The sequence below is a fragment of the Pseudoxanthomonas sp. PXM01 genome (genome assembly GCF_014851815.1).
Taxonomy (GTDB): Bacteria; Pseudomonadota; Gammaproteobacteria; order Xanthomonadales; family Xanthomonadaceae; genus Pseudoxanthomonas_A.
Genome location: NZ_JACVAJ010000001.1, coordinates 1,591,892 through 1,649,196 on the forward strand (window position 1 = coordinate 1,591,892; position 57,305 = coordinate 1,649,196).

Consider the following 57,305-nt stretch of genomic DNA (forward strand, 5'->3'; position numbering starts at 1 on the left):
AAGAGCCGCGAGGAGATCGATGCCATCCGCACGCTGGGCCTGGACCCGATCGACCTGCTGGTGATCCCGCGCCTGCTCGCGCTGCTGGTGATGCTGCCGCTGCTGACCTTCATTTCGATGATGGCCGGCCTGGCCGGCGGCGTCACCGTCGGCGCGTTCGACCTGGGCATTCCGCCGCAGATGTACATCGCGCGCATGCATGACACCATCGAGGTGACGCACTTCCTGGTGGGCATGTCGAAGGCGCCGATATTCGCGCTGGTGATCGGCCTGATCGGCTGCCTGGAGGGTTTGCAGGTGGAAGGCACCGCGCAATCGGTCGGCGAGCGCACGACGTCCAGCGTGGTGCAGACCATCTCGCTGGTCATCATCCTCGACGCGCTGGCCGCGTTGTGGTTCATGCACATGGATTGGTGAGCGGATGGCTGACGACACTCCCATCATCCAGGTGCGCGGACTCGTCAACCGCTTCGGCGAACAGACGGTGCACGAAGATCTCGACCTGGACGTCCGCCGTGGCGAGATCATCGGCGTGGTCGGCGGCTCGGGCACCGGCAAATCGGTGCTGATGCGTTCGATCCTCGGCCTGCGCCAGCCGAACGAAGGTCAGATCACCGTGCTCGGCGAGGACGCGCGCTCGGAAGATCCCGCCGCGCGCCAGCACATCGAGCGCAACACCGGCGTGCTGTTCCAGGACGGCGCCCTGTTCTCGTCGTTGACCGTCGGCGAGAACGTGCAGGTCCCGCTGAAGGAACACCATCCGGAACTGCCCGACAGCTGGCGCTACGAGCTTGCCCTGTTGAAGGTCAAGCTGGCGGGCCTGCCTGCCGATGCGATCAACAAGCTGCCATCGCAACTGTCCGGCGGCATGCGCAAGCGCGCGGGCCTGGCACGGGCACTGGCGCTGGATCCGCCGCTGCTGTTCCTCGATGAGCCCACGGCCGGCCTCGACCCGATCGGCGCGGCCGCGTTCGACCGGCTGATCAAGACGCTGCAGGAAGCGCTCGGACTTACCGTGTTCCTGATCACCCACGACCTGGACACGCTCTACGCGATCTGCGACCGCGTCGCCGTGCTGGCCGACCAGCGGGTGATCACGGTGGCGCCGCTGCAGGAGGTGGAGCGTTTCGACCACCCGTGGGTACAGGAGTATTTCCACGGTCCCCGCGCGCGCGCCGCGCGCAACGACCCGCAGGCCTCCGGGCCCCTCTCTTCGCAAACGGCGGTCTGATCCATGGAAACACGCGCCAACTACGTCCTCATCGGGGCCTTCACCCTCATCATCGCCGCGGCGCTGCTGCTGTTCGGCCTGTGGGCGGCGAAGTACTCCTCCGAACGCACCTGGCAGGAGTACCAGGTGGTGTTCCGCGAAGCGGTCACCGGCCTGTCGGTCGGCAGTCCGGTGCAGTACAACGGCATCGCGGTGGGCTCCATCACCAAGCTGTCGCTGGCCCCGAACGATCCGCGCCAGGTGATCGCACGCATCCGCGTGGAGTCGTACACGCCGGTGAAGACCGATACCCGTGCGAAGCTGGCGATCACCAGCCTGACCGGCCCCACCATCATCCAGCTGAGCGGCGGCACGCCCCAGGCGCCCACGCTCACCAGCGTGGACAGGCGCGACGCCCCGGTGATCCAGACCGCACCGTCGGCGCTGCAGAACATCACCGACACCGCCAACCGCATCGTCGAGCGGCTGGACCAGGTGCTCAGCGACAAGAACGTCGCCAGCATCACCACCACGCTCGAGAACCTGGAGTCGATGAGCACCTCGCTGGCCAGTCGTGAGGACGGGCTGAAATCGCTGATCACCAGTGCGCGCGATGCCGCGCAGAATCTGGACAAGACCCTCACCACCACCAACGGCACCATCGAGCGGCTCGACCAGAACCTGGTGCGCGAACTGCCGGGCATCCTCGACAAGCTGGACAAGACACTGTCGAAGCTGGATTCCGCGGCCGGCAATGCCGATGCGATCCTCGGCGAGAACCGTGCCGCGATCAGCAGCTTCGCCAACGATGGACTGGGCCAGTTGGGCCCCACGCTGACCGAACTGCGCGGCCTGGTGCGGGACCTGCGCCGGGTCAGCGACCGCCTCGAAGGCAATCCCGCGCGTTACCTGCTCGGCCGCGACGCACCCAAGGAGTTCGATCCGAAATGAAGCCGCTGCGCCTCTCCTTCGCCCTTCCCTTCGTCCTCATGCTGGCTGGCTGCTCGATCCTCGGCAGCGAACAGCGCGATCCGGTGACCATCTACGCGCCCGATGTGCGCGTGCCCGCGCGCACCGACTGGCCTAACGTCGGCTGGACGCTGGTCATCGCCAAGCCCACCGCCGCGCGCGTGATCGACAGCCCGCGCATTTCGGTACGCCCGACGCCAGGCGAATTGCAGGTCTACCGCGGTGTGTCGTGGGCGCAACCTGCCACCGACATCCTGCAGGATGCCGTGCAGCGCACGCTGGAAGACTCGGCGCGCATCCCCGCCGTCGCCAGTGCGGACGCCGGCATCCTGGGCGACTACAAGCTGGTCATGGACCTGCGCCGGTTCGAGGCCGACTACGCCGGCAATGCCTTGCCGTCCGCCGTGGTCGAAGTGAACGCCAAGCTGGTCAACAACCGCGACCAGCGCGTGGTCGCATCGCGGACGTTCCTGCAGCAGAAGCCCGCGACCGGCGTCGACGTGGCACAGGTGGCGGCCGCATTCGAACAGGCGCTGGAAGCGGCCACCGGCGACATCGTCGGCTGGACGCTGCTGTCCGGCAACAGCGATCCCAAGGCGGTTCGCTGACGCGCCTCAGCGCCGGCGCGACGGATCGATCCAGCGGAACGTCAGGTTGATCCGCGGCGCCGCGGGTTTAGCCGTGCGCGGCAACGCGTGGCGGTAACACCGCTGGGTGTCGCCCGCCATCACCAGCAGGCTGCCATGCGGCAGTTCGAGCGCAGAGCGCAGCGCCGGGTCCTGCCGGTGCCTAAGCACGAAACGGCGCACGCCGCCCAGACTGATCGAGGCGATCACGGGCTGCGGACCGAGCTCCGGCTCATCGTCGCTGTGCCACCCCATCGCATCGCGACCATCGCGATAGAGGTTCGCCAGCACGCTGTTGAACGGCACTCCCAGTTCGTTCTGCAGGCGCTCGCGCAGGGACGACAAAGGATCATTCCACGGGTGCGGCAGGAAATCGGCGCCCGAGTAGCGGTACACCGCAGCCGCATCGCCGATCCACGCGCTCAATCTTGGCGAATCGACGTGTCGGCCGAACATCCGGATGCGATGCACGCTCCAGGGAAGCGCCTGCCCGAGATCCTCGAACAGTGCGTCCGCCTGCGCGAGCGGTAGCCAGGCGGGCCGATAGAGCAGCGTTGCACCGGGCAGCGCGGCATCAGCTCCATCCCCGGTGAACGGCAACGGTATGGTCATCCCGGTGATGCTCGCGGATTTGCCCCGCCCCGCGCAAACCCCGAAAATACCGGGAGCCTAACGCCATGCTGGAGCCGAGCCCGATGTCCGATGTCGAACGCGATGTGATGGAGTACGACGTCGTGACCGTCGGCGCGGGGCCGTCGGGCCTCGCGTTCGCGATCCGGCTCAAGCAGCTGAACCCGGAGATTTCGGTCTGCGTGATCGAGAAGGCGAGCACCATCGGCGCGCATATCCTGTCCGGTGCGGTGATCGAGCCGCAGCCGCTCGATGCCCTGCTGCCCGGCTGGCGCGACAACCCGCCGCCGATCTGCGTGCCGGCCAAGGACGACGAGTTCTGGTTCTTCAGCAAGGACGGCGGCCACAAGTTCCCGCTCGTGCCGCCCGGCATGCGCAACCACGGCAACTTCATCGTGTCGCTCGGTGCGATGTGCGCCTGGCTCGCGCCGCAGGCCGAAGCGCTCGGCGTGGAGATCTATCCGGGTTTCGCCGCCTCCGAGACCCTGCACGACGACGACGGTACGGTCATCGGCGTGCGCATCGGCGACATGGGCATCGCGAAGGACGGCAGCCACAAGCCCGGTTACACGCAGGGCATCGACATCCGCGCCAAGATCACCGTGCTCGCCGAAGGCGCGCGCGGCCACCTGACCAAGCGGCTGGTGAAGCGCTTCGCACTGGACAAGGACAGCGACCCGCAAGCGTATTCGATCGGCATCAAGGAGCTGTGGCAGGTGCCGGAAGGCCGCGTCACGCCCGGCAAGATCGTGCACACGCTCGGCTGGCCGGCCAGCAACGACATCTACGGCGGCAGCTTCCTGTACCACCTGGAGAACAACCAGATCGCGCTGGGCTACGTCAGCGGTCTGGACTACAAGGACCCGGAGTACAAACCGTGGGAAGCCTTCCAGCAATGGAAGAACCACCCGCTGATCAAGCCAGTCCTGGAAGGCGGCAGCATCCTGTCCGCCGGCGCGCGCGCCATCGTCACCGGCGGTTGGCAGTCGCTGCCGAAGGTCGAAATGCCAGGCGCCCTGCTGATCGGCGATACCGCCGGTCTGCTCAACGTGCCGAAGATCAAGGGCACCCACCAGGCGATCCGCAGCGGCATGCTGGCCGCCGAGCACCTGGTGTCGTCGCAGCTCGCGCCCGAAGGTTTCGATGCGAAGCTGCGCGCATCCGATGCGATGGCCGAGCTGAAGTCCGTGCGCAACATCAAGCCGGGCTTCAAGAAGGGCCTGTGGTTCGGTATGGCCAACGCCGCCTGGGAGACCGTCACCGGCGGCCTCTCGCCATGGACGCTGAAAGTGAAGCCGGACTGGTCCTCGATCGACAAGGTTGGCGAACAGGAAGCGCCCAAGCGCGATTACGTGGACCGCACGCTGGCCCCGCGCGACCGCCTGCAGGGTGTCTACTTCGCCGCCACCGAACATGACGAAGACCAGCCCGTGCACCTGCGCGTGCACGACACCTCCGTCTGCGTCAGCCGCTGCGCCGACGAATACGACAACCCCTGCACGCGCTTCTGCCCGGCCGGTGTCTACGAGATCGTCGACGACGGCGAGGGCAAGCGCCTGCAGATCAATGCCGCGAACTGCGTGCACTGCAAGACCTGCGACATCAAGGACCCCTACCAGATCATCGACTGGGTGACGCCGGAAGGCGGCTCGGGGCCCAACTACCAGAACCTGTAGGAGTTCCGTGGCGAATCCCCTGTCCCGCCGCCTGCGCACCACGCTGTTCTATGCGCTGCGGACCGCGTTCCGCCTGACGCCCATGCCGCAGGGCACGCGTGACCGGTTGCGCGAACGATTTCTGGATACGAAGGGACACTGGGTTCCGGAAGGGCCGAAAGGGCAAGCACCGACAGGCGACCTGCCCCGTCGTCCTTACGTGCGCTCTGACGAGCGCGCTATCGGTTACGTGCCCTACGAAAAGGGTGAACTCCCGGACCCGCTACCCGCCACGCTGGTCGCGTTCTACCTGCCGCAGTTCCACACGATCCCCGAGAACGACGCCTGGTGGGGCAAGGGCTTCACTGAGTGGCGAAACGTCACCCGCGCTCTCCCGCAGTTCGAAGGCCACGACCAGCCGAAACTGCCCGGCGAACTCGGCTTCTACGATCTTCGCAACGTCGAGGTCATGCACGAACAGGCACGGCTCGCCCGCGAGTACGGCATCAGCGCGTTCTGCTTTTACTTCTACTGGTTCGGCGGCAAGACCCTGCTCGAAACGCCGCTGCGCAACTGGCTCAACGACAAGACGATCGACCTCAAGTTCTGCCTGTGCTGGGCCAACGAGAAGTGGACCCGCACTTGGGATGGCCGTGGCAGCGAGATCCTGATCGACCAGCAACACTCGCCTGAAGACGATATCGCCTTCATTGAACACGTGGCGGAGTACCTTCGTGATCCCCGTTACCTGCGCGTCGACGGCATGCCCCTCCTCCTCGTCTATCGCCCCGGCGTGTTTCCGGACATCAAGAGTACGATTGAGCGTTGGCGAGCGTGGTGCAGGAGCAATGGTGTTGGCGGCATACATATCGCATATGTACAAAGTTTCGATACGGCTGATCCCCGACATATGGGGTTCGATGCAGCGGTGGAGTTCCCGCCACTGGGGAGCAACCTGCCCTCTACGAACGACCAGTGGCGCCTGATCAACCCCTCCTACGGCGGCGACATCTTGGACTGGCGACAACTGCCAGAAGCCTCCCAGGCGAAGCAGCCTGTTGGATATCGCCAGTTTCCTGGAGTGAGTCCTCGCTGGGACAACGAAGCAAGGCGCCCCGGGCGCGGCCGAACATTCGTAAATGACCTGCCCTCGCGCTACGGCACCTGGCTAAGGAGAGCCATTGCCCGGACCCGCGCCCACGCCGAAGCAACGCCGGTGTTCATCAACGCGTGGAACGAATGGGCCGAAGGAGCCATGCTAGAGCCCTGTGCCGCGCGCGGTCATGCTTATCTCGATGCAACACGCCGCGCGCTCAACGCCGAGTCGGCGAAGGGCCATCACGCGGATGTGCAGGCTTGCGTGGTCGTCCATGCTTGGTACGTGGACGCATTCTCGGAAATTCTCGAGACTCTTACTTGCTGGGAGAGCCAGCTGTATCTCGTGGTGACGGCTCCCGCATCCATCGCGGAACAGCTGGACGACATGCTGAAGGCGCGGAGCGTGCCCCATGAACTCATCATCGTGGAGAACCGGGGGAGGGATATCCTGCCCTTCTTGGAACTTGCTTCCCGATTGGCTCGACGTGGTTTTGATGTCGTCCTGAAACTGCATACGAAGAAGTCACCCCATCGCGAGAACGGCGACAACTGGCGGCGCGAGCTCGTTCAACTGCTAGCGGGCAACGGGCGAGGAGACGCCATCCTTGCCGCATTCAAGCAGGACGAAACGCTGGGTATGGTGAGCCCGCATGGACATCTTCTTGGACTCGCAAGCTACCCGGGCGCCAATATGGTGGAGGCCCAGAAGATCGCGGATATGGCCGGTATCGGCGCCATTCCTGCTGATGCGAAATTCGTATCGGGAAGCATGTTCTGGGTCAGACTGAACTTACTTGCCACTCTCATCGAGTTGCCGCTGCGGATCTCGGATTTCCAAGACGAGAGCGGCCAAATCGACGGCACACTGGCCCACGTGATCGAACGCCTGTTCGCCGTCTTCGTCAAGGCTGCCGGCGGTCACGTCGCTACCACGGGCGAGCTACTGGGGCCCAGCGGAACGATCGTCGGCGCGCCAGAACTGTATCCGTACGCTGATCGCACCTGAAGCAGGTGGTACTGAACTCCTTACGCAAAAAAAACGCCAGAAGCGAGAGCTTCTGGCGCGCATATGGAGTCACGTGTGAGCTGGTATCAGCGGACGATTTCCCAACCCGCAGGATAGCCGCCGGCGTAATTGATCGGCACGATGCTAAACGCTCCGCTGGACTGTGCCTGCCACATCCAGAGTTCAGTACGCGCGGCATTGCGCCAGACAATATCTGCGCGTCCATCACCGTTGAAGTCACCGATGGTGGAAACAAAATAATTGGACGACACGGAACGCGCACCACCGCCGGTCCAACTCGCTCCATTCATCAACCAGTACTCGAGTAGACCTCCGCTCTGGTTGCGCCAGAACACATCGGCTCGGCCGTCCCCGTTGACGTCCCCGGCTCCCGCCACGTCCCAGCCTGCCGGGTACGAACGGACGAACTGCGTGCTGAAACTACCACCGCTGGCTGCCTGCCAGATGTAGAGCTGCGTCTTGGCGGTGTCGTACCACAGGATGTCGGCAAGACCGTCACCATTGAAATCAGCGACTGCTGCGACGCGATAGATACTGGCCACGGGACGTTGTCCGCCAGCGGACCATTGCGCTCCGTTCATCAGCCAGTACTCGAGCGCTTGCGCGCTGGCGTTATGCCAGAAGATGTCCGACCGGCCGTCACCGTTAACGTCACCAACGCCTGCAACGGTCCACCCCGCAGGGTAGGAACGGACGAAGGCGATGTCATAGCCACCCGAGGAATTACCCAGCCAGACGTACAGCTGGGTCTGCGCCGTATCGCTCCACAGAATGTCTGCGCGGCCATTGCCATCGAAATCACCGATGCCCAGCACCTTGTAGATACTCGAAACCGGGCGCGCACCCGCAGCTGTCCAGGACGGACCATTCATCAGCCATGGCTCGAGCTGTTGGGCGGTCGGGTTATGCCAGAAAATATCACTCCTGCCGTCTCCGTTGGCGTCCTGGTGGGCCCCTCCGGTGAAAGGCACTACCGTAGCCCGGAAGGCTGCGACAACAGGAATCGTCTGGTTCAAACTGCGCGCATTGTCTTCGCTGTTAGCCACACCGCAAGCCAGATTGCCCGCAGCACCGCAGGTACTCTTGAGCGGCGTCGAGAAGATGCGGTGCGCGATCTGACCCGTGTCGCCATACGCCATCACGGTGTAGAAATTGCCGGCCGCCGCCGCCGTCTTGTAACCGAAGGAGTAGGCGTAGCGGCCATACTGCAGCGCGCCGCCCGTCGTCGTCGAGTTGGCGCGGTCGTGCGCCGAGCCCATCAGGTGCGCGGCTTCGTGCACCAGCGTTTCGTCGGCGCAGTAGTAGGTCTTGCCGTCGGTGCCGGTGTCAAAACCATCGCTGATCACCGCGTAACCCCATGCCGCGTCGGCGGCGGTGATAGCGGTCTGGTTCGCACCGTTCAGCCATGCGATACCGCAACCTTCGTTCTCCGGCGTGTTGAACTTGCGCACCAGCACGGCGATATCGGCACCATACTGGTCACGCGCCGCGCGAAGAGGCGCCAAGCTTGCGGGAACGGTGACGGGGGAGCTGCCCGTACTGCCGGTCAGCTCCTGGAGCGCCGTCTGATTGGTATTGGTGTTGGTGTAACTGACCTGCAGGGCATTCACGATGCGCAGGTAGCCGTTGATGTCACTGTTTGCGAAGGCCTGGTTGCCCACCTGCACCAGAAAGACCAGTCGCGTCGCGGCACCGGAAGCGCCGCCATTGGCGGTGGCGAACTCGGGCGTGTAGCCGATCGCGACATCGATCGTATTGGCTGCGCTCGGCGGCGCAGCCTGCGCGACGGCCGTCGCACCCTGGCTCACCTGGGCGGACTGGCTGACAGCGGCCGCCATGGACGAGCGCAGGGTGGCGGCCTCGGGAATCATCACGTCCTCGTGGCCCTTCGTCGCCGACACCACTTTGGAGGGGTCGGTCTGGACGGCGAACACGGTGCCGTTGCGGGTCTGCAGGCTCAGGGCAGGCTTGCCGTTGGCCTGGGGAATCGAGCCGAACACGGCTTTCTCGCCGAACGTGATGATGGCTTCTTGCATCTGGTCGCCACCGACCACGCGGCCGATCCAGGTCCAGTTGCCGTCGATCTCTTCGACGTGACGCTCGTAGCGCAGCTTGACCTGGCTGCCGTCGGGCGATGGCACGGTCATTTCACCGGTGGCGATGCCCTTGAAAGCATGGGCCTCGCTGATGGTGGTCGGGAACCACGTGTAGGCGCCCTCCTGCTTGGTCGGCGCCGCCTTGTTCGGATAGGACAACAGCGTGCCGCGATCCGGAGCGCTGGCGATCGAAGCGCCGATCGCACGTGCGAGCGGCAGCGTCGTGGGAAGGCTGCCGACCGGCTTGCTGGCGGCGACACCGCGCATTCCTGCCACGCCGGATTCGGAACCCTCTCCACTGCACCCGGCCAAAACCAACATCAAGGCGCAAGCGCCAACCCGGAGTTTCATACGTACGCCTCTGAGAAAAAACGGATAGAGCCCCTGAACCGACACTATAGCCCAGCCGCTGGACTACAAATAGCCAACAGGTTCCCCTCTCCGCCTTATCGGCCGGGAAACGTACAGCTGAAAGTCAGACGTGCGGCTCGGCGCACGGCAAGCGGACTTGCGTCACGACTAGCGGTGCTCAGGCGGCCTTGAACGGGACGCCCGTCTTGGTTGCCAGCTCCGCTTCGGTCACGCCATCGGCCATTTCCATGAGTACGAGCCCCGCCGAAGTGACATCGAAGATGGCCAGGTCCGTGATGATCCTGTCAACGACCCCTACCCCGGTCAGCGGGAGATCGCAGTGGGGCAGGATCTTGTGGCTGCCGTCCTTCGCCACGTGCTCCATCAGCACGACGATGCGCTTGACGCCCGCCACCAGGTCCATGGCGCCGCCCATGCCCTTGACCATCTTGCCGGGCACCATCCAATTTGCGAGGTCGCCCTGGTCGGTCACCTGCATGGCGCCTAGCACGGCCAGGTCGATGTGGCCGCCGCGAATCATGGCGAAGGAATCATGACTGCCGAAGTAGCTGGCGCCTGCGCGGGCGGTGACCGTCTGCTTGCCGGCATTGATCAGGTCGGCGTCGACCTCGTCTTCGGTCGGGAACGGGCCGATGCCCAGCAGGCCGTTCTCCGACTGCAGCCAGACATCGACGCCGGCCGGGATGTGGTTGGCGACCAGGGTCGGCAGGCCGATGCCCAGGTTGACGTAGGCGCCATCGGTCAGTTCGCGGGCGGCGCGCTGCGCCATCTCATCGCGGGTCCAGGGCATCACTTGTCTCCTTGGCGGACGGTGCGCTGCTCGATGCGCTTCTCGGGGGTCGGGTTGTGGACAATGCGGTCCACATAGATGCCGGGCAGGTGCACATGGTCGGGATCGATTTCGCCGACTTCCACGACCTCCTCGACTTCCGCGATGCAGACCTTGCCGGCCATGGCGCAGGCCGGGTTGAAGTTGCGCGCCGTCTTGCGGAAGACCAGATTGCCGGCCTTGTCGGCCTTCCACGCCTTGACCAGTGACACGTCGGCGCTGAGGGCGGTTTCCATGACGTACCAGTGCTCGCCGAACTGGCGGGTTTCCTTGCCTTCGGCCACCACCGTGCCGTAGCCGGTGCGGGTGAAGAAGGCGGGGATGCCAGCGCCACCGGCGCGCAGGCGTTCGGCCAGCGTGCCCTGCGGGTTGAATTCCAGTTCCAGTTCGCCGGACAGGAACTGCCGCTCGAACTCCTTGTTCTCGCCCACGTAGGACGAAATCATCTTCTTGATCTGCCGGGTCTCCAGCAGCAGACCCAGGCCGAAGCCATCCACGCCGGCATTGTTGGAAATGGCGGTCAGGCCCTTGGCGCCGCTGTCGCGCAAGGCGCCGATCAACGCTTCCGGGATGCCGCACAGGCCGAAACCGCCGACCGCCAACGTCTGGCCATCGGCCACGACGCCCTTCAGCGCATCCGCCGCGCTGGGATAGAGCTTCTGCTTGCCTCTGGAGCCGGGGTTACCCGCCATGGCGCGATCCATTCAATGAGGAAAGCGCCATTCTACCCAGCGTCCTCCGACCGACACAGGTACTTTCGGGCAATGGGAATCGCGTGCGGGGCGTGCGCGCCCACGTACACTTGCCGGCATGAAGACCCTTGCCCTCGTCACGGCCGTGGCCGCCTCCAGCCACGACGACGATCTCGCGCCGCTGCTCGACGCCTGTGCCGAGGCCGGCTTGCATGCCCGTGCCGTAGCCTGGGACGACCCGACGGTCAGCTGGGGACGGTTCGATGCGGCGCTGCTGCGCTCACCTTGGGACTACACCGAACGCTTGCCGGAATTCCTGGCCTGGTGCGCGCAGGTCGATCGGGTAACGGAACTGCTCAACCCGCTCAACGTGGTGCGCTGGAACACCGACAAGCACTATCTGGCGGATCTCGCCACCGTCGGCATCCCGGTGGTACCCACGCATTTCGTGGAACCGGATGCCGAGCCGATGGAAGCGCTGGCCGCGTTCCTGGCCGCTTTCGACACGGCCGAGTTCGTGGTCAAGCCGACGGTCAGTGCCGGTGCACGCGACACCCAGAGGTACGCTCGCGACCAGCAGTTCGCCGCCGGCAACCATGTCGCCCGGCTGCTCGACCGGGAACGCAGTGTGATGCTGCAACCCTATCTCGCCTCAGTCGATCGATATGGCGAGACCGCACTGCTTTACTTCGATGGACAGTTCAGCCATGCCATCCGCAAGTCCGCCCAGCTCGCCCCGGGCGAAGGTGCGCGGCAGGCCCCGATGGCGTCAGGTGGCATCGCGGCCGGCAGTGCCACCTCCGCCGAACAGGCGCTGGCGGAGCGTGTGCTGGCCGCCACCGCGCGTTTGAGGCAGCTGGAGGCTCCGTTGGCGTATGCCCGCATCGACCTGCTGGCGGGTGCGGAAGGCGAGCCTTGCCTGCTGGAACTCGAACTTACCGAGCCCTCCCTGTTCTTCGCCCAGGCGCCTGGCAGCGCCGGCCGGTTTGCCGGCCTGCTGGCGGCACGCCTGGCAGACGGTACCGTACGGGCTCGCATGGACACCGCCTGACGGCTAAAATCGGCGTTCTGCCCTCGGCCAGCCGCCGCGGCCGGGCCTCACCGCTCCTACAGGAATTCCCGCAGGATGAAGATTCTCGTCGCCTACAAGCGCGTGGTGGACTACAACGTCCGCATCCAGGTCAAGCCGGACGGGTCCGGCGTGGTCACCGACGGCGTCAAGCTGTCGCCCAATCCCTTCGACGAAATCGCATTGGAAGAAGCCCTGCGCCTGCGCGACAAGGGCATCGCCACCGAGGTCGTGGTCGCCACCATCGCGCCAGCCGATGCCCAGGCCCACCTGCGCAACGGCCTGGCCATGGGCGCCAACCGCGCCGTCCATGTGGTCACCAACCAGGCCATCCAGCCGCTGACCGCCGCCCGCACCCTGCTCAAGCTGGTCGAGAAGGAAGCGCCGGACCTGGTGATCCTCGGCAAGCAGGCCATCGACGACGACGCCAACCAGACCGGCCAGATGCTGGCCACGCTGTGGGGCCGCCCGCAGGCCACCTTCGCCAGCAAGCTCGAGGTGGCCGACGGCAAGGCCACGGTGACGCGCGAAGTCGACGCCGGTCTGGAGACACTGGAAGTCGACCTGCCGGCCGTGGTCACCACCGACCTGCGCCTCAACGAGCCGCGCTTCATCAAGCTGCCGGACATCATGAAGGCCAAGAGCAAGCCGCTGGAAACGCTGCAGCTGGCCGACCTGGGCGTCGATGCCGCCGACACCCACAAGACCACCCACTACGCCCCGCCTGCCAAGCGCAGCAAGGGCGTCATGGTGAAGGACGCGGCCGAACTGGTCGCCGCACTCAAGCAGAAGGGGTTGCTGTAATGGCCAAGGTTCTCGTCATCGCTGAACACCTGGACGGCAAGCTCAACGCCTCCACCGCCAAGACCGTCAGTGCCGCCGCTGCTGTCGGCGCGGAAGCCATCGATGTGGTCGTGCTGGCCGCCGATCCGGCGACCGTCGCTGCTGACGCCGCACAGATCGCAGGCGTCACGAAGGTACTGGCCGTGGCCAATGCCGCCAACGCGAATGCCATCGCGCAAGTGCTGGCGCCGCAGATCGCGGCGCTGGCCGCCGGCTACACGCACGTGTTCGCCCCGTCGACCACCTTCGGCAAGGACCTGCTGCCCTGCGTCGCCGCGCTGCTCGGCGTCAACCAGGTGTCCGACCTGATGGCCATGGATGGCCCGCACACCTTCAAGCGCCCGATCTACGCCGGCAACGCGATCATCACGGTCGACGTTCCCGCCGACCAGACCGTCGTCGCCACCGTGCGTACGGCCTCGTGGCCGGAGGCCGCGAAGGGCGGCAGCGCAGCGATCGAAGCGGCGAACGTGGAAGCGACGTTGCCGACGCACACCCGTTACGTCGGTCTCGCCGCCGGCAAGTCCGACCGCCCCGACCTGCAGAGCGCCAAGCGCGTCGTCTCCGGCGGCCGCGGCGTCGGCTCGGCCGAGAACTTCAAGGTCATCTACGCCCTGGCCGACAAGCTGGGCGCCGCCGTCGGCGCCTCGCGCGCCGCGGTAGATGCGGGCTATGTGCCCAACGAACTGCAGGTCGGCCAGACCGGCAAGATCATCGCCCCCGAGCTGTACGTAGCCGTCGGCATCTCCGGCGCCATCCAGCACCTGACCGGCATCAAGGACGCCGGCACCATCGTGGCGATCAATAAGGACGGCGAGGCGCCGATCTTCGAGATCGCGGATATCGGGCTGGTGGGGGATTTGTTCCAACTGCTGCCTGACTTGGAGTCTAGTCTCTAGCATGCGACCGCTCGCGGCGTATCCTCACGCGGCACCTATTGGCAACGAATTTTCTCTCGGCCACAGGAATTCGACGATGCATCCCACTAGACTGGCTTTTGCACTCTGCTTGCTCGCCGCTCTGGCGGCCTGCGACCGCACTCCTTCGCAGGCTCCTGCCGAACCCGCTACGATGCCGACTGCGACGCAGGATGCCATCGGAATCGACCCGCAAGCGACGGCTCCGGCCGACCCCAACGCTATCGACACGCCCATTCCCGACGAAGCCTTCGGGGCCACTTTGAGCGTCGTCGGACCGCCCCGCATGTCTGCATCTGGCACCGGCTTCGACATCGTGTTGCAAGTCGCCAACACAGGCACATCAGCGCTGTATGGCGTCGGATCCAAGCAGGTGAACATCGGCGTGCAGATCCTTGGGGACAAGGATGATGTAGAGGCATCGGGGGGGGTCCGTGATTTCATGCGCAAGGGCCTCCCCTACCTATCACAGGGCGCCCAGTCCAATGTCGTCGTGACCGTTCCTGCCGACCAGCGCCTGAACGGCCGCAAGCTGCGCTTCGCGCTAGTACAGGAACACGTGCGCTGGCACGAGGACACGCCTGAGAAGCGAATCGACCTGGGTCCGTTCCGCATTTGCGGGAGCCAGGTCTGCGATGCCGCCGGCCAGCCGCTGCCGAATTGAGCACCGGCTGATCCAGCCTTCCGCTCGAATCCGTCGGTCCTGATCCGGAGTGCCCGGTATCCGTGGGGTACTCCAAATGGATGGCCATGGGGCGATGGGCGCGCTGCGGTGGGCACCCGAGATGTCGGGAACCTGAGCGGAGGTCGCGGTTGACGTCTGATTTGCAATCTACGGGCGATATCCTGCCCCACAGCATCAGTGGCGCGACCTCGCATCCGTCCCGGATCAAGCCCATCTGATCCCGTGTCGAGCGCGTCAATCGCTGCCCGCAGTTGATCAAGGAACACATTATGGAAAACCTGATCCCGGTCATTCTCTCTGGCGGCTCCGGAACACGCCTGTGGCCCTTGTCGAGAGAGGCGTATCCGAAGCAGTTTCTGCCACTGGTGGGCGACCAAACGATGCTGCAGGCCACTTGGCGACGTGCCGCGCCTGTCACCCGGGCAAGGCCCATCATCGTCGCCAACCAGGAGCATCGCTTCATGGTGGCCGAGCAGCTCCGTGAGATCGGAGTTGAACCGGCTGCCGTCGTGCTTGAGCCTGCAGGCCGAAACACCGCGCCCGCGATCGCCACAGCGGCGCTGATCGCCGTGGCGCAGAACGAGCATGCCGTACTGCTTGTGCTGCCGTCCGACCACGTCATCACCCACGAGAGCGCGTTCCACGATGCCGTGCGTCTGGCGATGCCGGCCGCCGCCCGGGGCGACCTAGTGACCTTCGGCATCGTGCCTAAGGCTCCTGAAACGGGATACGGCTACATCAAGGCCGCCCGTGGCGAAGGCGTGCGAGCGGTCGACCGCTTCGTCGAGAAGCCCGACTTGGAAACTGCGAGGGGCTACATCGAAGATGGCGGGTACTTCTGGAACAGCGGCATGTTCCTGTTCAAGGCGAGCAGCTACCTGTCGGAACTTAGGCGGCTCGAGCCCGACATGTTGGCCGCATGCGAGCAGGCGCTTGCACTGGCGAAGCGTGACGCTGATTTCATCCGGCTCGACGCGGATGCATTCACGGGTATCCGCAGCGACTCGATCGACTACGCAGTGATGGAGAAGACCTCCGCTGCCGCGGTAGTGCCGCTAGAGGCCGGCTGGAGCGACGTGGGATCGTGGGGCGCCTTGTGGGATGTCTCGGCTCAGGATTCCCAAGGCAACGCACACCATGGCGACGTAATCGAAATCGACTGCAAGAATACCTACGCCTATGGAAACCGCTTGATCGCTCTGATCGGACTCCAGGACGTCGTGGTGGTGGAAACCGACGATGCGGTCCTGGTCGGCAGCCGTGACCGCATCCAGGAGGTCAAGGAGGTCGTCGGGCAGATCAAGACGGCGGGGCGCTCCGAAGCTGCGGCGCACCGCAAGGTCTATCGCCCTTGGGGAGCCTACGACTCGATCGACCAGGGCGCGCGCTTCCAGGTTAAGCGCATCACCGTCAAGCCAGGCGCCACCCTGAGTCTGCAGATGCACCACCATCGTGCCGAACACTGGATCGTCGTGAGCGGTACTGCCGAAGTCACTCGCGGCGATGAAGTGATCTTGCTCGCGGAAAACCAGAGCACCTATATTCCGCTCGGCGTCACTCACCGCCTGAAGAACCCCGGCAAGCTCCCGCTTGAACTGATCGAAGTGCAATCCGGCAGCTATCTGGGTGAGGACGACATTGTGCGTTTCGAGGACGCCTATGGCCGCACCAATGGCTGAGTCCTCGCCCCTTGCGGCCCACGCCCCTCCCCCATCTCCTCAGCGCGCGGCACATGCCAGTGCACACGTGTCAATTTCCGTGGTATCGCCGGTGTACGGCTGCAAGGGATGCCTGGAGGACCTGGTGGACCGGGTCGCCGCAGCACTCGCGCCCTCCGGACGTCGCTTCGAAGTGCTGCTGGTGGACGACAACGGCCCGGATGTTGCCTGGCCGCGCATCCTCGAACTGGCGAAGAGCCGTCCATGGCTGCGTGGGTTCAAACTGTCCAGGAATTTCGGTCAGCACTACGCGATCGCCGCCGGCATAGAGAAGTCTAGCGGCGACGTGGTCGTGGTCATGGACTGCGACCTCCAGGATCCGCCGGAAGACATCCCCGCCTTGGTGGCCCAGTTGACCGACGGCGTGGACGTGGTTTTCGCACAGCGCACGGCCAGGCAGGACAGTCTGTCCAAGCGTTTCTTTTCGTGGGGCTTCTTCCGACTACTGTCTTGGCTCACGGGCGTACGGCAAGACCATACGACAGCCAATTTCGGCGCCTACAGCCGAAAGGTGATCGACGTGGTCAACGGCATGCCGGAGCGTGACCGCTGCTTCCCCCTGATGGTCAAGTGGACGGGTTTCACCACACGCTACGTTCCCGTCAACCATGCATCACGCAAGGATGGCGACAGTGGTTACAGCTTCGGCAAGTTACTGCGCCTGGCCACCGAAATCGTGTTGTCTTACTCTGACAAGCCGTTGAGGCTGGTGGTCAAGGTGGGTTTGGTGTTCGCGGCCATTGCCTTCGGCATGGTCGGCTGGACCTTGCTGCGTTTCGTCCAGGGCGATACTCAGGTGGCGGGATTCACCAGCATCATCGCATCGATCTGGTTGGTCGGCGGCGTGATCATATCCTGCCTTGGGATTCTCGGCCTCTATCTGGGCAGGCTTTTCATCGACGCCAAACGCAGGCCGTACTATCTAGTGTCGGAACAGACGCCTTCCCCGGAGCAGCCCCATGGACAGTGAAGTTATTTCGCACTCGCCGCTGGACACGGCCCGTTTCGGGCTGGACGTGGTCCGCGGCAAGCAGGAGACTGTCGACAGCAAAGCGATCGCCAAGGCGATCTTCGCGTCCGAGTGCGATCTCGCCATCCTCCGTGTTCCCAGTGCCGCCGAGGGAATCCATGGCGTTTCGCGATGGGCGCTCCCCCTCATCCACGCCGACACGCTCGTGTACTACAAGTGCGACCTGCGCACTTACTCCCCCGCTCCATTGCGCAATCCCGAGCTCCGCTTTCGAAAGGCCGGTCCAGGCGATCTCGATGCCTTGCGTACGCTCATCGCCGAGACATTCCGCAACTACCGGAGCCACTACCACGCCAATCCCCTGCTTGAGCGGGAAAAGATACTCGCCGGCTACCAAGAGTGGGCGGAAGGTCACGCGCTGGCAGCGGAACGGACACTGTGGATTGTCGAACGCGACGACAGACTGGCGGCCTTTGCGGCATGCTCTGAAACCACCGATGGACAGACCGGTGAGGGTGTGCTGTACGGCGTCAGTCCGCAGGAATCCGGCGGCGGCATCTACGGCGACCTGATCAGGCATACCCAGGTCGACTTCGCCAGCCGAGGCTTCTCCACCATGCTGGTCTCCACGCAGGTCAACAACTTCGCCGTGCAGAAGGTGTGGGCACGCGAAGGTTTCTATCTGTTCGAAGCCTGGGACACCTATCACATCAATGCGCTGCTTTCTGCACGCAACAAGGTGTACGAGAACTCGGTAAGGTTCACTAAGGATCAGGTAGCCGCGTTCGCGGCGGCGTCCGGCGACGTGAATCCGATCCACCTGGACGATGAAGCCGCGCACGCCGCCGGTTTTCCAGGTCGAATCTCGCATGGCGTGCTCGCCGCCGCCGAGCTTTCGCGGATTCTCGGCACTGAAGTGCCAGGCCCTGGCACCATATTTGGGCGTCTCGACATGACGTTCCTGCGGCCGGTTCTGGCCGGCGAGCCCTACCACTTAGCGCTTAAGATCCCCGGAGGCATCAGACCTACTGGTCATATGCATGCCGTATTCGAGATCCGGGACCCCCAATCGCGCTTGTGCGTCTATGCGCACACCGACATCATCCTGCGCTAGGCCCGGTCGGCCAGATCGCCTGAAAGCCAGACTACCCGTCATGAGCTATCTATTCATCGCATGTACCGTGCTCCTGACTGTATACGGTCAGCTCATGATCAAGTGGCAGGTGGGATTGCGCCCCGAGATCGCCGCCGAGGGATTGACGGCCCGCAACATCGTCGCCCTGCTTACCAATCCATGGGTCATCAGCGCGTTCGCCGCGGCATTCGGCGCGTCGCTGTTCTGGATGGCTGCACTGAGCCGAATGCCACTCAGCAAGGCCTATCCGTTCACCGCCCTCAGCTTCCCGCTGATCGCGATCTTCGCGGTGTGGATCTTCCACGAGAGTTTCGATCTGAACAAACTGGCCGGCACCGCCTTGATCATTGCCGGCGTCCTCGTTCTGTCGCGATCGGGTATCTGATATGAGCCAAGTAACGCACGGTATCCGATCCATCCTTTCGCACCCTGCAATCTACGACCTGACTCAGAACATCCTTGGCGCGGGCAGGTCGCGCAAGAAACTGGTGAAGGATTACATCCGCGCCGAGCCGCGCGACCAATTGCTGGACATCGGATGCGGCACCGCCGAGCTCCTGCCATACCTGCCAGAGGACATCGACTACGTCGGGTTCGACCTCTCGCCCCGCTATATCGAGGCGGCCAGGAAGCGTTACGGGGCACGGGCCAGATTCGAATGCATGGACATCGCAGATTTCGACGACGACATGGTGAAGGACGGTGCGGACATCGTATTGGCAATCGGCATCCTGCACCATCTGGACGACGAGCTAGCGCACGCGCTGATCGATACGGCATGGAGCAAGCTTCGCCCGGGCGGAAGGCTGATCACGCTTGATGGAACCCTCACGGACAGCCAGTCCGGCTTGGCCAGGTCTTTGATTCTCCGCGACCGCGGGCAGAACATCCGCTCTCCGGAAGGGTATCGCGCACTGGCAGGGACGGATTTTTCCTCGGTGCACCTGACTGTGCGCGAAGACATGCTTTTCGTTCCCTACACGCACTGCATCATGGAATGCACCCGCTGACTCGATCCTGGCACGGAGCCCAGAACCATGACGATACCTTTCAACAAACCGTACATGACCGGCAATGAGCTGACCTACATTGCCGAGGCGCATGCCAATGGACACCTCTCGGGCGATGGGCCGTTCACGCGCCACTGCAATGCCTTGCTCGAGCAGCAGGTCAATTGCGCCAAGGCACTACTGACACACTCGTGTACAGCAGCGCTCGAGATGAGCGCGCTGCTGCTCGCACTGCAGCCGGGCGACGAAGTCATCATGCCGTCCTACACGTTCGTCTCCACGGCCAATGCATTCGTACTCCAGGGCGCCGTTCCGGTTTTTGTCGACATCCGGAGCGACACCCTGAACATCGACGAGTCGCTCATTGAAAGCGCGATCACCGAACGAACCAAGGCAATCTGCGTCGTCCACTACGCAGGCGTCGCTTGCGAGATGGACGAAATCCTACGGATCGCCTCCAAGTACGGACTGATGGTCGTAGAGGACGCTGCGCAAGCCATTTATTCATCCTACAAGGGTCGCCCACTCGGTGCGATCGGTGATTTCGGATGCCTCAGTTTTCACGAAACCAAGAACGTGATCTCCGGTGAAGGGGGGGCGTTGCTGGTGCGCGACGAGGCAAGGATCCAGCGTGCGGAGATCCTACGGGAGAAGGGCACCAATCGCAGCAGGTTCCTGCGCGGACAGGTCGACAAGTACACGTGGGTGGATGTGGGGTCTTCCTACCTTCCCAGTGAAATCGTGGCAGCGTTCCTGCGCGCACAACTGGAAGCCGGTGAAACGATCACCGCACGTCGCATCGCCATCTGGGAGCGCTATCATGCTTGGGCGGAAGGCCATGAGGCTGCGGGGCGCCTGCGCCGGCCGGTAGTGCCGTCCTACTGCAAGCACAATGCCCATATGTACTATCTGCAGCTGCCTTCATTGGAGCAGCGCACAGGCTTTATCGAACGCATGAAAGCGCAAGGTGTGCAGTGCGTGTTCCATTATGTGCCGTTGCACAGTTCGACGGCGGGACTACGCTATGGCCGCAGCCATGGCGATCTGCGGGTGACAGATTCCGTTTCGGACACCCTGGTCCGGCTGCCGCTGTGGGTTGGACTTGAGGAGCGGCTCGACCAGGTGATGGCGACGGCGGACGATGTCCTGCTGAGCTGACACGCCATCATCGGACCCGCAAGATGTGGTCGTCCCTTGGGACGACTACCATTCGTGATCAGGGCCGCTTCTCTTCGATATCACCGATCATGCAGCCGAACTGGCGCGTATCGGTCGGCACCCTGTATATCTCGGGTGCCCTCAAGGTGAGCATGTTGGTCTCACCTGGATGTGCATCGATGACGACGGATGTCCAACCGTCCGAACCAGTTCCTGCTTTGCGCAAGGACATGGTGTTCGCCTCAAGGCTCAGCTCACCGGTCGGACACTTGTACCGAAATACGTAGTCCTCGCCCGACTCGACAGCGGGTGCCGGAATCAGCAGGACCGCCTCGAGACCAGACATCCATCGAAAAGCGGCCTGATCCGGATATGCCTCCCTGGCATACCAGCCCAAAGCATAGTCCGGCTGATCCAGGACGACTGGCTGTTCAGCTCTACCGCCCTCAAGGCGCATTGCACCTACGATGTCCCCAGCTGAGTAGGAAGCCGGCGCTTTCGTGGGATCCACAATCTCGAAAAGTACCACCCCCCTTTCTTCCGCGACCCGGCTCAGCGCGGGATTGCCAGAAAGGAGCCTGAGCGCGACTGGGCCAACACTCGGCTGATAAGGGGTGCTGTGAACGGCGATGAATCGCACACCCCGCCCACGTAGGTCCTGCAGATCTTCTTTCGTCGCGATCCCTTGGTTCAACGTACCGTAGAAGCGCTGGGAGAACGCGTTCCAGTCCGATGGATACATCGAACTGTGGCCATTGACCAGCCTTGCATCGTTCACGAGCGCGAAATATTGGAACGTCGCGTTCAGGTAGTGGTCCGCCTCCCTCTGAAAAGGAATTGCTACGACGCCCCCCTTGCCCGCCGTTTGCGCATACGCCGCGTTCCGTCCTACCAGCTGGGACATCCTGGCGTCGGAGAAATGGAAGTCCACGACTACTGCGTACACGAGCAGTGCCCCAATGACTATCTTCAGCCCGCGGTTGCGTAGGCGCCCAGTGGCCCACGCACACGCCACCGCCATCATGACGGACGCCGCAAGCGTCACCACAGGCATGATCCTTCCGGGGGTACGCGAGCTGCTGACGCCCGGTACGTTCTCGTAGAAGAATCGGTACAGGCCTATCCCCGTCCGGTCATCGAACGTCATCCCGAACGCGAGCACGTACGCTAGGGGAAAAACGAGCGCGCTATATGCGACGACAAGCCGGATTGCAGGGTCGCTTCCCCATCCGCGCCTGATCAGCGTCACCAACCAACCCAATGCTGCGAGGATCCCAGCCAGCCCAAGGTAGATGGTCTTCTCGTTGCCCGACCATTTCGTGATGAGATGTTCGAATCCTGGACTGTAGTAACGCACTTCGTTGAGGTCCTGCCCGGCCGCAAGTCCGCTGCTGGACAGGATCGAGTACACCGTGGCCAAGTTCCACGCGGTCATGGCCAAGGATGGCAGCGCAGAGGCGAGCAGAGCCGTCCACTTGCTCACATCGCGGCCATAGGATCGCGCGGCCTTGAACGCGCCGACAAGGAACAAGGGAGAGAAGAACAGGATGAACCAGTAGAACAGCGCGAAGTTGGCGGCAGACAGCAGGAAGGCCGAGAAGAAGAAGATCGCCGACCATCGCCAGTCGAAGCCTTTCAAGAATCGGACGAACGCGAAAAGAACCAGAGGCAACAGCACTACGTCTGTCGCGTAGACCATCTCTCCGAACAGAAAACTTACGCGGAACGGAAGGAACGCGAACACTGCCCCGACCGTGTAACCGGCGGCGCGTGATCCAAGTCCTACCTCTTTGCCCAGTAGATAGCCAAAGATGCCCGCCAGGGGGAAACTGAGTAGCGCAACCAGGTTGTAGGCGCCGACTGGCCCAAGAAAAAGGGCAAGCATCGATGTTAGCAGGGAGAACGGCAAGAATATCCATCCTTCGTAGAAGGACGGCTCCTGCCCAAGCGCATACTGGTAGCCCGAGTAGTACGCAGACTGCCCTCGTTGGAGATTATGGTAAGGCAGCGTATGGCGGTAGAACTGCTCGAACTGGTCGCCTGGGATCATTTCTGCGGTCCCGCCGCCTGCCGGCGCGCTTGGAAGTGCGGAATCGAAGTGGGCGACGAAATCGCTACCGGCGTACCAAAGCCCGATCAGCGTGAATAGAAACGCGATCACCAGAACGTCGACGCGTGTCGACCACCTCCCTGTCGATGACGCTGCGGAGATTCCGGTCATACAAGCGCTCCCTTCGCCGATACCCGCTCGTGCACGCTGCTGCATGATGGAATCGGCCTTTCTCCGCGCGCCAACACGCGTAAGAGCATCTCTGCCGACTGCCTCCACGTAAGCCCCAGATCCGCTGGCGGCGGCGCAGGTAGCTGCTGGCGCAGCCGTTCGGCCAATTGGTACGGATCCCCTGCGCGAAAGTACTCCGCGTGGACCGATGCAATTTCCCTGAACACCGGCAGGTCGCTGAGCAAAAGTGGCAGCCCGTATCGCGACGCCTCGACGATCGGCAAACCAAAGCCTTCCGCCAACGACGCTTGGATGAGCACTGAAGCGTGTTGATATGCGTAACTCAGCTCAGCATCCGAGAGACCTTGGAACCAGAACAGTCGTCGGCCCAGTTCGGGGTGGGATTGCAGCCGCTCCAAGAAACCTTCGACGTTCCATCCCTTCTTGCCGAAGAACACCAGCTTCTGCTCCGACCCTTCGCGCCAGCGCTCTTCGAACGCGTCTAGTACGTCCGAACAGCCTTTGCGAGGTTCCAGCGTTCCGACGACCAAGGCCGTCCATCCGTGGAACACCTGGCGGAAATCTTCGCCTATTTCTGCCCCCATGCGTCCCGGCTCTATCAGATCGCACCCCAGATGCACGTAGCCGATGCGCTGAGCATGCTTGCGCGGCGCTTGGACCTCGGCGATCCAGGCACGGAGGTCGGCCGCAGTCGCGGCAGAATTACAGACCAGTACATCGCACTTACGCACTACGTAGCGCAGCCACTTCTCGAATACGGCCGGCATGTAGTCCACGCAGAACTCAGGGTGCCGCACAGGGATGAGGTCATGGACGAATGCGGCGCAGCGCCCGCCCCGATCCGCGATCGTCGCGAGAGATGCCTCGAAGCGTTCCGGCGTCTCCCATGCCGAGTCAAGCAGGAACAGGACGTCGTTCGCGCGGAAGTCAATGGGCCGGTCGTTCGGCCTACCAGGTAAGCCCAGTGCGTCGGTCACATAGGCGTCAGTACACGTCAGCCCCCCCCCCCTTTCATGGGCGACGGCTGCGACCTCAAGCAAGGTCGGTGCCTCCAGCAACAGCATCTCGCGCGCCAGATTGCGCACGACGCGATGGACGCCGGTTGCGTAGTCCACATGCACGACCTCGCTGAGGTCGATCAGCAAGCGGGGAGGGCCGGCCTCGCGGCGCTCACGCGTGATCGCGAACTCCAGCGCGGCCGACTCGCTCTCCAGCACCGGGCGGTGCTCCAGGATCCGGGTCAAACCCTCCACGAGGTCGTAGGCGTCGCGTGCGTGGCGCAGCGTGATGCCTGCGCGCAACGCGTCGGCATAGACACGAGCAGTCGCGTCGGGGGCGTGCTCGCGTCGCATGAATGCCACCGCCGCCCCACCCAACGCCTGTCGAGCATCCGCATCGGCGATGAGTCGCGACAAGGCCATCGCTAGGTCTTCAACCGCCGGCACGGACTGGAGCTTGACGACGCAATCGTCCGGGACTTCCCCCAGGCTGCCATAGTCGTTCACTACCGTTGCCAGTCCGTGGGACATGCAGTCGTAGACTGCTTTGGACGTCTCGCCACGACTGCCGGAGCGTAATTGGACCGCGAAATCCGCCGCCAGCAGGTAATCGTTGTAGGTCCCGTCGTCCACAAATCCCGTGACCGCGGCTCGAACGCCGGGCCCCAACGCCTCGATACGCCGCTCCATTTCATGTCCGTACGGACCGCCGTCGTTCTCTCCGACGAACACCATCCTCACTGTTGCATCCGCACCCGGAAGATCCGCCAGCGCATCCAGCACGAGAGTGGACAGTTTGGTGTCCGCGACGAATCCCAAGCTGACGATCAGGCACTCGGCCGCATCAATGCCGAGTCTGGCGCGTGCCGCCTTGCGCTCGGACGGCAATGGGGCTCCCATCGAGCGCACGGGCATCGGGGCGACGTGCACGCGCCCGGTGCGAGCATAGGGATAATGCGTGCGGATCGTCTCCAGCGAATGGACCGAGTGGACGATGACCGCCGTCGCCTCCTCCAGGACGCCCAGAGAGGCGGGGTAGCGGCGCCGCGTTGCAAGCGGACCTTCGTCACGGAGGTACGCGACCGCAGATCGTCCGTGCGACCGCATCAATGCATCCGCGAATACGCCTGGGACACCTCCATGTTCGTCCATGTACCAGAACATCGAACTGAGGTAAACGTCGTGCAGCACCACGACACCTGGGAAGCGCGCAAGCAGGTCCACCATGTGCGAATGGAACGGCGAGTTTCCGAACTGATAGACGATACCGTCATAGTTCGCGGCGCGTTCGGGAAACTCCGACCACGACAAGACGGTCAAGGCGCCGGCGCCCGCCCGCGCTTGGGCCGGCTCCGCGCTCGTATACAGATCCACGTCCAAATAGCGCGAAAGCGGCGCCAGTATCTCGGATACATAGCTGGCCACCCCCGTACGCTCCGGGAGCAAAGGCGTCACCATGGCGACGCGCTTGCGCGCTGGACGGGCAATGGCGGTGCGGGTATCGGCGCGCGCGCGCGCGCGCGCTTCCCCCCACGCCTCGTTGGCAAGGCGCGCAGTGCGGTCCCAGGAGTACTCCTTTGCCCGAGCCAACCCCGAATCGCGCAGCGACATGCGCAGACCCTCGTCCATCAGTGTGTGTGCCAGCAGGCCGGCGGCCGCTTCCACGCTGGAGGCGTCGAACATCGCATCTTCGCGTTGCATCACCTCGCGAAGGCTGGAATTGTCGCCACAGATGGTGGGTGCGCCGCATGCCATCGCCTCAAGCACCGGCAAGCCGAAGCCCTCATACAGCGAAGGGAAGAAGAAGACTTCGCACATCTGGAAAAGCGCGATCAAGTCCGCGTTGGAGACCTTCCCGGTAATCACGATGTCGTCGGGCGCCAGACCGTGGCGCGCGGCGTAGACACGCAGTACGGCTTCATCATCAACCTGATTGAGGACCAGTTGCACGCCTTGCCTTACGTCCTGCGGCAATCGCGCGAATGCATCGATCGCACCGATGAGATTCTTGCGGAAGTCGCCGTTTCCGGTGTAAAGCACGAAGCGATCATGTACACCCAGCCGACGCAACAACTGGGCGCGTGCGGCGGGCGCCCACGACAGTGGCGTGAACTCCGCACCGACACCTGCATGGATGACCGCCAGGCGGTCGGCAGGTATACCCAGGAAGCGGATCGCATCCGCACGGGTTGCTTCGGAGATGCACAGCAGCAGGTCGAATCGTTGCAGCATGGCCAAGCGCTTCGAGTACCAAGTCGTGTACTCGGGATTGACGAGGTACTTGTCGGCGAATACCAGCGGGATGAAGTCGTACAGCGTCACCGAGCTGATGGGGCCTTCTAGGGTCGCCACGCCGGGCATTCCGCCCGCGTGGTCGACGAAACCCTCGAACAGGCTGTGGACGTGCACGATGTCGGGCGCAAGCTTTCTGTAATGGGACTGCACCAGCACGTCCGCCGCAGGCCGGTAGATGTCGTCGGGGTGTCCATGCGGATGAACGGGTCCCGGGTAGTAGTAGCGGCTGAATGATGCGCGCGCCACGACATCCTGCAGCGTACCGGCGACTTCGTCGGCTTCCTGCGGATAGGTCCCGTCCAGTCCGAGCAGCAGCTCGTCATCGGTTCGCGACAACAACGCGCGGGTCAGATCCAGGCTGTAACGGCCTATCCCGCGATGGCGGGATGCGGTCTGGCAGGCTTGTAGATCCAACGCGATGCGCATGCAGCGGTTTCCTTCCGGGTCATCAGGACTGGCGGCGCAAATCCGCGTCGACCATCATGCCGATCAGTTGCTCCAGGCTGGTCTTAGGCCTCCATCCGAGCACCGTATTGGCCTTCGCGGGATCGCCCAACAGGACGTCGACTTCGGCCGGGCGGTAGAACGCTGGATCAATCACCAGGTGGTCTTCCATCTTGAGGCCGACATGCTCAAAGGCGATCTCGCACATCCTCCGGACGGTCGTGGTCGTCCCTGTCGCTACAACGAAGTCGCCACCAGCCTGCTGTTGCGTCATCAGCCACATCGCCTCGACGTAGTCGCCCGCGAATCCCCAGTCGCGCTTAGCGTCGATGTTGCCCAAACGCAGCTCGGACTGCTCACCGCGCTTGATGCGGGCTACCGCGTCGGTGACCTTCCGGGTCACGAACTCGATACCGCGAAGCGGGGACTCGTGATTGAAGAGGATGCCACTGGAGGCATGTATGCCGAAGCTTTCGCGGTAGTTCACCGTGGCCCAGTGAGCCATCAGCTTGGCGACGCCGTAGGGACTACGGGGATAGAACGGTGTCGTCTCGCTCTGCTTCTCCGCCTGAATCAGGCCGAACATCTCGCTGGTCGAGGCCTGATAGAAGTGTGCCTTCGCATTGACGATGCGCACGGCCTCGAGAACATTGAGAGCCCCTACGCCGTCGATCTGGGCGGTGACGATCGGTTGCTGCCAGGACGTTCCGACAAAGCTCTGCGCGCCCAGGTTGTAGACCTCATCCGCTTTCGAAACTTCCATCGCGCGTATCAGCGATGACAGGTCGTTCAGGTCACCGTCGATCAGGTTCACGTCGCGCTCGATCCCCAGCTCGCGCAGACGCCACAGGGTGTCGGTGCTGCGTCGCGCCAGCAGACCGTGCACGCGGTAACCCTTCCCGAGCAGCAGCTGGGAAAGGTAGGCGCCGTCTTGGCCCGTTACACCGGTGATCAATGCACTCTTGCCGGTCATTGTTTGCTTTTCCTTGCGTAGTCGAGAAGATCTAATACGGTGGTTTCTATGCTCAATTCCGGGCTCCAACCGGTGTCGTCGCGCAGCCTGCGGCTGTCCGCGCGCATCCGTTTCTGCTCCGAAGGCCGCATACGGGAAGGATCCATGCGGATCTCGGGCGTCGCATCCGTATGGGCGAGCATCAGATTCAACAGTTCGCGGACGCTGCGCTCATGGCCACTGGCAATGACATACGTCGTTCCCCGCACGCCAGCACGCAACAAGGCGGCATATGCGGCGACAACATCTCTCACGTCGAGAAAATCGCGCGTGCTGTCGATGTCGCCGACTTCGATAAGTGGTGTGCGACGTCCAGCCTCGATCTCAGCGATCTGTCCCGCGAGGGATGGCAGCACGAAGCGATCGCTCTGGCCCGGACCGACATGATTGAACGGGCGGGCAATGACGCAATCGAGACCGTGGGTTCTACCAGCCTGCAAGCACAGTTGCTCGGCGGCCCACTTGCTTACGGCGTAAGGGTTCCGTGGCTGCGGCTGGATGTACTCCGTCACCGGCAGATCCTCTTCCGCGACGAGACCATAGAGATCGCCCGAACTGACGTATAGGAACCGGCCACCGAAGTCCCGCTCCTGCAGCGCCTTGATCAGGTTGGCGGTGCCGCCCGCATTAATGGCCAAGGTTTCCGCAGGATCCTCGAACGAGCGGGGCACGAAGCTCTGTGCGGCCAGGTGCACGACCGCATCCGGCATCGCCTGGGCCACGACGTCACGCGTCGAATCGAGGTTGCGGATGTCCCACTCCGGGGGGGGGGCGGCGGCGACGGCGTCTCCGAACCGGCCGTTCTTGACTGCTTCCAACACGTAGCGCCCGACAAACCCGCCTGCCCCGGTGACTAGGATTCTCGCGCAACGCCGGCTCATGCGCTCCTCCGGGCGATGACGGCATAGTCCACCGGCGCACGAAAATGCTCCAGCACCATGTTGAGGGACGCCGCACCAGCGGCGTCCTCCTGCAGCAGTGCGGGTATCGGCACATCGCGCGCCTCGCTCAGGCGTTCCACTCGGACGTCGGTGAATCCGCGCGAACGGGTCAGCCAGAACATCAGGCCAGGGGGAAGCGGGTTGCGATGCGTGGGATCCATGTAGAACCAATTGGAGCCGACGAGCACATTCTCCGGATTGGGCGTCTCCATAATCAGAATGCCGCCAGGCCGCAGGATGCGGTGGGACTCGTCGAGAAAGTCGATCAACGACTCGAAGCCGAGGTGTTCGATCAGGTGGATCGAGGTAACGCCTGCGACCGATGAATCCGGCATCTGCTTCAGGACCTCGAACGCATCGCCCTCGGTGACATCCAGCCCCTTCGCACGGCAGGCCTGGACGAAAACCTGGTTGCTGTCGATGCCGCGCGCACGATAGCCGGCATCGCGCAACACCTCAAGCCATTCTCCACGCCCGCAACCGATGTCGACGATGGGCGCATCCTGCCCGGCCACAACAGCGCCGGCGACATCGGCAAGGTACGGCCTGACGCGCGTCCGGACCAATTCGTTGCTGCCGCGGAACGCCTCTTCGAACGCCGCATACAGCGCATCGAGATTGCGCTTGTCCGGCTCAGCCTTCGGTAATGGCGCGGCGGGAGGAATGCTCGCAGCCAGTTCGGATATGCGCTCGGCCAGGAGGGTGCAGGCGCCTTCTAGCGCGTCCAACCGTTCTTCCGCGCGCTGGTGGGTTCCCGAGCTCGCCTGCTCGAGCGCGGCCAGGCGCACTTCGATCCCGGACGCTATCTCGCGAATCCGCTCCTCGAGTACGCCGACCCGCGCACCGAGCGTCACCCGGCTCGCCGGCGCCGCACCCGATTCGTGTTCGAATTCCACCGTGAGCCGTTCATCGATCTTGTCGATTCGGCCGGTCTGTTCGTTTGACAGCGCCAGTGCCCTGCCTTCGAGTGCATGCAACTCCGCCGACATCTCCGAGAGGCGATGCGCGATGGCATCGGCTTGCGTACCCACACCGTCAACCACTTGGTTCAACAGTTGGCCGATACGACGCGTCTCGTGTACGCCATAGGTGCTGGAGATGGCTTGCTGTCGGGCCAGCCGAGGCAGCCTCGCCAGCGTATAGGCCCACTCCAGTACTGGGCCCAACCAACGTCGGTGGCGCCACTGCTGCACCTTGTACGGCAGCAGTAGCCCATCAACATGAACGCCACGCTGCATCCCCTCTTCGGACCAGCGCAGGTTACCGAGGACTTCCACTTTGGAAACACCGCCCGCGCGCAGCTGATGGCAGTAATGCTGGAAGCCCGTTTCATCGGCGGGGCGACGCAGGATCGTCTGGTACGCGACTTCGACGAACTGCTCGTCGTCATATTGCAGTAGCTCCTGAAGTGCGTATGCGCTCTTCTCGGGCAACGCGGAACGTCCGGGACGCCAGCGTGGCAGAGCGGTAGCCTCCGCTCCCGCGACGCCCACGGCCGCGGACGTCGCCGCGGCCGCGCGACGCGACAACTCCCTCTGCACGCGCCTGATCACTCGCGCCGCCTCTTCCTCTGGCGTGGAAGCCTCACTCATGCCCTACCTCCGTTGTCCAATGCGCGCGCACTTTCTTCGCCACCCTCCGACCGGATCGAGATATCGGCTGGCAGCCACGCGGTCCCCACGAACTCGGGGTGCCCGGTATTCGCGACCTGGAACACCAGAGCCAGATCCCGCCAGACGTAGTTCCTTACCAAATGCGTCTCCGTTTCAGTCAACGCGATGGACACCGAATAGCTGCCTGGCCCGAGGTTGACGGGAAACGCGACACTGAACCGCAGACACTGGCCTGCTTCGAGTTGCATGTTGGTCTGCCGGGTGTGGTGCGTGTTGGTACCGAACACCGGCTGACCCAAGCGGTCGCGGATCATGAAACCGAACACTAGATCGTCGAGAGGGAAATGCACCTTCACGTGCACATCCAGCACCACTGGCTGAGCCACCCCGACGTACTCCACCGGCGCTCCATTCACATCCAGCAGCGCCACGGACTCGATCGATGCCTCGCCTGATCCCGACTCGGTCGCCACCTGATTGTCCGCAGTCTCACGCTGAAGGAGCTTGCTGTTCTCCTTCTCGGCGATCAGCGCGTTGTAGTAGTCGAACACGTAGTGTGGATCGCCATCCATCACGACACGGCCTTGCACCAGCAGGATGGCACGGTCGCACAGTGCCTGCACGGCACTCGCGTCGTGCGAGACGAAAAGCAATGTCGTCCCACCAGCACGGAATTCGCGGATGCGACGGAAGCACTTATGGACGAAGTAAGCATCTCCGACCGAGAGCGCTTCGTCGACAATCAAGATGTCAGGACGGGTGGCGGTCGCGACGCTGAAGGCTACCCGCACCTGCATGCCACTGGAATAGGCTCGGACCGGCTCGTCGAAGTAAACGCCGATTTCGGCGAAACGCTCGATCTCGGGCATCAGCCTGTCGATCTCCGCTTCCGCGTAACCGAGCAGACCGGCGGCGTGGCGCACGTTCTGACGCCCCGTCAGTTCCGGATTGAAGCCCATCCCCAGTTCCAGGATCGCGGAAACGCGTCCGTTCAGCACTATGCGACCTTCGCTCGGACGCGCGGTACCCGTCACCAGCTTGAGCAGCGTGCTCTTGCCTGCGCCATTCTGGCCGATGATGCCCACCGACTCGCCTTGGCAAATCTGGAAATCGACACCTCGCAGGACCCACTGCTCCGAAACAGGCTCAGAGCGGATGCCGAACCAGCGAGCAAAACGTTGCCACTCGCTCCTCCAGTGGCGGTAAGCCTTGCCTACGCCGGAAACGGAGATCGCCAGACTCACAGAACGTCCACCATCTCGGCGCTTGCGCGTCGGAACACGAGTAGTGCAAGCCCAGCAAAGCCTAGCGAAGCAAACATCAGCCATCCCAGGCTAGCCCATTCCGGCGCCTTGTCGAACACCAGGACGTTCTGGTAACTGACAATCAGCGGGATCAGCGGGTTGAGCTGGAACCAAGCACGGGTCGATGGAGGCAGGATCTCTAGCGAGTAGACAATGGGCGTCAACCAAAACATTGCCTGGATCACCACCGGAACCACCTGGCCCACATCGCGGACGAAGACATTGAAGATGCCAAGCAGGATGCCCAGCGCACTGGAGAGCATCAGCGTGACAATCATTAGTAGCGGCAGCCAGAGAGCCTGGACACCAGGGAGATGGCCGAGCGCGGCGAACACGAGGAAGATGGCCAGCAGCAGGAGCACGTTCTGTACCAGCGTGGTGCCGGCCGTGATGATGGGCAGACATATCCTTGGAAACGCCATCTTCTTCATCAAATTGGCGTTATCGACGAAAAGTCCCACGCACCGGCTGATAGTCTCGGCAAACAGCGTCCAGCCCATTGTGCCCGCCATCAAGTACAGCGCGTAGGCGTACTTGTTGTCGATCCCCGGTAGCTTGGCGGCCAATACTTCCGACAGGACCAACGCAAAGATCAGCACCTGCGCCAGCGGATGTATGACCATCCACAAGGCACCGAGCTTGCTGCGCAGGAACCGGACACGCAGATCGTTGCTGATGGACGAAACGATGAAGAACCTGTAGGCCCATATGGCGGCGAGCATCTCGCGCATCAGTGCTCGTCTCCATTGGGGTCAACATCACCCAGCGACTGCAGGCGGCGCACGATGGCGGACGCCGCCTTCTCAGGCGCCAATACATCCACCACATGTTCGCGGGCTCGCACACCGAGGCGCGCGGCCGCCGCTGGATCCGCCGCTAGGCGGCGCATCGCGTCCGCCGCCGACGCCACGTCAGGTTCGGCCCATGTCGCACCTTCGGAGTGCGGATACTCTTCAGGCTTAACCGCAACGCGCCGGTAATCCACCATGCAGGCCACGTCGGATGACATGAAATCCAGGTTGCCCGACCAATTGGTGGCGATGACCGGCTTTCCGAGCGCCATGGCTTCGGCGAGACCAAGGCCAAAACCTTCGGCACGGTGCAGGGAGACATAAGCATCGCAGCAGCGGTGCAACGCGGTCATGTGGGCGCGCTCGATGATGTCATCTCGCACCACGATGCGATGATCGACCGACGTCGCAACCAGCAAGGCGCGAAGCTGCGTAGGGTAGCGAAACCCGTTGCTGGTCTTCAGCAGCAGGACAACACGCTCATTCCCGAGCGGGAACGCCTGCAGGAACGCCGCAACCACCGCGTACGGATTCTTACGCGCGACCCAAGAGTTGAAATCGAACGAGGCAAGGAACACGAACTCTTCCTCGGGCAACCCGAAATCCACACGCTGGAGACCACTATCGGGCAAGTGCGCCAACGGCAACGGGGCACGCAGAATAGGCTTGTCCGTCACTCTACGGAAGCATTCTTCGACGAAGCCCGAGCTGACAAGCAATTCATCCACGCTGTCCAGCGAAGAAATCCAGGCGTCTGGAACCTTGTCCAACTCCCAGAACCAGCACGCGATCAGATGCTTTCCGGCAAGCCGCTCCTTCCCGATCTGCTCTAGCGCCGCATCCAGATAGTCGGGATTGACGAAAACCAGATTGACGGCGAATGGCGCACTCGTGCCTAGCAAGGCTCCAAGGCTGTCGTCTTTCCAGCCATGCGGCAGCCCCAAGTCCATGTCCACCAACGCCACATCCACACCGGCTGCCATCAGCGCGCGCGCATACTGGCGTGCGCTCTCTCCCAGCCCGAATTCTCCGCGCAAGTAGCCGAACACGTTGACGCCAAGGCGCTCGCCTGCACGGGACGGCGAAGTAGCCGACAGCGGAACTCGCTGAGTCGGCAGAGGTGTCTTGACGACCCATGCGGGCGTGCGTCGGAAAGTCAGCCTGCGTTGCAGACGCCGATTCGACAATTGCGACACAGCATCACGCCAAGCAAATGGGAGCCGGCGGTACAGACTGACGAGTGGCGCAAGTCCACGAGCCCAGTCGACGAACCTGGATTCTGCCGGCACACCGGATGGTCGATGCATGGTCGTTCTGACCTTCAATTTCGGCACTGATCCAAGACGTCGGCCAGTTCGGCTCGCAGATCGCCCAGATGTTCGACCCCAACGCTCAACCGCACCAACCCGTCACTGATGCCCAGCTTTTCCCGACGCTCCACCGGCACCGACGCATGCGTCATCACCGCGGGGTGATTCACCAGGCTCTCCACGCCGCCAAGCGATTCGGCGAGCGTGAACAAGCGGCTGTTCTCGCAGAACTTCCTGGCCGCGTCGAAGCCACCTTTGAGCACGATCGAAATGATGCCGCCATAGCCCTGCATCTGCTTGGCAGCGAGCGTGTGCTGCGGGTGCGAGGCGAGTCCGGGATAGATGACCTTCTCGATGGCGGGGTGCGTCTCCAGCCATGTCGCCAGCGCGAGTGCATTCTCGCAATGGGCTTTCATACGCAGGTGCAGCGTCTTCAGCCCGCGCAACGCAAGGAAGCTGTCGAATGGCCCCTGCACGGCACCGATGGAGTTCTGCAGGAACGCCATCTGCTCCGCCAGTTCAGCGTCGTCTCCCACCACCACCATGCCACCGACCATGTCGGAGTGGCCATTGAGGTACTTGGTGGCCGAGTGCATCACGATGTCCGCGCCGAGTCGCAGCGGACGCTGCAGGATCGGAGAAGCGAACGTGTTGTCGACCACCACGCGCAGGCCATGCTTGTGGGCGACACCACAGATGGCGGCAATGTCGACGATCTTCAGCATGGGGTTGGTCGGGGTTTCAACCCACACCATTCGCGTTTCCGGTCGGATGGCGGCCTCGAAGGCTTCCAGGTCCGTCAGGTCGACGAAGCTGAAATCCAGTGCCGCAGTGCGCCTGCGCACGCGCTCGAACAGCCGGTAGCTGCCACCGTACAGGTCATCCATTGCAATCACATGGCTGCCGCTGTCCAGCAACTCCAGCACGGTCGAGGTCGCCGCCATGCCGGACGCGAACGCGAAGCCACGCGAGCCCCCCTCCAGCGCGGCGACGCAGCGCTCGTAGGCGAACCGGGTAGGATTGTGGGTCCGCGAATACTCGAACCCCTGATGGACGCCCGGACTGCTCTGCGCGTACGTCGAGGTCGCATAGATCGGCGGCATGACGGCGCCAGTGCTGGGGTCGGGCGACTGGCCGCCGTGGATGGCCAGCGTTCCCAGGGCGGGCTCGCCAGCGCCCCCATCGGAAGGGGATGAGTGGTGCGTCATGTTCGGGTTCCTTGAATCAGCCGGCCATTCTACTGGCCGAGTCTTAACGTATCGTCCATGCGCCGCCCACCCGTGGATGGCAGACCGCGTCGTTTACTGCGCGCGCCGACGCAGGTAGTTGAGCAGGTCAATGCGGGTGATCAGGCCGAGGAACGCCTCCCCATCCGTAATGATGGCTACTTGTCCGCGATCGAACACTGGCAGCAGCGCCTCGATCGGCGAGCGGACGTCCAGCCGGTCCAGCTTGCTGACCATGGCGGTGGAGACCGGGTCGCGGAAACGGGCCTCGTCGCCATAGACATGCAGCAGCACGTCGCTCTCGTCCACGATGCCGGCCAGGCGGTCGCCTTCCATCACGGGCAACTGCGAGACGTCGTACAGCTTCATTCGCTGGTATGCGGTGGTGAGCAGGTCCGTCGGACTGACCACGACCGTATCGCGCTGGCTGTAGGGACGCAGGATCAGGTCGCGCAGATCGCCGTACTGGGTCCGCTCGATGAAACCGTTGTCCAGCATCCAGTAATCGTTGTACATCTTGGACAGGTACTTGTTGCCGGTGTCGCAGACGAACACCAGCACCTTCTTGGGCGTGGTCTGCTCACGGCAGTACTTCAGCGCGGCCGCCAGCAGGGTGCCGGTGGACGAGCCGCCCAGGATGCCCTCTTTCGCCAGCAGGTCGCGCGCGGTGTGGAAGCTTTCACCGTCGCTGATCGCGTAGGCCTTCTTCACCCGGCTGAAATCCGAGATCTGCGGCAGGAAATCCTCGCCGATCCCTTCCACCAGCCAGCTGCCGGACTTGGTGCTGAGGATGCCCTCGTTGATGTACTGGGTCAGGATCGAGCCGACCGGATCGGCCAGCACCATCTCGGTCTGTGGCGAATGCTCGGCGAAGCAGCGCGACAGGCCGCTCATGGTGCCGGAGCTGCCACAGCCGAAGACGATCGCGTCCAGCTGCCCCTCCATCTGGCGCAGGATTTCCGGGCCGGTGCCGAACTCGTGTGCCGCCGGGTTGTCGGGGTTGCCGAACTGGTTGATGAAGTAGGCGCCCGGTGTCTCGCGGGCAATGCGCTCGGCGAGGTCCTGGTAATACTCCGGGTGGCCCTTCGCCACGTCGGAGCGCGTCAGGATGACCTCAGCGCCCATGGCCTTCAGGTTGAAGATCTTTTCCCGGCTCATCTTGTCCGGGACCACCAGCATCAGCTTGTAACCCTTCTGCTGGGCCACCAGGGCCAGACCGATGCCGGTGTTGCCGGCGGTACCTTCCACCAGTGTCGCGCCCGGCTTCAGATCGCCGCGCTTCTCCGCAGCCTCGATCATCGACATGCCGATGCGGTCCTTGATGGACCCGCCCGGATTGGCGCTTTCGAGCTTCAGGTAAAGGGTGCAGAGCCCGGTGTCGAGGCGCCTGGCCTGGACGATCGGCGTGTCGCCGATCAGCTCGAGTACGGAAGAGTGGATCGCCATGCGGCCGTGCATCCGGTGCGGTACGGGACCGGATTATCGCACTAGGGTGACGCGGACGGCGACGGCCGACGAGGAGGCCGTCGCCGCCCGCGACGAGAAAGCGGGGAGGGTCAGTGGGGCTTGGCGTCGTAGATCCGGAGCAATCGCTCCTTGGCGTGCAGCTTCTCGCGCTTCATCTGGCCGAGCAGGGTGTCGTCGATGGGCAGCACGCCGAGTTCGGCGTCGGTGACCTTCTTGTCCAGCTCGCGGTGGCGCTGGTACAGCTGCTTGAATTCCGGATCGGCCTTGATGAGCGCATCGATGTCGGACTGCGGTTGACCTTCGAACATGATCGTTACCTCCTTCAGCGGAAATACGAACGCCCCGGCCTTCACAGGCACGGGGCGTTGGCTTGGGAGCGGAGCATCTGGCCGGCAGCGCGGGCACTTCCCTTGGGAATACCCGCTCCGGCCTGCTTGCCGGCGGCGGTCTCCTGGGGGATCGGTACGGGCGTCATCGGGTCGATTCTCCGGTGAGCCAAGCGACGGGAGCCGCTTGGGTATACGACCCTACTCCTCGACTTCCAGCCCGGCAAGGGCTGGCTTAAATATTTGATTTACAAGGAAAGACATCCAGTGGCGAACATTCAGGCAATTCGCCCGCAAGCCACCGGAGTTCGTTCAACCGACTGATTTACATGACGAAATCAGTGCGTGACCACGACTTCCAACGCACGTGCCTTGCTGCCGGTGCCCTTGGCGGCACTCTGCAGGCGCGCTTTCGGAATGCCTGCCGCGACCAGTGCGTCGCGCAGCGCATCCGCGCGGCGCTGACCGGGTGTCTGGCTGTCGCCATACCCCTCCAGCCGGGCACGGGCCTTCGGGTTGGCCTGCAGGTAGGCGGCCAGGGCCTTGGCGCTGGCAGTGCCGCCTGAGGACAGCTTGGCAGAACCGTTGCCGAACGCATCGGCTCCCAGGGTGAAGACCTCGCCGCGCGCCTCGAACTTCGACGCAGGCAGCTTGGTGCCGGAGACCAGTTCGGCCTCTTCGCGCGCCAGCTTCAACTCGCGCTGGCGTGCCGCGCTCAGGCGGTTGGCCTGCTGGCCGGCCACCGTGTCCAGTGTGGTTTCGGCTTCCTGTCGTGCAAGGGCTTCGGCTTCGGCGGCCAGGCGCAGGCGTTCGGTTTCCTCGGCCTGGATCTGCGCCTGCACGCGCAGGCGTTCGGCCTCGCGACGCGCCTTCTCGGCTTCGCGGCGGCTGGCTTCCACCAGCAGTTCGCTGCGGGTGCGGTCCAGCCGGTCCACGTCACGGCGAGCCGCCTGCGTACGCGCGGCGATCTCGGCGATCTCGATGCGACGCTCGGCGATGTACTGCGCCGTCTCGCGCTGGCTGCGACGCGCTTTGTCGAAGGCTGCGATGGCGTGCTGGGCCTGCAGCTTTTCGTAGGCGGCCATCTCGGCAAGCACCGGATCGGCCTGCAGGGCCGCCAGTCGCTGGTTCAACTGCACGACCACCGGATTGTCGGCCGCCACCGCGCCCGACGATGCCATGGCAAGGGCGAGCCCCAGCGCGGTCGAATGCATGCTCGTGCGGAGGGCGCTCATCGCTTGTTCTCCCCGCCGATCTGCCGTTGCAGGTCGGCGATCTCCGCCTGACGCTGCGCCACCTCGGCCAGCGCCACGGCCTCCTGGCTGCGTGCGCGGGCGAGATCGGCCTCGACAGCGGCCCGCTGCGCGAGGTCCAGCGTCTTTTTCTTGTCGCGTGCGGCATGCGCCGCCTGGGCCTGCGCCAGTGTCTGCCGTGCGGCAGCCAGCGGCTCGGGCGCGTACTGGTCGGCGTCGGCCTGGTCGGCGCGCTGAACCGCCTGCACGGCGGCTTCGAGCTCCGGGGTCAACGCGCTCTGTGCGAAAGCGGGTGCGCCCGACAGGGCCAGTGCCGCTACTGCGGCGGCCATCACATGCAGGGGCCTGCGGAAGTGTGCGAAGCTAACGATCATTGGGGTGCCGTGACGTTGAGGGGTGCGCGCGGCCATTGTCGGAAGCCTTTGGCGCCGTTGCAACGTCGCCGCGCATCGTGGGGAGCTTTGCATATGGACATCGGCTATTTCCTGAAGCTGATGACCGAGAAGAACGCCTCGGACATGTTCCTCACGACCGGGGCGCCGGTCTACATCAAGATCGAGGGCAAGCTCTACCCGCTGGGCAACACCGGCCTGCCACCCGGCATGGTCAAGAAAATCGCCTATTCGCTGATGGACGAGGGCCAGGTGCCCGTGTTCGAGCGCGAGCTCGAGCTCAACATGGCCATCGCCCTGCAGGACGCCGGCCGTTTCCGCGTCAACGTGTTCAAGCAGCGCGGAGAAGTGGGCATGGTCATCCGTGCCATCCGCAGCGTGATCCCGACCATCGAGGAGCTGAACCTGCCGCCGGTGCTGAAGGACATCATCATGACCCCGCGCGGGCTGGTGCTGATCGTCGGCTCCACCGGCTCGGGCAAGTCGACCTCGCTGGCGTCGATGATCGACTACCGGAACACCACCAGCACCGGCCATATCCTCACCATCGAGGATCCGATCGAGTACCTGCACAAGCACAAGCAGTCGATCGTCAACCAGCGCGAAGTCGGCCTGGATACGCATGCCTTCCACAACGCGCTGAAGAACGCGATGCGCGAGGCGCCGGACGTCATCCTGATCGGCGAGATCCTGGACGCCACCACGATGGAGGCCGCCATCGCCTTCGCCGAGACCGGCCATCTGTGCCTGGCGACGCTGCACTCCAACAACGCGGACCAGACCATCGAGCGCATCCTCAACTTCTTCCCCGAGAGCGCGCACAAGAACGTGCTGATGAACCTGGCGCTGAACCTGCGCGCCGTGGTCTCGCAGCGCCTGGTGAAGGGTGCCGACGGTCGCCGCATGCCGGCAGCCGAAGTGCTGATCAACACGCCGATGATCCGCGACCTGTTGCGTCGCGGCCAGGTGCACGAGATCAAGGCGGCGATGGAGGAGTCGCTGGAGGAAGGCATGGAGACCTTCGACCAGTGCCTGTTCCGCATGGTCAAGGAAGGCCAGATCGAGCAGGAGGAAGCGCTGCGCGCCGCCGATTCGCGCGACGGCCTGGCGCTCAAGTTCCGCCTGTCCGAAGGCAGCAAGGGCGAGCACGACCCCTACGCGGATTACGACACCGGCAGCAGCTCCCCGCGCATCACCCACGGCTTCGGCTGACGAAGGGTCGCGACACGGCGGAGAGGAACGGGCAGGGAAACCTGCCCGCTTTCATTAGGGAGCCGATCAGCCGTTGGCGTCAGGCTGGTTCTCGGGCCGCGCCTGGTCGAACGCCGGCAGGGCCAGGCAGGCCTGCTCGATGCGGACGATGGTCGGGAAGGCGCTCATGTCGACGCCGAACCGGCGCGCGTTGAATACCTGCGGCACCAGACAGCAGTCCGCCAGGCCTGGCGTCTGCCCGTGGCAGAAGGCGCCCGTCGCGGCATCGCCTGCCAGCAGCGCTTCCATCGGCGTGAATCCCTCCACGATCCAGTGCTTCACCCAGTCGTCGCGTTCGGGCTGGGGTACGTTCCAGGTGCCTTCGAAATGCTGCAGCACCCGCAGGTTGTTGAGCGGATGGATGTCGCACGCCACCATCAGGGCCAGTGCCCGCACCCGGGCGCGGTCGCGGGCCGTCATCGGCAGCAGGCGCGGTGAGGGCCAGGCTTCGTCGAGGTATTCCAGGATGGCCAGCGACTGCCGGATCACCCGCACGCCGTGCTGCAGCGTGGGCACCATGTGCTGGGGATTCTTGGCGACATAGTCCGGCGCGTGCTGCTGGCCACCGTCGCGGACCAGATGCACGGGCACGGTCTCGTAGGCCAGGCCCTTGAGGTTCAGGCCGATGCGCACGCGATAGGCAGCGCTGGAGCGCCAGTAGGAATACAGCCTGAGTTGCTCAGCCATGCAAGCCGCTCCCCGCGGTTTGCGCCTTCGAATGCCCGGATTCCACGTCCATGCCTGCCCCGCTCCGTCGAGGGTTCACACTGGGCCCGGGCGCGGCTTCAAGGCAAGGGTTGTGGTTCGATCCGCTGCTCGATCGCACCAAAAATGGAACGGCCGTCACGGTCCGTCATTTCGATACGGACCACGTCGCCGAAGCGCATGAACGGCGTGGACGGCTTGCCGTCGCGCAGCGTCTCCACGGTGCGCTTTTCGGCGAAGCAGGAGGCGCCTTTGGAGGTGTCCTCGTTGGCGATGGTGCCCGAACCGACGATGGTGCCGGCCGACAGCGGCCGCGTCTTGGCCGCGTGCGCGACCAGTTGGGAGAAATCGAACTGCATGTCCACGCCCGCTTCCGGTGCCCCGAACCATTCACCATTGATGTGCGTCACCAGCGGCAGGTGCACCTTGTTGTCGCGCCAGGCGTCGTCCAGTTCGTCCGGCGTCACGAACACCGGCGACAGCGCCGAGCGCGGCTTGGACTGCAGGAAGCCGAAGCCCTTGGCCAGCTCGCCCGGGATCAGGTTGCGCAGCGACACGTCATTGACCAGACCGACCAGCTGGATGTGGCCGGCCGCCTGCGCCGGCGTCACCGCCATGGGTACGTCATCGGTGATGACGACAATCTCGGCTTCCAGGTCGATGCCATGGTCTTCGCTGACCACCTTCACCGGATCGCGCGGGCCGTAGAACGCGGCACTGGTGCCCTGGTACATCAGCGGATCGGTGTAGAAGCTCGCGGGAACCTCGGCATTGCGGGCGCGGCGGACACGCTCCACGTGCGGCAGGTAGGCACTGCCGTCAACGAACTCGTACGCGCGCGGCAACGGCGCGGCCAGTGCCTGTAGATCGATGTCGAACGCGCCGTCGGCGTCGCCGGCGTTCAACGATTCGTACAGTGCGTTGAGGCGCGGTGCGGTGTTGCTCCAGTCCTCCAGCGCGCGCTGCAGGGTTGGCGCGATGCCGGTGGCGCGCACGCCGCGGGCCAGATCACGCGACACCACGATCAGCGTACCGTCGCGACCACCTTCCTTCAGGGAACCCAGCTTCATCGCCACTCCAGATGCCGGCGCCCACGCGCCATGGTTTCAATTGTAATCAAATAGTCGGCGCGGTCAGCCTGTCGCCGAATCACCCTGGAAGCCATCCCGGCGGAAGGTCAGCACCAGCGTATCGCGGTGTCCGTGGTCGCCCAAAGGCTGGATCGGGGTGGATTCGTGGATCACACGTTCGTCGTCGAGGAACAACAGGGACCACGGCGCTTCAAGCGTGAAGCGCTGCCCGTCCGGTCCGGCCGCGGCGAACACCCGGGTTTCGCCGCCCTTGATGCCCTGCCGGTCCAGCAGCAGCACTGCGACGAAATCAACGCCGTCACGGTGGGCACCTTCCGGGGTCGGTCGACCGATGCCGTCGGTGGTGTCGATGCGGAACTGGTGCGCCTCGACATACCACGGGCGCTCGCCTTTCAGCACGGAACACCAGCGCCCCAATCCCATCAGCAGTTGGCGCCAGCCAAGTGCGTTGGCAACGGCAGGTTCGATCGGTTCGAACCAGCGCTGCATCCCCCCGTGCAAAGCGTTGTAGTCCAGCGACTGCCAGTGCGCGCGATGTGGCGCCTGTCGCATGTCGCCCACCTCGACGACAAAGCACGAATGCCGTCGCCGCCGGTAACGACCACCGTCCTTGAGGTAACCGTCCACGTCCAGCCGGTCCCAGCTCGGCAACAGCGCGTCGAGCACATCAAGATCGGCGCCGACCGCTTCGGCCATGGCGCGCGGCTCCAGCACGACGTAACCGCGCTCCTGCATGCGGCGCAGGGCCTCGTCGGGTGGGCAGAACGGCGGCTGGAACATCGCGACCATGGCAGATCCCCTCAACGCAAAAACCCGCCAGAGGCGGGCTTTTGCGGATGTCCGGTTGGACGTCGAATTGGCAGCCCCGGATGGATTCGAACCACCGAATGCCTGAGTCAGAGTCAGGTGCCTTACCGCTTGGCGACGGGGCTGTGTAACCAGTGACGCGTAGTGTAGCGCGTCTGTTAGCGCTTGGAGAACTGCGTGGCGCGACGTGCCTTGTGCAGACCGACCTTCTTACGCTCGACTTCGCGGGCGTCGCGGGTCATGAAGCCTGCCTTGCGCAGTTCCGACTTCAGGGTTTCATCGTATTCCACCAGCGCGCGGGCGATGCCCAGGCGGATGGCGCCGGCCTGGCCGGTGATGCCGCCACCGGTGGTGGTCACGGTGATGTCGAAGTTTTCGACGTTCTTGGTCAGCTCCAGCGGCTGGCGCACGATCATGCGGCCGGTTTCGCGGCCGAAGAACTCGTCCAGCGGACGACCGTTGACCGTGATGTTGCCGGAACCCTTGCGCAGGAACACGCGGGCGGTGGAGGACTTGCGACGGCCGGTGCCGTAGTTCTGAGTGATAGCCATGATTAGATGTCCAGGACCTGCGGCTGCTGAGCGGCGTGCGGATGATTCGGGCCTGCGTAGACCTTGAGCTTGCGATACATGTCGCGGCCCAGCGGACCCTTCGGCAGCATGCCCTTCACGGCGGTCTCGATGACGCGTTCCGGGTGGCGCTCCAGCGCCTGCGCCAGGGTCTCGGTCTTCAGGTTGCCGATGTAGCCGGTGAAGCGGTGGTACTTCTTGTCGGCCAGCTTGTTGCCGGTGACATGGATCTTCTCGGCGTTGATCACGACGAGGTAGTCGCCGGTGTCAACGTGAGGGGTATAGACGGGCTTGTGCTTGCCGCGGAGGCGGCGTGCCAGCTCGGTGGACAGGCGACCGAGGGTCTTGCCTGCTGCGTCGACGACGTACCAGTCGCGCTGGACGGTCTCGGACTTGGCGGTAAAGGTGCTCATGTGTATCTCGTGTGTCTGGTCGGGCGGATTCCGCGGTTTCCCGGGCGGAACTTTGCCACGCGTTGTGAAGGGTGAAACGGAAGAGGCGGGATTGTACGGGGCCTTGCCGCAGTGCGCAACCCCAGGAATGCCCCGGTCCGCCACGTCCTCCGGGGCAGACGCGGGGTCGATGGAGGCGGCACAATGACCACATGAACACGCGGACCTTCTCGCCCCTCGACCATTGGCTGGTGGAGGCGCAGCGCGGCCTGGACACCGTCTTCGGCAACCCGCCCGCCCAGCGCACCAATCCGGCCGGGGACACCCCCGAGGTCGCCCTGGAACCGGACGAGCAGCGCCATGCCGCCGGCCTGATGCGCATCAATCATGTCGGCGAGGTCTGCGCCCAGGGCCTGTACTTCGGCCAGGCCGCCGTGGCCCGGGACGAGACCACCCGCGCCCACCTGCTGGAGGCCGCCCAGGAGGAGACCGACCACCTGGCCTGGTGCGCCGACCGCCTGCGCGAGCTGGACAGCCGTCCCAGCCTGTTCAACCCGCTGTGGTACGCCGGCAGCTACGCGCTCGGCGCCCTCGCCGGCCTGCGCGGCGATGGCTGGAGCCTCGGTTTCGTCGTCGAGACCGAGCACCAGGTGGAAGCCCACCTGGATGAGCACCTGGAATCTCTGCCACCCGCCGACCTGCGCAGCCGCGAGATCCTCAAGGTCATGAAGGCCGACGAGGCCCGCCATGCGGATCACGCGGAACAGGCCGGCGCACGCACCCTGCCCCAGCCGATTCCGACGCTGATGGCAGGCGCATCGAACCTGATGAAGGCCGTCGCGTACCGCCTTTGAGGCACGCAACTGCCCACCCCACCCCGCCCTACGAGGCAGACGCCAGCTTCAGGCCCACGATGCCGGCCACGATCAGGCCGATGCAGGCCAGTCGCGCGGCGGTCGCGGGCTCCTGGAACAGCCACATGCCGACGAAGGCCGTGCCCACCGCGCCGATGCCCACCCAGATCACGTAACCCGTGCCCAGCGGGATGTGCTTGAGCGCCACCGCCAGCAACCAGAAGCTCGCCGCCGCGGCGACCGCTGTTATCACGCTTGGCCAAAGGCGACTGAAGCCTTCCGAATACTTCAAGCCCACCGCCCACACGACTTCCAGCAATCCCGCCAACACCAGATAGACCCACGCCATACGTCACCTCCTCAGGTTTTGCCCGGGCCATAACGCGAAACGGCCCGGAACTCGCGTTCCGGACCGCCGTCGGTCCTGATGCGCGGCTTGCGCCGCGGGCGGGTCGTCCCGCCGTTCTGTGTGGGCAGACTAGCGCAGGCCACCCGAACCGGATGTAACCCGCGCCCGCCGCCAACCCGTCATTCCGGCAGGTTGCGCCCGTGGTACAGCTCTTCGATCTCCCGCTTCAGGCGCGCCTCGATCTTCATGCGCTCCTTGAACGACAGGTTCTTGGCCTTCTCCTCGAACAGGTAGTTGTCGAGGTCGAACTCCTTCAGGTGCATCTTCGTGTGGAAGATGTTTTCCTGGTAGACGTTCACGTCGAGCATCTCGTAGCGCGACTTGATGTTCTTGGCCAGGAAATCCTGGATCGAATTGATCTTGTGGTCGATATAGTGCTTCTTGCCCTTCACGTCACGGGTGAAACCGCGCACGCGGTAATCCATGATGACGATGTCGGATTCGAGGCTCTCGATCAGGTAGTTCAGCGCCTTCAGCGGCGAAATCACGCCGCAGGTCGCCACGTCGATGTCGGCACGGAAAGTCGCGATGCCGTTGTCCGGATGGGTCTCCGGATACGTGTGCACGGTGATGTGCGACTTGTCCATGTGGGCCACCACCGCGTCGGAGATGATCTCCTTGCCCGCATCCTTCTTGTCGATCACCGGCTCCTCGGAGATGAGGATCGTCACCGACGCACCCTGCGGGTCGTAGTCCTGGCGGGCCACGTTCAGGATGTTGGCGCCGATGATCTCCGCCACATCCGTCAGGATCTGGGTCAGGCGATCGGCGTTGTATTCCTCGTCGATGTACTCGATGTAACGACGGCGCTCGTCCTCGGACGAGGCGTAGCACACGTCGTAGATGTTGAAGCTCAGCGCCTTGGTGAGGTTGTTGAAGCCTTGCAGCCGCAGGCGAGGCAGGGGTTTTACCACGGCGGTGGTCCCTCTCAGGGGGTGTCGGATAAGGGGGCGGATTATGCGCCATAGCGGGTGACAGTGAAATGTCCATGGCCCGCCCGTCGGTACACCGTCACATACTGGCCCAGCCCTTGCATGGCCTGCGTTTGCCGTCGGCTACGTATTCGGACTAAGCTTCCTGAATTACAAGCCGTGACCACCATGAGCCCAGGCATCCCCCTTTCAGCCCCCGCTCGCCCCGCCGCCAGCCCCCTGACGCCGGACAACGCCACGCTTGAGCGCTTCCTGGCCCACAGCCACCGGCGCCGCTACCCGGCACGCGCGGATGTCTTCCGCCCGGGTGACCCGGCCGGCACGCTCTATTACGTGGTCAGCGGCTCGGTCAGCATCATCACCGAGGAAGACGACGACCGCGAGCTGGTCCTCGGCTACTTCGGGTCCGGCGAATTCGTCGGCGAGATGGGCCTGTTCATCGAATCCGACCGGCGCGAAGTCATCCTCCGCACCCGCACCCAGTGCGAACTGGCGGAAGTGAGCTACGAGCGCCTGCACCAGCTGTTCCTGGGCACGCTGTCGGCCGACGCCCCCAAGCTGCTGTACGCCATCGGCGCGCAGCTCTCGCGGCGTTTACTGGACACCAGCAGGAAGGCCAGCCGCCTGGCGTTCCTGGACGTCACCGACCGCATCATCCGCACCCTGCACGACCTGGCCCGCGAACCGGAAGCCATGAGCCATCCCCAGGGCACCCAACTGCGCGTCTCCCGCCAAGAGCTGGCACGCCTGGTCGGCTGCTCGCGCGAGATGGCCGGCCGCGTGCTGAAGAAGCTCCAGGCGGACGGTGCCCTCCACGCACGCGGCAAGACCGTCGTGCTGTACGGCACCCGCTGATCGCATCGGGCATGCGGTCGGTCCTCCGGGACCTGCCGCCGTCGGGGCAAGCCGCCCTGTCCCGTTACATCCACAGCGAATAGCACGGCGACATCAACAATGTTGCGTTCTCGCTGTGCCATCCGGTCCTGTCCGCACACCTGCCGGTGTCGACGCCCCCTAGAACGAAAACAGTGATCTGCCCGCTGCGCAGATGGCCTGCGTTGCGAACTAACCACCGCCCTCCCTCGCGCCGACGCGCATTCGCTCCATGGCACCTGCGATGTTACGTCACGCCGCTGCGTTCCCACCGCGCGCTCGACCCGGCGTGATCGGCCACACCCTGTATCCTGCTGGCGATACCCACGGCACCCCACGCCGACTGGAAACATCGGGATGGAGTTCGGCAGCGAGTTCTTCTGGTTCGTCCTCATCGGTCTTGGCGCGCAACTCGTCGATGGCGCGCTCGGCATGGCGTTCGGCCTGATCTGCTCGTCGATCCTGCTCAGCATGGGCCTGCCGCCGGCCGCCGTCAGCGCCAGCGTGCACGCCGCCGAAGTGGTCACCACAGGGGTCTCGGGCGCCTCGCACGCCTACTTCCGCAACATCGACAAGCGTCTGTTCTGGCGACTGACGATCGCCGGCTCCATCGGTGGTGCGATCGGCGCCTACGTGCTGACCAAGTTGCCCGGCGATGCCATCCGCCCGTTCGTCTATCTCTACCTGCTGGCGTTGGCGGTGCTGATTCTGGTGCGCTCGTTCGGTCGCTGGATGCCGCGCGAGCAGGTCAAGCGCGTACCGGTGCTCGGCTTTTTTGCCGGCCTGCTCGATGCCACCGGCGGTGGCGGCTGGGGCCCCTTGGCCACGTCCACCCTGCTCGCTCGCGGCGGCCAGGTGCGCACGACCATCGGCACCGTCAGCGCCTCGGAATTCGTGGTGACGCTGGTAGTGTCGATCACCTTCATCCTGACCATCGGCCTGGATCATCTGGAGATCGTGCTGGGTCTGCTGGTCGGTGGCGCCATCGCCGCACCCTTCGCGGCGTGGTTCGTGCGGCATGTCCCCGAGCGGGTCGTGCTGAAAGTGGTCGGGCTGCTGGTGCTATGCATCAGCCTGTATCAGATCGGACGCGCCTGGCTGGCCTGAGCACGGGCGCCCGATGCGCATCGTGCCGGGACGCATGGGCCGGTGTCCCGGCCCATGCGCCGTGATCCCTCCGTCAGCGCGTAGCCCCTGTCTGGTCGCGTGGCTGTACGACCTGCTGATCGGCGATCGGCAGCTCCTTCTGCTGCCATCCCTGCCCGCCCGGCGTCTTCAGATAATCATCCAGCGCCTGCCGCATGGCGCGATCATCGCCGCCGTGCATCGCCGCGAACATACGATCCACGAACGAGCGCTGCGCATCTTCACCACGCGTATTCTGGGGTGTGGTCTCCGCCGGCGTCGTCTCGCGTGCGACATCGCGCGTGGCCGTCGCCATCGCCTCACGCGAGCGGTCGCCGTACTCGCCATCCACCTTCAGTCCACGATCCGCCTGGAACGCGCGCAGGGCGTGCTCGGTCTGCGGACCGAACTTGCCTGACGCGGTCTCCAGCGGCTCGCCATTGGCGCCGCGATAGCCCAACTGGTTGAGCTGCTGCTGCAACTCGCGCACGGAGGTGCCCGACGAGCCGTCGCGAAGCACTTCAGGGGAGGCGGTCCGCGCAGGAACCGCAGCGTCGCGTTCGGCGCCTTGCAGGTGCGGCAGCGGATCCACCTGCCGACCATCGCGCCACATCTCGAAGTGCAGGTGCGTGTCGCCCTGCGCGGGCGTGTTGCCGGTCCTGCCCATGGTGCCGATCTGCTGCCCGGCTTCCACGCGCTGCCCACTGCGCACGCTGAACTCGTCGAGATGGAAGTATTTGGTCAGCGTGCCGTCGTCGTGCCTCACGTGCACGGTATTACCGGCGGCGTCGTTGTTCGGCTTCACCACCACCGTTCCCGCGGCGACGGCCACCACCGGGTCGCCGACATCGCCCTGGATGTCGATGCCGCCATGGCGGCGGCCACCGCTGCGTGGCGTACCGAACTCGCCCCGGCCCTCACGCGGCTTGTCGGCTTCGTTGATGTCGCGGTTGCCCGGCGTCGGCCACACCAGCCCACCATCGCGCTGTTGCGCTTCCACGGCCTGCGCGCGGTTGCGCTCCTGTTCGGGCAACGCAAGCTGTTGGGCGATCGCTTCGCGCGTGCGTGCATCGGCAGTGCCGGTCGCTTCAAGCTGGTTTGCCGTCTGGAAAGCACGGACAGCTTCCTGTGTCTTGCCGCCGTAGACCCCCGAGCGCGTTTCCAGTTCCGCACCCTGGCCATCCCGGAAGCCAAGCTGGTTCAACGAGGTCTGCAGGGCGCGGACTTCTTCGCCGCGCTCACCGCTTTGCAGCACACCGTCCGCCAACGGTGACGTGCGTTCGCGGATGGCCGCATCGGGCTGACCGGCCTGGATGCCGCGGTCGGGGATGTTGATGGCGGCATACTTGCCATTCCAGTATTGCGAGTACGTCGTCGCCAGATCGCGATCGCTGAGTCCGCGCAGTTCGGAAGGTGCGCGACCGGTCAGCCGCTCGACGTCGAGGTCGCTGATGTTGTTGAGGATGTTCCTGCGCGTATTGGTGCGCGTGAACTCGCCCGCCTCGATGGCATTCTGGATGGACGCGTAGCCGGCGGCGCCCTGCTGGTGCGCCAGGTAGAGGTCCAGCCCACTCGGCGTCTCGTTTCCGGACAGGAAATCGTGTCCGCTTCGTGCCTGGCGGCGCGTGATATCGCCGAGATTGTCCGAATACAACGCCGCTGCCGCGCGCGTATTCACCACAGGATCGAACTCCCGACCCGATATCCCATACTGTTCGGCGGTATCCGGCATGAACTGGAACAGTCCCTTGGCTCCGCTGGGATTGTTCGCGTCCGGGTTGAAACGACCTCCCGTCTCGATATAGGCGAACCGCAGGAAATCGTCGCGGGGAATTCCGCTCTCCTGCGCTTGCCTCTCGATGATGTCGAGGATCTGCTCACGTGTGTACTGACTGGCCATCGTTGGCTCCTTTGCTGATGTGCGCGACCGGGCGGTCGCAGGACGTCAACCGGGCCCCTCCGTGGGCCTGATGCAAGTCGGTCAACTGGAAATCGGACTACTTTTTGTAGCGCTCGCTCGTCTCGTCGAAGGTGTAGACCACGTCATCCGCGCTGGTCATGTCGCGGACCTTCCCGGGCGAGGCGATGGTGGTGCCCTTGGAAGACACCTTCAGGGTTGGCAGGCCCTCACCCGCGCGCTCGAACGTCAGCGTCCCGGCGCTGGCGACACATGGCATGACCTCCCCGCCATCGCATGCGTCACTGTTGTCGTCGCCGACAGGAATGCTGCCCAGATACCCCCACTGCCTGAAGCCCAGCTTGTCCACACTGTCGGGATCGAAGAGGAGCAGGCTGAACATGCGGACATCGGTACCATTCACGAAATCCAGGGTCGGCACCGCCAGCAGGTAGCGACCGTCGCCGGTGGTGAACGACTGCGCCTTGCGCGAATCATCGACCTGCTCTGGCCGCCCCATCCTGCCGAACTCGCCGACATACCCGTCCGTATCAGGCTTGGACCACTCGGCCGTGCCGTCCTTCTCGACGCGCGTGAAAGTCGCCTGGGAAATGGCGACGTGCTCCGGATCCATCATGCCGTTGTCACCTTCCGGACCTTCGCCCTGACTCTTGCTGCCGAAGCCGGTGAAGTAGTGCTTCCCTTTCAGGTCGAACGCATGGCCATACCAGTAGCTGACCGTGGCACCGCCATCGATCTTGTAGCTGACCGCACCGTCGCCGTCGCGCTGGTAGATGAAATACAACACGCTGTCCGCGGAGGGCGGCTTCAGCTCTGACATGTCCTGATCCTTCTTCTGGGGGGCTGCATCCTGGGTCGTCGCATCTGCGGCTCGTGGCGCCTGCGCATCGCAGCCACCGGCGAGCACCGCCATCGAAACCAGGAGCAGGGAGGAAAGCTGTTTCATGTGCTGAAACCTCATGTGGTCATTTCGATTCGTTGACGCGGCGGCTCTTCGTGGATCGTCGTCGGCATCAGTGGCTGATGGGGCTGTATTCGGGGCGCCCCCCTCCCTCCCACCGTCCCGAGGTGATGGCTTGCGGACACACGCTCAGGTACTGGCGGAGGGACATCGTGTCGTCCTGCGTCCAGTCCTTGCCGTAGGGATTCGGTGGCCGGCAGTAAGGCATCATCATGTACGCACCGGTGAACGGTGGCATCGGCTTCCAGCATGGCGCGGGATTCCGCTTGATGTCCTGCCCCTGCGTGCAGAACACGAAGGGATCATCCATGCGGTAGTACAGCCGCTGGTAGTAGCCGCTGGATTGCGCACCGGACTGCGCACTGAGGTCGAACAGCACCAGCAGGCCCAGCGGGATGACGAACTTCATTCCTCGTTTCATGGCTACGTTCCTCGTAGTGCATGGACACTCTTTTCCTGCGTTCCGTCGGGAGCATCAACGTGCGACGTCCATCGGCGTCGGCGTCCGCGGCTCCGCCTGGAGGTTCGGTGCGCGCTCCTGCGACGCCAGTTCGCGCTGATGCGTTTCCATCCGCTCCCGCCACGCCTGGCCTGCAGGTGACGCCTGAAGATCGCCCTGCGCCAGCTGCAGCGCTGCGGGATCGCGATCGCGTGCCGCCGTCAGCAGTATCTCCACGTCGGGATTCGCTCGCCACGCGTTGCGTGATGCGTCATCGCCCTGGCGTGGCGTGTCGACCTGTGATGTGCGACCGGTGCGCTGACGCTCACCGCGCGCCGCCGGCTCGCCTGCGGGCAGCGGGCCACGGATATGATCGATTCCATCCAGCACCAGACCGACGGGACCGCGTGCCGTCACGGTGACGCCACGACGCAGGTCGCCGACATCGTCGCGGTAGTCCGCGATGATCCGACGATGTTCCTCGGCGAGTCGTCGTGCATTCGGATCCTCCAACGCGGAACGATCCGGCCGGCCATCCCCGTCCACCGGCAGGAAGTTGTGCATGCTGTGCGAGCCGCCGGACATCACGGATGCGGTCAGCGGCATATCCCGCTGCAGGAGATCACGGACGATGTTGTCGTGGTATCCCGTCCGGTGCAGGGTCTCGATCTCCTGCGCCATCGCGTAGGTTCGCACCTGGCCATAGTGGGGACTGGCGGAACTGACGGCGTCCACGGCCATCACGTGGTTGATGACGCGATCGCCTCCCTCCGGGATCCGCCGGTCCAGACTGGCCGCGCCGTAGGCATTGAATGTTTCTCCGCGCAGATCGAAGTGGTGCGCTGATACCTGCGCCAGCGTGCCGCCAAGCGAATGCCCCGTGACCGTCACTTCGGGAGCGGTCCTGCCAGGCTCGCGCCCTATTCGTTCGGCGTACTCGACGGCGCGACGCGTCAGCTCGACCGCATCGCCCGCCTGACTGTTGGTGCGCGTGAACACCATGCCCGCATCGGCGATCACGCCATCACGGAACGCCTCGCGACCGAACTCGGTGCCACGATGGGCCACGACCACCGCACCACTGCCTTCATGCTGGTAGATGGTGCCCTGGTAACCCGTGCGCGGATTGTCGACGTAGTCCACCACGCGATAGCGCTCGCCGCCGACCACCACGTCCTTGTTGAGCAGATCGTGCATCTGCCCGCCACGATCGTAGCTGTGGTCCGCCAGATGGGCGTACTGCTGTGGGGTGAGTCCCATGATCAGGCCTCCCTGGCGGTCAGCACGATGCCGAAGAACTCATCGCGCTGGTCTACCGGCACTTTCTGCAGGTCCGGCTGGCCGAAATCCCGGAAGCCTTCCGCGCCGGCTTCCCTCGGATAGCGTGCCTTCCAGTAATGGAACGCTTTCGGCGCGCCCTGCGGCAGCTCGTCTCCGTTGAGCTTGGCGATGAAATGGGTATCGCCTTGGTCGCCCGGCGCGCGTAGCTGCACCTGCGCCTGGATCAGCGCCCATCGGCACACGCCGCGGCCGTGGTACTCGGCGTCGACCATGCCGTCGGTGTAGAACGTGCCGCTGTACTCGCTGTCGGACACGCGCTCGAGACGGAACGGGATGTCGTGCGTCGGCACGGGCGAGGTATGACCGCCGGGATTGTCCTTCGGCGGCGGCAGACACTCCTTGTTGACGACATCGTACTGGGCGGCGCTGGACACCACCTCCAGCGGGCCGGGTGCGCCCTCGATACGCAGCGTCAGCCGATAAGCCTGACGCGGGGCGGGATTCTCGGTGAATTGCGGGCTGGTCTGGCTGTTCATGGCACCACTGCATGCGGTAGGGAAAAGAAGGGACATCGCGAGCAGGTACGTAGGCCTGCGCACGGGCCGTAGGGAGGTCGTCATGACGAGTTCCTCATCGCGTCAGCTCTGCGGGCGTCTGCGGCTCGAGCGGCTGGCGATGAACGTCCTGTTGTTGATGTGCGACCGCCTCCTCATCGCTTTCGACATGCGGATAGATCGTTCCTTGATGGCCGGTTCGCGCACTGTCCACGAAGCGGAGGACTTTATACTTCCCACCTTCCACTTCGACCACCTTGCCCACGAGCTGTCGCACGTCACATGCGCGATCGTAGCTGTGCTCCGTGAGGTTGGTGTACTGATGCGATCCAGGTCTCATCGCCCGGCCTCCGCGGCGGTTATCGAGACGGAGAAGAGGTCCCCCCGCAGGTCTTCCCGGATGTCTTTCCTGCTCGTCACTCCGTAGTCCGGGAAATCTTCCAGGGAGGAGCGCGGATAGCCGCCTTTCCAGTAGTAGACCGTCTTGGCGCCACCGCTGGACAGTTCATCCTTGTCCAGGCTGACGATGAACCGGGTCTCGCCATCAGCGCCACTTGCCTTCAGTTGCACCTGCGCCTGGATCACTGCCCATCGACAGATACCGCGACCGTGGTAGTCCTCATCGATCATCCCATCCGCATGGAAAATGCCCGTGTATTCGGTATCCGAGACGCGCTCCAGCTGAAACGGGATGTCATGGGTGGGGACCGGGGAAAGATGGCCTCCCGGGTTGTCATTTGGCACGGGCAGGCATGCCGGGGTGACGACGTCGTGCTGCGTCGCGCTGACCGTCACCTTGAGGGGGCCGGGCGCGTCGTGTATGTGCATGCGAAACCGGTACGCCTGCACCGGGCTGGGGTTTTCCTTGTATTGGGGCCGCTGTTTCTTGTCCATGGCGTCACTGCATGCAGTTCCTGAGATCAACAGAAATCCGAGAAGACAGGCCATCCATCGTTGATTCGACACCACTGAATCTCCTCCGCATGAAGGCCTCATCGCCGTAGAATCGGTGCCGTGCAATTCGAGTAGATGACACGGCATTCATGCCCGCCATTTCCATTTCGGCAAATGGGAAGAACCAGTCGACTCGCCTCTTCTATCGTTGGAGCATCCTGGTAGAACCCGACCATCCTTCCCTGCAGTTCCACGGGCTCCGCAATCACGGCACAGGTGTTCTCGTAGGAGAAAACTGCCTTGCAGCCTTTTCCGCCCATTGACTCGCACTTCCTTACAGCCGCCTTCTGAGCGGAGCTACGCGAAGACTCACCCGTCGACGCTCCCACCTTTGAAGAAAGAACATCCTCTGCCATTGCCCCCCACGTAAGCATCCAGCGTGGCGCGCGAGCAGGAGGCGCAGTAGTTCCACCCGTAGGCAAACATTGGGAGTTTCCCGGCGTCACGCCTTGCGGGCAGGCTGTCTGCGCGAAGGCAGAAGAGCTACCGGCAGCCAGAGCAACGCCAGCCATCAAGATCCGGGAATGACATGCGCGACGACCGATCATGTCCCGCTCTAGTTAACCAGCACTGGAAGGGAACAGTTCGAGTAATTGACCTTACAAGGCCTGCCATTAAGTGCGCCGCACCTCGGTAGCGCAAGACTGGAAGCCTCCTCGATGTCCTTGCCATTTTGATAGTAGGCAATGGAACTACCTGCGGCGTCGATTGGCTCTGCCACGACAGCACAACTGTTCTTGTAATCGTACGCAGGCTTGCAGTTGATCCCACCCATCGCGACGCACTTTCTCTTCGCTTCGCGTCTTGCCGCTGCTTTCGTCAGTTGGCCTACCGAGGTTCCGACATACCCCTTCTCTTCGTCTTCCGCCATGGCACCCCAGGTTGTGCGCCAGCGGGGTGGCGGCGCTGCCTGCTCTCCCGGCGCGCCAGTTGGCAGGCACTGCGAGCTACCAGGAGTTACTCCTTGCGGGCAAGCCATTTGCGCCGACACACTGGCCCCGCACATCAGAAGTCCGAGGGACGCGCATCTCCACAAGATCAAACCTCGGAGTCTCATGAGTACGTCCTCGACGATGTTTGTGCTGCCGCGGACGGAGCGCCCGCATCCGCCCTCTCAATGGGCGCCTGTGTTGTCGGATACATCGATCTACCCTGTCCGGGCTGCATCGCCTGCCCTTGCCCAAACGCGTTGTACGCCATGAACTGACCGACCGTCCCTTGGAAGAACGCGGCGGCCATGGGTGGCACCGTGACCAGGAACAGCGTCATCAGCAGGCCGAGTCCGCCCTGCTGCATGGCCATGCTGCTCACACCCTGTGGCGACGCTTGTGCCGCGAGCGCCACCAGGTACTGGGCTACGTAGGCGCCTGCGACCGCCCCAAGCAGTTTCGAGATCATCGAGACCGTGAAGCTGAGTACCGCCAGCGAGAACATCGTGCCGATGCCGTACCAGACCCATTTCTGGAACATGCCCTTCGTCTGTTCGAATCCAAGGCACAGGATGAAGAACGGCCCGAAACCGACGAACAGCGCCATCGCCATCTTGTACATCAACAGGATCGCGCCACCCATCAATGACGGTCCTGCGACGCCCACGCCGGTGAACCACATGGTCCGGGTCTTGGCTGCCTGCAGCGTTTCATCGAAGCTGGTGTACAGCGCATCGATGGCCACCATCGCGGCTTCCATCTGCTGCAGGTTGTCGTCGATGGTGTCTTCCGGGCCTTCGTCCTCGTTGGTCACCAGCTGGTTGATGGTGCGTGGCATGTCGTCGGTCAGCAGCTGATGGATGCTGCTGCTGCCCAGCGCGAAGGTCGTGGCCACCGTGATGATCAACACCCACTTCAGCGATTTGACTACCAGCTCCATCATGAACTGCCGCGACTGGCCGGTGACGATGCGATACCCCTGCAACAGCACCCAGAGCGTCAGCAGGACGAAGGCCACGCCGCCCACCCACTCGGCCATCGCACCGAGCAGGTTGTCGCGGAAGACGCTGATCTCCTCGTCCACCCAATCGAAGATGAGGCGGAAGAACGCCCAGCGCTCGACGGCGCCTATCGCCGCCTCCATGCTCCTCAGCAGGAAGGCGAGCCCGTTGTCCAATGAAGGCAAGTGCACCATGTTTCATTCCTTCGTATGGCGGCGACGCATCCTGCGTCGCTGCCCGTGTCCCGATCAGGTCAGTTGCGGCGCGTGGACTGCACGGCATCCAGCGCTAGCTTCAACGTGCCGATGCCGACTGCGCCGCCGATGATGCCGCCGAGTCCGCCTGACGTGTCTCCCTTTCCGTCCAGTGCCTGCTGCGCAAGCGTCTTGCTGGCTTCCTGCAGGTAGCCGATGCGCGCGACGTAGGCATCCATGTAGGTCTGCTGCTGCTGGCGATCGATCTCCATCTGCGACATGAGCAGCAGGATGCGGTTCGTGTTGTCCTGCAGTTTGCCGACCTCATGGCTGCGGATGTTGCCGCGCTGCCGCTTGAGCTCGTCCAGGTAACGCTGGCGTTGCGTGGTGACGTCGTACATCTTCAGCGAGTAGTTGTACTTCGCCAGTTCCGTGTTCACGATCTCGCGGCACAGCTGGTACTGCTGCTGGGCGATGCCGCTGCTGGCCTGCTTGCAGCGGTTGTCGGCATTCATGTTGACGCCGCTCTGGGTCGGCTGCGCGTGCTGAAGCTTCTCCTCCGGCTCAGGCGCGGCCTTGCTGTCGTCGTTGTTGCCGTTGAACGATTCGAAGACCTGCTGCTGGTACAGCTCACGCAGGTTTCCGTTCACCGTACCGTTGCCATTGCCGTTCGCACTCGTCGTGCCGATGCGGCCGTTCATGTCCTGGAGCTTGGTGTTGGCGGCGTTGTCTACCACCCGCCATTGCGCCTGTGCGCTGGCAGCGGTACCGAGCCCCATGATCAGCAGGGCGATGGCGATGCAGGTGGCGGTATGCGATGTCGGCTGGTTCATGGTTATGTCCTCGGCTATCCGTCAGCGCTGGATGCTGGAGTAGGTGGGCCGCGTGGCGCGCGGGCCGGTGGAGCGGTCTTCCCGTGGAGACGATGGAACAGGCGCTTCCCGGCGGGTGCGCGACCCTTTGCGCTCCTGCTGGAAGCGCGGCAGCCACTGCTCGGGCAGCAGGTCGGCCTTGTCGATGCCGAGGCGAAGCGCCTCGTCGTCGACGATCCTGTGCATGATCTCGATGTTGTCGGTGCTGGCCGAGATCACCGCCAGCGCATCGTCCATGCCGCGCAGGTTGAGCTGGCAGACCGTCGACGCGTGACCCTGCTTGACCAGGAAGCAACGGGAGCGCTCGTCCAGGCTCTTGATCACCTCGAACTCCGCATCGGTCAGCTTCAGGCCGTCGATGTAGTCCTCGCGTGCCGCGTTCGGATTGGGCAGCAGGATCAGCGTGGCCGTCTGTTCGATGAGGGCAGCCGAGATGTCGCTGGCCAGCGCATCCTCCGGGCTCTGGGTGGCGAAGATACCGAGGCCGTTCTGCTTCCGGATCGTCTTCTGCTTGTTTTTCGCGAAGTCCTTCAGCGCGCCGCCGCCGTCGAGGATCTTCCAGAACTCGTCCATCACATAGATCAGTGGCCGGCCGTCGATCAGTTCCTCCAGCCGGTGCAGCAGGTAATTGATCACCGGCACGCGGATCTCGGCATTCTCGATGACGTCGGTGTAATCGAACCCGATGATGCTGGCGCGACTGAGGTCGATGGTGTCCACGGGGTTGTCGAAGACCCAACCCAGTGCATTCCCCGCCGTCCACTTGCGCAGGCGTGCGTACAGGCCATCGTCGCCCATGTTGGGCAGGCTCTTCTGGAAGTTGGTCATCGAGCGTAGGTGCAGCGGCATGTCCAGCATGGCCTCCACCGCG

Annotated in this window: 54 protein-coding genes and 1 tRNA gene (2 of these 55 running past the window's edge); 20 read left to right on the top strand and 35 right to left on the bottom strand. The window is 63.9% G+C overall.

Translation table 11 applies throughout. From position 1 onward, the window contains the following. The 4 genes in view from IB230_RS07315 to IB230_RS07330 are tightly spaced (at most 4 nt apart) and all read left to right on the top strand, a layout consistent with a single transcriptional unit that may run on beyond the window. On the top strand, positions 1–417 hold the 3' portion of the coding sequence (locus IB230_RS07315) for an MlaE family lipid ABC transporter permease subunit (protein ID WP_192270464.1). Its footprint begins 699 nt before the window's first position; 417 of the gene's 1,116 nt are visible here — the last part of the coding sequence; the start codon falls outside the window, past its left edge; it ends in the stop codon at positions 415–417. Positions 418–421: 4 nt separating this feature from the next. Then, positions 422–1,231, top strand: coding sequence for an ABC transporter ATP-binding protein (locus tag IB230_RS07320; RefSeq protein WP_192270466.1), 810 nt, complete (start codon positions 422–424; stop codon positions 1,229–1,231). Positions 1,232–1,234: 3 nt separating this feature from the next. Next, positions 1,235–2,161 carry an MlaD family protein gene (locus tag IB230_RS07325; RefSeq protein WP_192270468.1) on the top strand — a complete coding sequence of 309 codons (927 nt, stop codon included), beginning with the start codon at positions 1,235–1,237 and terminating at the stop codon, positions 2,159–2,161. Then, positions 2,158–2,787 (top strand): ABC-type transport auxiliary lipoprotein family protein, encoded by a 630-nt coding sequence (locus IB230_RS07330; RefSeq protein ID WP_192270470.1) that lies wholly within the window; start codon positions 2,158–2,160, stop codon positions 2,785–2,787. Before IB230_RS07325 ends, IB230_RS07330 begins: the two co-directional genes overlap by 4 nt. A gap of 6 nt (positions 2,788–2,793) precedes the next feature. Here the strand turns inward: IB230_RS07330 and IB230_RS07335 are convergent, their stop codons facing one another. Further along, positions 2,794–3,417 carry an alpha-ketoglutarate-dependent dioxygenase AlkB gene (locus IB230_RS07335; protein ID WP_192270472.1) on the bottom strand — a complete coding sequence of 208 codons (624 nt, stop codon included), beginning with the start codon at positions 3,415–3,417 and terminating at the stop codon, positions 2,794–2,796. 65 nt (positions 3,418–3,482) lie between these two features. Here IB230_RS07335 and IB230_RS07340 point away from each other — a divergent pair, with 65 nt between their 5' ends. Together IB230_RS07340 and IB230_RS07345 are read left to right on the top strand one after the other, a co-directional pair. Next, positions 3,483–5,111, top strand: a complete 1,629-nt coding sequence (locus IB230_RS07340) for an electron transfer flavoprotein-ubiquinone oxidoreductase (RefSeq protein ID WP_225589236.1) — start codon at positions 3,483–3,485, stop codon at positions 5,109–5,111. An 82-nt stretch (positions 5,112–5,193) separates the two neighbouring features. Continuing rightward, positions 5,194–7,194: a glycoside hydrolase family 99-like domain-containing protein gene (locus tag IB230_RS07345; RefSeq protein WP_192271367.1), complete on the top strand. Its 2,001-nt coding sequence runs from the start codon at positions 5,194–5,196 to the stop codon at positions 7,192–7,194. An 86-nt stretch (positions 7,195–7,280) separates the two neighbouring features. Here the strand turns inward: IB230_RS07345 and IB230_RS07350 are convergent, their stop codons facing one another. From IB230_RS07350 to IB230_RS07360, 3 genes are all read right to left on the bottom strand, one after another. Then, on the bottom strand, positions 7,281–9,578 hold the full coding sequence (locus IB230_RS07350; protein WP_225589446.1) for an FG-GAP-like repeat-containing protein: 2,298 nt from the start codon (positions 9,576–9,578) through the stop codon (positions 7,281–7,283). 262 nt (positions 9,579–9,840) lie between these two features. Beyond that, positions 9,841–10,473, bottom strand: a complete 633-nt coding sequence (locus IB230_RS07355) for a CoA transferase subunit B (protein ID WP_192270478.1) — start codon at positions 10,471–10,473, stop codon at positions 9,841–9,843. Then, complete coding sequence (locus IB230_RS07360) at positions 10,473–11,204, bottom strand: CoA transferase subunit A (protein ID WP_192270480.1); 732 nt, start codon at positions 11,202–11,204, stop codon at positions 10,473–10,475. The genes IB230_RS07355 and IB230_RS07360 overlap by 1 nt, the downstream gene beginning before the upstream one ends. A 118-nt stretch (positions 11,205–11,322) precedes the next feature. Here IB230_RS07360 and IB230_RS07365 point away from each other — a divergent pair, with 118 nt between their 5' ends. From IB230_RS07365 to rffA, 10 genes are all read left to right on the top strand, one after another. Then, on the top strand, positions 11,323–12,255 hold the full coding sequence (locus tag IB230_RS07365; protein WP_192270482.1) for a hypothetical protein: 933 nt from the start codon (positions 11,323–11,325) through the stop codon (positions 12,253–12,255). A gap of 75 nt (positions 12,256–12,330) precedes the next feature. Further along, entirely contained in the window at positions 12,331–13,077 is a 747-nt protein-coding gene (locus IB230_RS07370; protein ID WP_192270484.1) for an electron transfer flavoprotein subunit beta/FixA family protein, read from the top strand. Further along, positions 13,077–14,015: an electron transfer flavoprotein subunit alpha/FixB family protein gene (locus IB230_RS07375; RefSeq protein ID WP_192270486.1), complete on the top strand. Its 939-nt coding sequence runs from the start codon at positions 13,077–13,079 to the stop codon at positions 14,013–14,015. Before IB230_RS07370 ends, IB230_RS07375 begins: the two co-directional genes overlap by 1 nt. Positions 14,016–14,124: 109 nt before the next feature. Then, positions 14,125–14,697 carry a hypothetical protein gene (locus IB230_RS07380; protein WP_192270488.1) on the top strand — a complete coding sequence of 191 codons (573 nt, stop codon included), beginning with the start codon at positions 14,125–14,127 and terminating at the stop codon, positions 14,695–14,697. 290 nt (positions 14,698–14,987) lie between these two features. Next, on the top strand, positions 14,988–16,397 hold the full coding sequence (locus IB230_RS07385; protein WP_192270490.1) for a mannose-1-phosphate guanylyltransferase/mannose-6-phosphate isomerase: 1,410 nt from the start codon (positions 14,988–14,990) through the stop codon (positions 16,395–16,397). 79 nt (positions 16,398–16,476) lie between these two features. Then, positions 16,477–17,406 (top strand): glycosyltransferase family 2 protein, encoded by a 930-nt coding sequence (locus tag IB230_RS07390; RefSeq protein WP_343227289.1) that lies wholly within the window; start codon positions 16,477–16,479, stop codon positions 17,404–17,406. After that, a complete protein-coding gene (locus IB230_RS07395; protein ID WP_192270492.1) occupies positions 17,396–18,520 on the top strand; it encodes a GNAT family N-acetyltransferase in 1,125 nt (374 codons plus the stop codon). The genes IB230_RS07390 and IB230_RS07395 overlap by 11 nt, the downstream gene beginning before the upstream one ends. Before the next feature lie 94 nt (positions 18,521–18,614). Further along, on the top strand, positions 18,615–18,926 hold the full coding sequence (locus IB230_RS07400; RefSeq protein WP_225589238.1) for an EamA family transporter: 312 nt from the start codon (positions 18,615–18,617) through the stop codon (positions 18,924–18,926). Position 18,927: 1 nt separating this feature from the next. Beyond that, complete coding sequence (locus tag IB230_RS07405) at positions 18,928–19,551, top strand: class I SAM-dependent methyltransferase (RefSeq protein ID WP_192270497.1); 624 nt, start codon at positions 18,928–18,930, stop codon at positions 19,549–19,551. 27 nt (positions 19,552–19,578) lie between these two features. Continuing rightward, entirely contained in the window at positions 19,579–20,709 is a 1,131-nt protein-coding gene (gene rffA / locus IB230_RS07410) for a dTDP-4-amino-4,6-dideoxygalactose transaminase (RefSeq protein ID WP_192270499.1), read from the top strand. 58 nt (positions 20,710–20,767) lie between these two features. On the opposite strand, the gene IB230_RS07415 is transcribed toward rffA, so the two are convergent. From IB230_RS07415 to IB230_RS07475, 13 genes are all read right to left on the bottom strand, one after another. Beyond that, positions 20,768–22,930 carry a hypothetical protein gene (locus tag IB230_RS07415; protein ID WP_192270501.1) on the bottom strand — a complete coding sequence of 721 codons (2,163 nt, stop codon included), beginning with the start codon at positions 22,928–22,930 and terminating at the stop codon, positions 20,768–20,770. Then, positions 22,927–26,670 (bottom strand): glycosyltransferase, encoded by a 3,744-nt coding sequence (locus IB230_RS07420; RefSeq protein ID WP_192270503.1) that lies wholly within the window; start codon positions 26,668–26,670, stop codon positions 22,927–22,929. Before IB230_RS07420 ends, IB230_RS07415 begins: the two co-directional genes overlap by 4 nt. 22 nt (positions 26,671–26,692) lie before the next feature. Continuing rightward, positions 26,693–27,661, bottom strand: coding sequence for a GDP-mannose 4,6-dehydratase (locus IB230_RS07425; protein WP_192270505.1), 969 nt, complete (start codon positions 27,659–27,661; stop codon positions 26,693–26,695). Further along, positions 27,658–28,581: a GDP-mannose 4,6-dehydratase gene (locus IB230_RS07430; protein WP_192270507.1), complete on the bottom strand. Its 924-nt coding sequence runs from the start codon at positions 28,579–28,581 to the stop codon at positions 27,658–27,660. The genes IB230_RS07425 and IB230_RS07430 overlap by 4 nt, the downstream gene beginning before the upstream one ends. Next, entirely contained in the window at positions 28,578–30,233 is a 1,656-nt protein-coding gene (locus IB230_RS07435) for a methyltransferase domain-containing protein (RefSeq protein WP_192270509.1), read from the bottom strand. The genes IB230_RS07430 and IB230_RS07435 overlap by 4 nt, the downstream gene beginning before the upstream one ends. Further along, positions 30,230–31,498: an ABC transporter ATP-binding protein gene (locus IB230_RS07440; protein WP_343227266.1), complete on the bottom strand. Its 1,269-nt coding sequence runs from the start codon at positions 31,496–31,498 to the stop codon at positions 30,230–30,232. Before IB230_RS07440 ends, IB230_RS07435 begins: the two co-directional genes overlap by 4 nt. Next, complete coding sequence (locus IB230_RS07445; RefSeq protein WP_192270518.1) at positions 31,495–32,289, bottom strand: ABC transporter permease; 795 nt, start codon at positions 32,287–32,289, stop codon at positions 31,495–31,497. Before IB230_RS07445 ends, IB230_RS07440 begins: the two co-directional genes overlap by 4 nt. After that, on the bottom strand, positions 32,289–33,398 hold the full coding sequence (locus tag IB230_RS07450) for a glycosyltransferase (RefSeq protein ID WP_343227267.1): 1,110 nt from the start codon (positions 33,396–33,398) through the stop codon (positions 32,289–32,291). The genes IB230_RS07445 and IB230_RS07450 overlap by 1 nt, the downstream gene beginning before the upstream one ends. A gap of 272 nt (positions 33,399–33,670) precedes the next feature. Next, positions 33,671–34,867 carry a cystathionine gamma-synthase gene (locus IB230_RS07455; RefSeq protein WP_192270522.1) on the bottom strand — a complete coding sequence of 399 codons (1,197 nt, stop codon included), beginning with the start codon at positions 34,865–34,867 and terminating at the stop codon, positions 33,671–33,673. A gap of 93 nt (positions 34,868–34,960) precedes the next feature. Then, complete coding sequence (locus IB230_RS07460) at positions 34,961–36,331, bottom strand: pyridoxal-phosphate dependent enzyme (protein ID WP_192270524.1); 1,371 nt, start codon at positions 36,329–36,331, stop codon at positions 34,961–34,963. Between the two features lie 110 nt (positions 36,332–36,441). Beyond that, complete coding sequence (locus IB230_RS07465; RefSeq protein WP_192270526.1) at positions 36,442–36,660, bottom strand: YdcH family protein; 219 nt, start codon at positions 36,658–36,660, stop codon at positions 36,442–36,444. A 356-nt stretch (positions 36,661–37,016) separates the two neighbouring features. Beyond that, complete coding sequence (locus IB230_RS07470; RefSeq protein WP_192271371.1) at positions 37,017–37,892, bottom strand: hypothetical protein; 876 nt, start codon at positions 37,890–37,892, stop codon at positions 37,017–37,019. Positions 37,893–37,909: 17 nt separating this feature from the next. Further along, a complete protein-coding gene (locus IB230_RS07475) occupies positions 37,910–38,305 on the bottom strand; it encodes a DUF4398 domain-containing protein (protein WP_192271373.1) in 396 nt (131 codons plus the stop codon). 93 nt (positions 38,306–38,398) lie between these two features. Between IB230_RS07475 and IB230_RS07480 the strand changes: the two genes are divergently transcribed. Next, complete coding sequence (locus IB230_RS07480; RefSeq protein ID WP_192270528.1) at positions 38,399–39,535, top strand: PilT/PilU family type 4a pilus ATPase; 1,137 nt, start codon at positions 38,399–38,401, stop codon at positions 39,533–39,535. Between the two features lie 66 nt (positions 39,536–39,601). Here IB230_RS07480 and maiA read toward each other — a convergent pair whose 3' ends face one another. The 6 genes from maiA to rplM form a co-directional block, all read right to left on the bottom strand. Next, positions 39,602–40,261 (bottom strand): maleylacetoacetate isomerase, encoded by a 660-nt coding sequence (gene maiA, locus IB230_RS07485; protein WP_192270530.1) that lies wholly within the window; start codon positions 40,259–40,261, stop codon positions 39,602–39,604. A 98-nt stretch (positions 40,262–40,359) separates the two neighbouring features. Next, positions 40,360–41,349, bottom strand: a complete 990-nt coding sequence (locus IB230_RS07490) for a fumarylacetoacetate hydrolase family protein (RefSeq protein WP_192270532.1) — start codon at positions 41,347–41,349, stop codon at positions 40,360–40,362. Positions 41,350–41,412: 63 nt separating this feature from the next. Further along, on the bottom strand, positions 41,413–42,159 hold the full coding sequence (locus tag IB230_RS07495; protein WP_225589243.1) for a 2OG-Fe dioxygenase family protein: 747 nt from the start codon (positions 42,157–42,159) through the stop codon (positions 41,413–41,415). A gap of 68 nt (positions 42,160–42,227) precedes the next feature. Then, positions 42,228–42,302, bottom strand: a tRNA-Gln gene (locus IB230_RS07500). 33 nt (positions 42,303–42,335) lie between these two features. Further along, the gene (gene rpsI / locus IB230_RS07505) at positions 42,336–42,728 is read right to left on the bottom strand and encodes a 30S ribosomal protein S9 (RefSeq protein ID WP_192270534.1); all 393 of its coding nucleotides are present in this window, start codon (positions 42,726–42,728) and stop codon (positions 42,336–42,338) included. A 2-nt stretch (positions 42,729–42,730) separates the two neighbouring features. Beyond that, positions 42,731–43,159: a 50S ribosomal protein L13 gene (gene rplM, locus IB230_RS07510; protein WP_055936916.1), complete on the bottom strand. Its 429-nt coding sequence runs from the start codon at positions 43,157–43,159 to the stop codon at positions 42,731–42,733. A gap of 191 nt (positions 43,160–43,350) precedes the next feature. Here rplM and coq7 point away from each other — a divergent pair, with 191 nt between their 5' ends. Continuing rightward, positions 43,351–43,992: a 2-polyprenyl-3-methyl-6-methoxy-1,4-benzoquinone monooxygenase gene (gene coq7, locus IB230_RS07515; RefSeq protein WP_192270536.1), complete on the top strand. Its 642-nt coding sequence runs from the start codon at positions 43,351–43,353 to the stop codon at positions 43,990–43,992. Positions 43,993–44,020: 28 nt separating this feature from the next. Here coq7 and sugE read toward each other — a convergent pair whose 3' ends face one another. Further along, a complete protein-coding gene (sugE, locus tag IB230_RS07520) occupies positions 44,021–44,341 on the bottom strand; it encodes a quaternary ammonium compound efflux SMR transporter SugE (RefSeq protein ID WP_192270538.1) in 321 nt (106 codons plus the stop codon). 179 nt (positions 44,342–44,520) lie between these two features. Continuing rightward, complete coding sequence (speD, locus tag IB230_RS07525; protein ID WP_055936923.1) at positions 44,521–45,315, bottom strand: adenosylmethionine decarboxylase; 795 nt, start codon at positions 45,313–45,315, stop codon at positions 44,521–44,523. 186 nt (positions 45,316–45,501) lie between these two features. Here speD and crp point away from each other — a divergent pair, with 186 nt between their 5' ends. Both crp and IB230_RS07535 read left to right on the top strand, forming a co-directional pair. After that, the gene (gene crp / locus IB230_RS07530; protein ID WP_225583680.1) at positions 45,502–46,188 is read left to right on the top strand and encodes a cAMP-activated global transcriptional regulator CRP; all 687 of its coding nucleotides are present in this window, start codon (positions 45,502–45,504) and stop codon (positions 46,186–46,188) included. Between the two features lie 375 nt (positions 46,189–46,563). Continuing rightward, entirely contained in the window at positions 46,564–47,313 is a 750-nt protein-coding gene (locus tag IB230_RS07535) for a sulfite exporter TauE/SafE family protein (protein WP_192270540.1), read from the top strand. Positions 47,314–47,386: 73 nt separating this feature from the next. Here the strand turns inward: IB230_RS07535 and IB230_RS07540 are convergent, their stop codons facing one another. From IB230_RS07540 to IB230_RS07595, 10 genes are all read right to left on the bottom strand, one after another. Next, positions 47,387–49,231, bottom strand: a complete 1,845-nt coding sequence (locus IB230_RS07540) for a peptidoglycan-binding protein (RefSeq protein ID WP_192270547.1) — start codon at positions 49,229–49,231, stop codon at positions 47,387–47,389. 97 nt (positions 49,232–49,328) lie between these two features. Then, positions 49,329–50,195, bottom strand: a complete 867-nt coding sequence (locus IB230_RS07545; RefSeq protein WP_192270549.1) for a hypothetical protein — start codon at positions 50,193–50,195, stop codon at positions 49,329–49,331. A gap of 67 nt (positions 50,196–50,262) precedes the next feature. Continuing rightward, positions 50,263–50,631 (bottom strand): hypothetical protein, encoded by a 369-nt coding sequence (locus IB230_RS07550; RefSeq protein ID WP_192270551.1) that lies wholly within the window; start codon positions 50,629–50,631, stop codon positions 50,263–50,265. 54 nt (positions 50,632–50,685) lie between these two features. Further along, the gene (locus IB230_RS07555; RefSeq protein ID WP_192270553.1) at positions 50,686–51,909 is read right to left on the bottom strand and encodes a lipase; all 1,224 of its coding nucleotides are present in this window, start codon (positions 51,907–51,909) and stop codon (positions 50,686–50,688) included. Between the two features lie 2 nt (positions 51,910–51,911). Further along, a complete protein-coding gene (locus IB230_RS07560; protein ID WP_192270555.1) occupies positions 51,912–52,466 on the bottom strand; it encodes a hypothetical protein in 555 nt (184 codons plus the stop codon). 94 nt (positions 52,467–52,560) lie between these two features. Beyond that, positions 52,561–52,749: a hypothetical protein gene (locus tag IB230_RS07565; protein WP_192270557.1), complete on the bottom strand. Its 189-nt coding sequence runs from the start codon at positions 52,747–52,749 to the stop codon at positions 52,561–52,563. 71 nt (positions 52,750–52,820) lie between these two features. Then, entirely contained in the window at positions 52,821–53,378 is a 558-nt protein-coding gene (locus IB230_RS07570) for a hypothetical protein (RefSeq protein WP_192270559.1), read from the bottom strand. Positions 53,379–54,491: 1,113 nt separating this feature from the next. Beyond that, positions 54,492–55,562, bottom strand: a complete 1,071-nt coding sequence (locus IB230_RS07585) for a type IV secretion system protein (protein ID WP_225589248.1) — start codon at positions 55,560–55,562, stop codon at positions 54,492–54,494. A gap of 59 nt (positions 55,563–55,621) precedes the next feature. After that, positions 55,622–56,395 carry a hypothetical protein gene (locus IB230_RS07590; protein ID WP_192270563.1) on the bottom strand — a complete coding sequence of 258 codons (774 nt, stop codon included), beginning with the start codon at positions 56,393–56,395 and terminating at the stop codon, positions 55,622–55,624. Positions 56,396–56,416: 21 nt separating this feature from the next. Next, positions 56,417–57,305: the 3' end of a VirB4 family type IV secretion/conjugal transfer ATPase gene (locus IB230_RS07595; RefSeq protein WP_192270565.1), read on the bottom strand. It continues 1,619 nt past the right edge of the window; the window shows 889 of its 2,508 coding nt (coding positions 1,620–2,508); its start codon lies beyond the right edge, outside the window; the stop codon is at positions 56,417–56,419.

Excerpts from the sequence above, each read along its gene's own strand:
- IB230_RS07535 (WP_192270540.1), top strand. The coding sequence starts at position 46,564 with ATGGAGTTCGGCAGCGAGTTCTTCTGGTTCGTCCTCATCGGTCTTGGC.
- IB230_RS07475 (WP_192271373.1), bottom strand. The coding sequence starts at position 38,305 with ATGATCGTTAGCTTCGCACACTTCCGCAGGCCCCTGCATGTGATGGCC.
- rpsI (WP_192270534.1), bottom strand. The coding sequence starts at position 42,728 with ATGGCTATCACTCAGAACTACGGCACCGGCCGTCGCAAGTCCTCCACC.
- IB230_RS07325 (WP_192270468.1), top strand. The coding sequence starts at position 1,235 with ATGGAAACACGCGCCAACTACGTCCTCATCGGGGCCTTCACCCTCATC.
- IB230_RS07540 (WP_192270547.1), bottom strand. The coding sequence starts at position 49,231 with ATGGCCAGTCAGTACACACGTGAGCAGATCCTCGACATCATCGAGAGG.
- IB230_RS07415 (WP_192270501.1), bottom strand. The coding sequence starts at position 22,930 with ATGACCGGAATCTCCGCAGCGTCATCGACAGGGAGGTGGTCGACACGC.
- IB230_RS07590 (WP_192270563.1), bottom strand. The coding sequence starts at position 56,395 with ATGAACCAGCCGACATCGCATACCGCCACCTGCATCGCCATCGCCCTG.
- IB230_RS07545 (WP_192270549.1), bottom strand. The coding sequence starts at position 50,195 with ATGAAACAGCTTTCCTCCCTGCTCCTGGTTTCGATGGCGGTGCTCGCC.
- IB230_RS07395 (WP_192270492.1), top strand. The coding sequence starts at position 17,396 with ATGGACAGTGAAGTTATTTCGCACTCGCCGCTGGACACGGCCCGTTTC.
- IB230_RS07550 (WP_192270551.1), bottom strand. The coding sequence starts at position 50,631 with ATGAAACGAGGAATGAAGTTCGTCATCCCGCTGGGCCTGCTGGTGCTG.
- IB230_RS07555 (WP_192270553.1), bottom strand. The coding sequence starts at position 51,909 with ATGGGACTCACCCCACAGCAGTACGCCCATCTGGCGGACCACAGCTAC.
- IB230_RS07585 (WP_225589248.1), bottom strand. The coding sequence starts at position 55,562 with ATGGTGCACTTGCCTTCATTGGACAACGGGCTCGCCTTCCTGCTGAGG.
- coq7 (WP_192270536.1), top strand. The coding sequence starts at position 43,351 with ATGAACACGCGGACCTTCTCGCCCCTCGACCATTGGCTGGTGGAGGCG.
- rplM (WP_055936916.1), bottom strand. The coding sequence starts at position 43,159 with ATGAGCACCTTTACCGCCAAGTCCGAGACCGTCCAGCGCGACTGGTAC.
- IB230_RS07445 (WP_192270518.1), bottom strand. The coding sequence starts at position 32,289 with ATGCGCGAGATGCTCGCCGCCATATGGGCCTACAGGTTCTTCATCGTT.
- IB230_RS07385 (WP_192270490.1), top strand. The coding sequence starts at position 14,988 with ATGGAAAACCTGATCCCGGTCATTCTCTCTGGCGGCTCCGGAACACGC.
- IB230_RS07435 (WP_192270509.1), bottom strand. The coding sequence starts at position 30,233 with ATGAGTGAGGCTTCCACGCCAGAGGAAGAGGCGGCGCGAGTGATCAGG.
- IB230_RS07365 (WP_192270482.1), top strand. The coding sequence starts at position 11,323 with ATGAAGACCCTTGCCCTCGTCACGGCCGTGGCCGCCTCCAGCCACGAC.
- rffA (WP_192270499.1), top strand. The coding sequence starts at position 19,579 with ATGACGATACCTTTCAACAAACCGTACATGACCGGCAATGAGCTGACC.
- IB230_RS07345 (WP_192271367.1), top strand. The coding sequence starts at position 5,194 with ATGCCGCAGGGCACGCGTGACCGGTTGCGCGAACGATTTCTGGATACG.
- crp (WP_225583680.1), top strand. The coding sequence starts at position 45,502 with ATGAGCCCAGGCATCCCCCTTTCAGCCCCCGCTCGCCCCGCCGCCAGC.
- IB230_RS07460 (WP_192270524.1), bottom strand. The coding sequence starts at position 36,331 with ATGGCGATCCACTCTTCCGTACTCGAGCTGATCGGCGACACGCCGATC.
- IB230_RS07495 (WP_225589243.1), bottom strand. The coding sequence starts at position 42,159 with ATGGTCGCGATGTTCCAGCCGCCGTTCTGCCCACCCGACGAGGCCCTG.
- maiA (WP_192270530.1), bottom strand. The coding sequence starts at position 40,261 with ATGGCTGAGCAACTCAGGCTGTATTCCTACTGGCGCTCCAGCGCTGCC.
- IB230_RS07370 (WP_192270484.1), top strand. The coding sequence starts at position 12,331 with ATGAAGATTCTCGTCGCCTACAAGCGCGTGGTGGACTACAACGTCCGC.
- IB230_RS07490 (WP_192270532.1), bottom strand. The coding sequence starts at position 41,349 with ATGAAGCTGGGTTCCCTGAAGGAAGGTGGTCGCGACGGTACGCTGATC.
- IB230_RS07480 (WP_192270528.1), top strand. The coding sequence starts at position 38,399 with ATGGACATCGGCTATTTCCTGAAGCTGATGACCGAGAAGAACGCCTCG.
- IB230_RS07360 (WP_192270480.1), bottom strand. The coding sequence starts at position 11,204 with ATGGCGGGTAACCCCGGCTCCAGAGGCAAGCAGAAGCTCTATCCCAGC.
- IB230_RS07335 (WP_192270472.1), bottom strand. The coding sequence starts at position 3,417 with ATGACCATACCGTTGCCGTTCACCGGGGATGGAGCTGATGCCGCGCTG.
- IB230_RS07560 (WP_192270555.1), bottom strand. The coding sequence starts at position 52,466 with ATGAACAGCCAGACCAGCCCGCAATTCACCGAGAATCCCGCCCCGCGT.
- IB230_RS07430 (WP_192270507.1), bottom strand. The coding sequence starts at position 28,581 with ATGAGCCGGCGTTGCGCGAGAATCCTAGTCACCGGGGCAGGCGGGTTT.
- IB230_RS07470 (WP_192271371.1), bottom strand. The coding sequence starts at position 37,892 with ATGCATTCGACCGCGCTGGGGCTCGCCCTTGCCATGGCATCGTCGGGC.
- sugE (WP_192270538.1), bottom strand. The coding sequence starts at position 44,341 with ATGGCGTGGGTCTATCTGGTGTTGGCGGGATTGCTGGAAGTCGTGTGG.
- IB230_RS07455 (WP_192270522.1), bottom strand. The coding sequence starts at position 34,867 with ATGACGCACCACTCATCCCCTTCCGATGGGGGCGCTGGCGAGCCCGCC.
- IB230_RS07405 (WP_192270497.1), top strand. The coding sequence starts at position 18,928 with ATGAGCCAAGTAACGCACGGTATCCGATCCATCCTTTCGCACCCTGCA.
- IB230_RS07400 (WP_225589238.1), top strand. The coding sequence starts at position 18,615 with ATGATCAAGTGGCAGGTGGGATTGCGCCCCGAGATCGCCGCCGAGGGA.
- IB230_RS07350 (WP_225589446.1), bottom strand. The coding sequence starts at position 9,578 with ATGCGCGGTGTCGCCGCCAGCAAGCCGGTCGGCAGCCTTCCCACGACG.
- IB230_RS07340 (WP_225589236.1), top strand. The coding sequence starts at position 3,483 with ATGCTGGAGCCGAGCCCGATGTCCGATGTCGAACGCGATGTGATGGAG.
- IB230_RS07355 (WP_192270478.1), bottom strand. The coding sequence starts at position 10,473 with ATGCCCTGGACCCGCGATGAGATGGCGCAGCGCGCCGCCCGCGAACTG.
- IB230_RS07320 (WP_192270466.1), top strand. The coding sequence starts at position 422 with ATGGCTGACGACACTCCCATCATCCAGGTGCGCGGACTCGTCAACCGC.
- IB230_RS07420 (WP_192270503.1), bottom strand. The coding sequence starts at position 26,670 with ATGCGCATCGCGTTGGATCTACAAGCCTGCCAGACCGCATCCCGCCAT.
- IB230_RS07330 (WP_192270470.1), top strand. The coding sequence starts at position 2,158 with ATGAAGCCGCTGCGCCTCTCCTTCGCCCTTCCCTTCGTCCTCATGCTG.
- IB230_RS07375 (WP_192270486.1), top strand. The coding sequence starts at position 13,077 with ATGGCCAAGGTTCTCGTCATCGCTGAACACCTGGACGGCAAGCTCAAC.
- IB230_RS07425 (WP_192270505.1), bottom strand. The coding sequence starts at position 27,661 with ATGACCGGCAAGAGTGCATTGATCACCGGTGTAACGGGCCAAGACGGC.
- IB230_RS07465 (WP_192270526.1), bottom strand. The coding sequence starts at position 36,660 with ATGTTCGAAGGTCAACCGCAGTCCGACATCGATGCGCTCATCAAGGCC.
- IB230_RS07570 (WP_192270559.1), bottom strand. The coding sequence starts at position 53,378 with ATGGACAAGAAACAGCGGCCCCAATACAAGGAAAACCCCAGCCCGGTG.